Source organism: Kribbella sp. VKM Ac-2571 (assembly GCF_004362255.1).
Classification (GTDB): Bacteria; Actinomycetota; Actinomycetes; order Propionibacteriales; family Kribbellaceae; genus Kribbella; species Kribbella pratensis.
On the sequence record NZ_SNWS01000014.1, the window covers coordinates 57672 to 112054 of the forward strand.

At 68.9% G+C, this 54383-nt stretch carries 60 protein-coding genes (2 of these 60 cut by a window edge); 35 read left to right on the forward strand and 25 right to left on the reverse strand.

Annotation, left to right across the window (positions count from 1 at the left end; all coding sequences use genetic code 11):
• The 4 genes in view from fabG to EV651_RS27860 are tightly spaced (at most 52 nt apart) and all read left to right on the forward strand, a layout consistent with a single transcriptional unit that may run on beyond the window.
• On the forward strand, nt 1–106 hold the end of the coding sequence (gene fabG, locus EV651_RS27845) for a 3-oxoacyl-[acyl-carrier-protein] reductase (protein ID WP_133788219.1). 599 nt of this gene lie to the left of the window's left edge; 106 of the gene's 705 nt are visible here — the last part of the coding sequence; its start codon lies beyond the left edge, outside the window; its stop codon occupies nt 104–106.
• Nucleotides 107–147: 41 nt separating this feature from the next.
• Nucleotides 148–924 (forward strand): enoyl-ACP reductase FabI, encoded by a 777-nt coding sequence (gene fabI / locus EV651_RS27850; RefSeq protein ID WP_133788220.1) that lies wholly within the window; start codon nt 148–150, stop codon nt 922–924.
• Entirely contained in the window at nt 924–2618 is a 1695-nt protein-coding gene (locus tag EV651_RS27855; RefSeq protein WP_133788221.1) for a Mur ligase family protein, read from the forward strand. The genes fabI and EV651_RS27855 overlap by 1 nt, the downstream gene beginning before the upstream one ends.
• A gap of 52 nt (nt 2619–2670) precedes the next feature.
• Nucleotides 2671–3528, forward strand: coding sequence for a hypothetical protein (locus tag EV651_RS27860; RefSeq protein WP_133788222.1), 858 nt, complete (start codon nt 2671–2673; stop codon nt 3526–3528).
• On the opposite strand, the gene EV651_RS27865 is transcribed toward EV651_RS27860, so the two are convergent.
• Genes EV651_RS27865 through EV651_RS27880 form a run of 4 tightly spaced genes read right to left on the reverse strand, consistent with a single transcriptional unit; the run spans nt 3514 to nt 9098 of the window.
• Nucleotides 3514–4680 (reverse strand): Dyp-type peroxidase, encoded by a 1167-nt coding sequence (locus EV651_RS27865; RefSeq protein WP_133788223.1) that lies wholly within the window; start codon nt 4678–4680, stop codon nt 3514–3516. The genes EV651_RS27860 and EV651_RS27865 overlap by 15 nt on opposite strands.
• Nucleotides 4677–5192 (reverse strand): copper chaperone PCu(A)C, encoded by a 516-nt coding sequence (locus tag EV651_RS27870; RefSeq protein WP_238157236.1) that lies wholly within the window; start codon nt 5190–5192, stop codon nt 4677–4679. Before EV651_RS27870 ends, EV651_RS27865 begins: the two co-directional genes overlap by 4 nt.
• Before the next feature lie 22 nt (nt 5193–5214).
• Nucleotides 5215–8034, reverse strand: coding sequence for a cyanophycin synthetase (cphA, locus tag EV651_RS27875; protein ID WP_133788224.1), 2820 nt, complete (start codon nt 8032–8034; stop codon nt 5215–5217).
• Nucleotides 8031–9098: a cyanophycinase gene (locus EV651_RS27880; protein ID WP_133788225.1), complete on the reverse strand. Its 1068-nt coding sequence runs from the start codon at nt 9096–9098 to the stop codon at nt 8031–8033. The genes cphA and EV651_RS27880 overlap by 4 nt, the downstream gene beginning before the upstream one ends.
• A 258-nt stretch (nt 9099–9356) precedes the next feature.
• Between EV651_RS27880 and EV651_RS27885 the strand changes: the two genes are divergently transcribed.
• Entirely contained in the window at nt 9357–10376 is a 1020-nt protein-coding gene (locus EV651_RS27885) for a hypothetical protein (protein ID WP_133788226.1), read from the forward strand.
• Between the two features lie 133 nt (nt 10377–10509).
• Here EV651_RS27885 and EV651_RS43135 read toward each other — a convergent pair whose 3' ends face one another.
• From EV651_RS43135 to EV651_RS27905, 4 genes are all read right to left on the reverse strand, one after another.
• Complete coding sequence (locus EV651_RS43135; RefSeq protein WP_133788227.1) at nt 10510–11898, reverse strand: glycoside hydrolase family 16 protein; 1389 nt, start codon at nt 11896–11898, stop codon at nt 10510–10512.
• Between the two features lie 80 nt (nt 11899–11978).
• A complete protein-coding gene (locus EV651_RS27895; RefSeq protein ID WP_133788228.1) occupies nt 11979–12857 on the reverse strand; it encodes a GNAT family N-acetyltransferase in 879 nt (292 codons plus the stop codon).
• A gap of 26 nt (nt 12858–12883) precedes the next feature.
• Nucleotides 12884–14101: a phosphoserine phosphatase SerB gene (serB, locus tag EV651_RS27900; RefSeq protein ID WP_133788229.1), complete on the reverse strand. Its 1218-nt coding sequence runs from the start codon at nt 14099–14101 to the stop codon at nt 12884–12886.
• A gap of 53 nt (nt 14102–14154) precedes the next feature.
• A complete protein-coding gene (locus tag EV651_RS27905) occupies nt 14155–14889 on the reverse strand; it encodes a hypothetical protein (protein WP_238157237.1) in 735 nt (244 codons plus the stop codon).
• 61 nt (nt 14890–14950) lie between these two features.
• On the opposite strand from EV651_RS27905, the gene EV651_RS27910 reads away from it, so the two are divergent.
• The 4 genes from EV651_RS27910 (at nt 14951) to EV651_RS27925 (ending at nt 18445) form a co-directional block, all read left to right on the forward strand.
• Nucleotides 14951–15733, forward strand: coding sequence for an ABC transporter ATP-binding protein (locus EV651_RS27910; RefSeq protein ID WP_133788230.1), 783 nt, complete (start codon nt 14951–14953; stop codon nt 15731–15733).
• A gap of 71 nt (nt 15734–15804) precedes the next feature.
• On the forward strand, nt 15805–16332 hold the full coding sequence (locus tag EV651_RS27915) for an NfeD family protein (protein ID WP_133788231.1): 528 nt from the start codon (nt 15805–15807) through the stop codon (nt 16330–16332).
• Nucleotides 16333–16437: 105 nt separating this feature from the next.
• The gene (locus EV651_RS27920; protein WP_133788232.1) at nt 16438–17583 is read left to right on the forward strand and encodes an SPFH domain-containing protein; all 1146 of its coding nucleotides are present in this window, start codon (nt 16438–16440) and stop codon (nt 17581–17583) included.
• 115 nt (nt 17584–17698) lie between these two features.
• The gene (locus tag EV651_RS27925; protein ID WP_133788233.1) at nt 17699–18445 is read left to right on the forward strand and encodes a sulfite exporter TauE/SafE family protein; all 747 of its coding nucleotides are present in this window, start codon (nt 17699–17701) and stop codon (nt 18443–18445) included.
• On the opposite strand, the gene EV651_RS27930 is transcribed toward EV651_RS27925, so the two are convergent.
• A complete protein-coding gene (locus EV651_RS27930) occupies nt 18429–19079 on the reverse strand; it encodes a TetR/AcrR family transcriptional regulator (RefSeq protein WP_238157238.1) in 651 nt (216 codons plus the stop codon). The genes EV651_RS27925 and EV651_RS27930 overlap by 17 nt on opposite strands.
• Before the next feature lie 52 nt (nt 19080–19131).
• Between EV651_RS27930 and EV651_RS27935 the strand changes: the two genes are divergently transcribed.
• Together EV651_RS27935 and EV651_RS27940 are read left to right on the forward strand one after the other, a co-directional pair.
• On the forward strand, nt 19132–20085 hold the full coding sequence (locus EV651_RS27935; RefSeq protein ID WP_133788235.1) for a zinc-binding dehydrogenase: 954 nt from the start codon (nt 19132–19134) through the stop codon (nt 20083–20085).
• Nucleotides 20086–20097: 12 nt separating this feature from the next.
• The gene (locus tag EV651_RS27940) at nt 20098–20529 is read left to right on the forward strand and encodes an organic hydroperoxide resistance protein (RefSeq protein WP_133788236.1); all 432 of its coding nucleotides are present in this window, start codon (nt 20098–20100) and stop codon (nt 20527–20529) included.
• A gap of 1 nt (nt 20530) precedes the next feature.
• On the opposite strand, the gene EV651_RS27945 is transcribed toward EV651_RS27940, so the two are convergent.
• The 5 genes from EV651_RS27945 to EV651_RS27965 form a co-directional block, all read right to left on the reverse strand.
• Nucleotides 20531–21352: a helix-turn-helix transcriptional regulator gene (locus EV651_RS27945; RefSeq protein WP_133788410.1), complete on the reverse strand. Its 822-nt coding sequence runs from the start codon at nt 21350–21352 to the stop codon at nt 20531–20533.
• 99 nt (nt 21353–21451) lie between these two features.
• Nucleotides 21452–22540: an NAD(P)/FAD-dependent oxidoreductase gene (locus EV651_RS27950; protein ID WP_133788237.1), complete on the reverse strand. Its 1089-nt coding sequence runs from the start codon at nt 22538–22540 to the stop codon at nt 21452–21454.
• Nucleotides 22541–22616: 76 nt separating this feature from the next.
• Nucleotides 22617–24170 (reverse strand): helix-turn-helix transcriptional regulator, encoded by a 1554-nt coding sequence (locus EV651_RS27955; RefSeq protein ID WP_133788238.1) that lies wholly within the window; start codon nt 24168–24170, stop codon nt 22617–22619.
• A gap of 15 nt (nt 24171–24185) precedes the next feature.
• Nucleotides 24186–24701 (reverse strand): YbaK/EbsC family protein, encoded by a 516-nt coding sequence (locus tag EV651_RS27960; RefSeq protein WP_133788411.1) that lies wholly within the window; start codon nt 24699–24701, stop codon nt 24186–24188.
• Between the two features lie 11 nt (nt 24702–24712).
• Entirely contained in the window at nt 24713–25012 is a 300-nt protein-coding gene (locus EV651_RS27965; RefSeq protein WP_133788239.1) for a GNAT family N-acetyltransferase, read from the reverse strand.
• A gap of 100 nt (nt 25013–25112) precedes the next feature.
• Between EV651_RS27965 and EV651_RS27970 the strand changes: the two genes are divergently transcribed.
• The 8 genes from EV651_RS27970 (at nt 25113) to EV651_RS28005 (ending at nt 33121) form a co-directional block, all read left to right on the forward strand.
• Nucleotides 25113–26642 carry an MFS transporter gene (locus tag EV651_RS27970; RefSeq protein WP_166658818.1) on the forward strand — a complete coding sequence of 510 codons (1530 nt, stop codon included), beginning with the start codon at nt 25113–25115 and terminating at the stop codon, nt 26640–26642.
• Nucleotides 26643–26651: 9 nt separating this feature from the next.
• The gene (locus EV651_RS27975; protein ID WP_133788240.1) at nt 26652–28103 is read left to right on the forward strand and encodes a cobyric acid synthase; all 1452 of its coding nucleotides are present in this window, start codon (nt 26652–26654) and stop codon (nt 28101–28103) included.
• Nucleotides 28100–28663: a DinB family protein gene (locus EV651_RS27980; protein WP_238157240.1), complete on the forward strand. Its 564-nt coding sequence runs from the start codon at nt 28100–28102 to the stop codon at nt 28661–28663. Before EV651_RS27975 ends, EV651_RS27980 begins: the two co-directional genes overlap by 4 nt.
• Nucleotides 28656–29561 (forward strand): RNA polymerase sigma factor SigJ, encoded by a 906-nt coding sequence (gene sigJ, locus EV651_RS27985; protein WP_133788241.1) that lies wholly within the window; start codon nt 28656–28658, stop codon nt 29559–29561. The genes EV651_RS27980 and sigJ overlap by 8 nt, the downstream gene beginning before the upstream one ends.
• 137 nt (nt 29562–29698) lie before the next feature.
• Entirely contained in the window at nt 29699–30424 is a 726-nt protein-coding gene (locus tag EV651_RS27990) for an SDR family oxidoreductase (RefSeq protein WP_133788242.1), read from the forward strand.
• Nucleotides 30421–30810: a hypothetical protein gene (locus EV651_RS27995; RefSeq protein ID WP_133788243.1), complete on the forward strand. Its 390-nt coding sequence runs from the start codon at nt 30421–30423 to the stop codon at nt 30808–30810. The genes EV651_RS27990 and EV651_RS27995 overlap by 4 nt, the downstream gene beginning before the upstream one ends.
• 34 nt (nt 30811–30844) lie before the next feature.
• Nucleotides 30845–31966: a CaiB/BaiF CoA-transferase family protein gene (locus EV651_RS28000; protein WP_133788244.1), complete on the forward strand. Its 1122-nt coding sequence runs from the start codon at nt 30845–30847 to the stop codon at nt 31964–31966.
• A gap of 12 nt (nt 31967–31978) precedes the next feature.
• The gene (locus EV651_RS28005; protein WP_133788245.1) at nt 31979–33121 is read left to right on the forward strand and encodes an acyl-CoA dehydrogenase family protein; all 1143 of its coding nucleotides are present in this window, start codon (nt 31979–31981) and stop codon (nt 33119–33121) included.
• A gap of 225 nt (nt 33122–33346) precedes the next feature.
• Here the strand turns inward: EV651_RS28005 and EV651_RS28010 are convergent, their stop codons facing one another.
• Complete coding sequence (locus EV651_RS28010) at nt 33347–34075, reverse strand: GAF and ANTAR domain-containing protein (protein ID WP_133788246.1); 729 nt, start codon at nt 34073–34075, stop codon at nt 33347–33349.
• Entirely contained in the window at nt 34075–34860 is a 786-nt protein-coding gene (locus EV651_RS28015; RefSeq protein WP_166658819.1) for a GAF and ANTAR domain-containing protein, read from the reverse strand. Before EV651_RS28015 ends, EV651_RS28010 begins: the two co-directional genes overlap by 1 nt.
• Nucleotides 34861–35134: 274 nt before the next feature.
• On the opposite strand from EV651_RS28015, the gene EV651_RS28020 reads away from it, so the two are divergent.
• Genes EV651_RS28020 through EV651_RS28030 form a run of 3 tightly spaced genes read left to right on the forward strand, consistent with a single transcriptional unit; the run spans nt 35135 to nt 36728 of the window.
• Nucleotides 35135–35731, forward strand: a complete 597-nt coding sequence (locus EV651_RS28020; RefSeq protein ID WP_133788248.1) for a sulfite oxidase-like oxidoreductase — start codon at nt 35135–35137, stop codon at nt 35729–35731.
• Between the two features lie 8 nt (nt 35732–35739).
• Complete coding sequence (locus EV651_RS28025; RefSeq protein WP_238157241.1) at nt 35740–36471, forward strand: ferredoxin reductase; 732 nt, start codon at nt 35740–35742, stop codon at nt 36469–36471.
• Nucleotides 36468–36728, forward strand: coding sequence for a DUF6510 family protein (locus EV651_RS28030; RefSeq protein WP_133788250.1), 261 nt, complete (start codon nt 36468–36470; stop codon nt 36726–36728). Before EV651_RS28025 ends, EV651_RS28030 begins: the two co-directional genes overlap by 4 nt.
• 442 nt (nt 36729–37170) lie before the next feature.
• Here EV651_RS28030 and EV651_RS28035 read toward each other — a convergent pair whose 3' ends face one another.
• Nucleotides 37171–37902: a MerR family transcriptional regulator gene (locus EV651_RS28035; protein ID WP_166658820.1), complete on the reverse strand. Its 732-nt coding sequence runs from the start codon at nt 37900–37902 to the stop codon at nt 37171–37173.
• 62 nt (nt 37903–37964) lie between these two features.
• On the opposite strand from EV651_RS28035, the gene EV651_RS28040 reads away from it, so the two are divergent.
• From EV651_RS28040 to EV651_RS28060, 5 genes are all read left to right on the forward strand, one after another.
• Nucleotides 37965–39182, forward strand: coding sequence for an acetyl-CoA C-acetyltransferase (locus EV651_RS28040; RefSeq protein ID WP_133788252.1), 1218 nt, complete (start codon nt 37965–37967; stop codon nt 39180–39182).
• A gap of 5 nt (nt 39183–39187) precedes the next feature.
• Nucleotides 39188–41356, forward strand: coding sequence for a 3-hydroxyacyl-CoA dehydrogenase NAD-binding domain-containing protein (locus tag EV651_RS28045; RefSeq protein WP_133788253.1), 2169 nt, complete (start codon nt 39188–39190; stop codon nt 41354–41356).
• Nucleotides 41357–41571: 215 nt separating this feature from the next.
• Entirely contained in the window at nt 41572–42855 is a 1284-nt protein-coding gene (locus EV651_RS28050; RefSeq protein WP_133788254.1) for an ABC transporter substrate-binding protein, read from the forward strand.
• A complete protein-coding gene (locus tag EV651_RS28055; protein WP_133788255.1) occupies nt 42852–43817 on the forward strand; it encodes a carbohydrate ABC transporter permease in 966 nt (321 codons plus the stop codon). The genes EV651_RS28050 and EV651_RS28055 overlap by 4 nt, the downstream gene beginning before the upstream one ends.
• Nucleotides 43817–44701 carry a carbohydrate ABC transporter permease gene (locus tag EV651_RS28060; protein ID WP_202870540.1) on the forward strand — a complete coding sequence of 295 codons (885 nt, stop codon included), beginning with the start codon at nt 43817–43819 and terminating at the stop codon, nt 44699–44701. The genes EV651_RS28055 and EV651_RS28060 overlap by 1 nt, the downstream gene beginning before the upstream one ends.
• A 45-nt stretch (nt 44702–44746) precedes the next feature.
• Here the strand turns inward: EV651_RS28060 and EV651_RS28065 are convergent, their stop codons facing one another.
• Nucleotides 44747–45100, reverse strand: a complete 354-nt coding sequence (locus tag EV651_RS28065; RefSeq protein ID WP_133788256.1) for a multidrug efflux SMR transporter — start codon at nt 45098–45100, stop codon at nt 44747–44749.
• Between the two features lie 4 nt (nt 45101–45104).
• Complete coding sequence (locus EV651_RS28070) at nt 45105–45425, reverse strand: multidrug efflux SMR transporter (RefSeq protein WP_133788257.1); 321 nt, start codon at nt 45423–45425, stop codon at nt 45105–45107.
• 75 nt (nt 45426–45500) lie between these two features.
• Here EV651_RS28070 and EV651_RS28075 point away from each other — a divergent pair, with 75 nt between their 5' ends.
• Nucleotides 45501–45851 (forward strand): MerR family transcriptional regulator, encoded by a 351-nt coding sequence (locus EV651_RS28075; RefSeq protein ID WP_133788258.1) that lies wholly within the window; start codon nt 45501–45503, stop codon nt 45849–45851.
• A 21-nt stretch (nt 45852–45872) separates the two neighbouring features.
• Here the strand turns inward: EV651_RS28075 and EV651_RS28080 are convergent, their stop codons facing one another.
• Nucleotides 45873–46250 (reverse strand): MerR family transcriptional regulator, encoded by a 378-nt coding sequence (locus tag EV651_RS28080; RefSeq protein ID WP_133788259.1) that lies wholly within the window; start codon nt 46248–46250, stop codon nt 45873–45875.
• A 75-nt stretch (nt 46251–46325) separates the two neighbouring features.
• Here EV651_RS28080 and EV651_RS28085 point away from each other — a divergent pair, with 75 nt between their 5' ends.
• Nucleotides 46326–47054, forward strand: coding sequence for an SDR family oxidoreductase (locus tag EV651_RS28085; protein WP_133788260.1), 729 nt, complete (start codon nt 46326–46328; stop codon nt 47052–47054).
• 34 nt (nt 47055–47088) lie between these two features.
• Here EV651_RS28085 and EV651_RS28090 read toward each other — a convergent pair whose 3' ends face one another.
• Complete coding sequence (locus EV651_RS28090; protein WP_133788261.1) at nt 47089–47718, reverse strand: class I SAM-dependent methyltransferase; 630 nt, start codon at nt 47716–47718, stop codon at nt 47089–47091.
• A gap of 10 nt (nt 47719–47728) precedes the next feature.
• The gene (locus EV651_RS28095; protein WP_133788262.1) at nt 47729–48085 is read right to left on the reverse strand and encodes a peptide deformylase; all 357 of its coding nucleotides are present in this window, start codon (nt 48083–48085) and stop codon (nt 47729–47731) included.
• 139 nt (nt 48086–48224) lie between these two features.
• Here EV651_RS28095 and EV651_RS41965 point away from each other — a divergent pair, with 139 nt between their 5' ends.
• Both EV651_RS41965 and EV651_RS28105 read left to right on the forward strand, forming a co-directional pair.
• Nucleotides 48225–48734, forward strand: coding sequence for a hypothetical protein (locus EV651_RS41965; protein WP_202870541.1), 510 nt, complete (start codon nt 48225–48227; stop codon nt 48732–48734).
• Nucleotides 48735–48924: 190 nt separating this feature from the next.
• Nucleotides 48925–49872, forward strand: a complete 948-nt coding sequence (locus EV651_RS28105; protein ID WP_133788263.1) for a DNA glycosylase AlkZ-like family protein — start codon at nt 48925–48927, stop codon at nt 49870–49872.
• Here EV651_RS28105 and EV651_RS28110 read toward each other — a convergent pair.
• The gene (locus EV651_RS28110) at nt 49861–50709 is read right to left on the reverse strand and encodes a nucleotidyltransferase domain-containing protein (RefSeq protein WP_133788264.1); all 849 of its coding nucleotides are present in this window, start codon (nt 50707–50709) and stop codon (nt 49861–49863) included. The genes EV651_RS28105 and EV651_RS28110 overlap by 12 nt on opposite strands.
• A 49-nt stretch (nt 50710–50758) precedes the next feature.
• Here EV651_RS28110 and EV651_RS28115 point away from each other — a divergent pair, with 49 nt between their 5' ends.
• Nucleotides 50759–51136 (forward strand): YchJ family protein, encoded by a 378-nt coding sequence (locus tag EV651_RS28115; protein ID WP_133788265.1) that lies wholly within the window; start codon nt 50759–50761, stop codon nt 51134–51136.
• A gap of 106 nt (nt 51137–51242) precedes the next feature.
• On the opposite strand, the gene EV651_RS28120 is transcribed toward EV651_RS28115, so the two are convergent.
• Nucleotides 51243–51509 carry a hypothetical protein gene (locus EV651_RS28120; RefSeq protein WP_133788266.1) on the reverse strand — a complete coding sequence of 89 codons (267 nt, stop codon included), beginning with the start codon at nt 51507–51509 and terminating at the stop codon, nt 51243–51245.
• On the opposite strand from EV651_RS28120, the gene EV651_RS28125 reads away from it, so the two are divergent.
• Nucleotides 51502–51921 (forward strand): hypothetical protein, encoded by a 420-nt coding sequence (locus EV651_RS28125; RefSeq protein WP_133788267.1) that lies wholly within the window; start codon nt 51502–51504, stop codon nt 51919–51921. The two genes, EV651_RS28120 and EV651_RS28125, sit on opposite strands and share 8 nt — an antisense overlap.
• Nucleotides 51922–51964: 43 nt before the next feature.
• Here the strand turns inward: EV651_RS28125 and EV651_RS28130 are convergent, their stop codons facing one another.
• A complete protein-coding gene (locus EV651_RS28130) occupies nt 51965–52495 on the reverse strand; it encodes a YbhB/YbcL family Raf kinase inhibitor-like protein (protein ID WP_133788268.1) in 531 nt (176 codons plus the stop codon).
• Between the two features lie 89 nt (nt 52496–52584).
• Here EV651_RS28130 and cobT point away from each other — a divergent pair, with 89 nt between their 5' ends.
• Nucleotides 52585–53700 (forward strand): nicotinate-nucleotide--dimethylbenzimidazole phosphoribosyltransferase, encoded by a 1116-nt coding sequence (gene cobT, locus EV651_RS28135; RefSeq protein WP_238157242.1) that lies wholly within the window; start codon nt 52585–52587, stop codon nt 53698–53700.
• Nucleotides 53697–54383, forward strand: the 5' portion of a protein-coding gene (gene cobA, locus EV651_RS28140; protein ID WP_133788269.1) for a uroporphyrinogen-III C-methyltransferase. The gene runs 570 nt beyond the window's last position; 687 of the gene's 1257 nt are visible here — the first part of the coding sequence; the start codon lies at nt 53697–53699; the stop codon falls past the right edge of the window. Before cobT ends, cobA begins: the two co-directional genes overlap by 4 nt.

Here is a 54383-nt window from a genome sequence, read left to right on the forward strand (position 1 = left end):
TACCGAGGAGATCGCGAACGCGGTCCGGTGGCTGTCGTCGGAGGAGGCCGGCTACATCACCGGCGCGGTGATCCCGGTCGACGGCGGCATCGGCATGGGCAACTGAAAACACAGTCACTCTAGAAACACAGTCACTCTAGAAAGGGCATGCCGGTGGGCATCCTCGACGGCAAGCGGATCCTGGTCGCCGGAGTCACCCTCGACTCGTCGATCGGCTTCGCCACGGCCAAGGTGGCGCAGGAACAAGGCGCCACCGTGCTGATCTCGAACTTCGGCCGCGCGCTGAGCATCACCAAGCGGATCGCGAAACGGCTGCCGACCGAGCCTCCGGTGCTGGAGCTCGACGTCACCAACGCCGAGCACCTGGCCGCGCTGCCGGACGCTGTCCGTGAGCACGTCGACGGGCTCGACGGGGTGGTGCACTCGATCGCCTACGGCAACCCGGAGACGATCCTCGGCGGCAAGTTCCTCGAAGGACCGTGGGACGACGTGGCGCAGGCCCTCCACGTGTCGGCGTACAGCCTGAAGGCGCTGGCCGTCACCTGCGCGCCGCTGATGAGTCGTGGCGGCAGCGTCGTCGGGATGACCTTCGACGCGACCGTGGCCTGGCCCGGCTACGACTGGATGGGGGTCGCGAAGGCCGCTCTGGAGTCCACGAGCCGGTACCTGGCGCGCGACCTCGGCGCGCAGGGCATCCGCTGCAACCTGGTGTCGGCCGGTCCGCTGAAGACCCTGGCCGCGAAGGCGATCCCGGGCTTCGAGAAGTTCGAGGAGCCATGGCTGGACCGTGCCCCGCTGGGCTGGGACCCGTCCGACCTGGAGCCGACCGGGCGCACCATCGTTGCCCTGCTCAGTGACTTCTTCCCCGCGACCACCGGCGAGATCGTGCATGTCGACGGCGGCTACCACGCGATGGGAGCGTAGTGGCAACCTCGTTGGTAGAGCTCCGCGTTCTCGACGGCGCCAATCTCTACTTCAGCCGGGCCGCCATCAAGCTGACGCTGGACGTGTCGGCGATCGCGGACGCGCCCGCTCCCGCGGCGAAGGCCTATGCGCAGGCGATCGGGCTCGGTGCCACCCGGCCGGGGCGGATCGGGTCGGGGTTCCGGCAGCGGTTCGCGATCCGGGTCGTCGGTCACGTCGTACGGCGGATCGCCCGGGAGGCCGGGATCGGGCGGATCGGCGTCCGGGTCCGCCCGGAGTCCGACGTACGGCGACTCGTGGTGGCCTTCCCGTGGGCGCACGAAGGACGCGCGCGGGCGCTCGGGGCGGCGATCGTCGAGGTGCTGGACGCGTTCGGCCCTGAGCACTCTGATGATCTCAGCGAACTGATCCACACCGTGGGCGAGCGGGTGCGGGACGAGCCGCCGGGTAACCCGCCGCCGACGCTGCGGCCGAAGGTGCCGGTCGTCGCGGTGACCGGGACGAACGGCAAGACCACGACGTCGCGGATGATCGCGCACATCGGGCGCGCCGCCGGGCTGCACGTCGGCTGGTCGAGCACCGACGGCGTGTACTTCGACGGCGAACTCGTGAAGTACGGCGACTTCTCCGGGCCGAGCGGCGCCGGGCAGGTGCTGTCGCAGCCGGGCATCCAGCTCGCGGTGACCGAGACGGCCCGCGGCGGGATCCTGCGCCGCGGGATCGGCGTCGCGTACAACGACGTCTCGGTGGTCACCAACGTGTCCGCCGATCATCTCGGGCTGGGCGGGATCGACACCGTGGACCAGCTCGCCGAGGTGAAGGCGGTGATCACGCAGATCACCCGGCCGCGCGGCTGGTGCGTGGTGAACGGCGACGACCCGCGGACGTTCGCGATGCGGCTCGGCTCGCCGGCCAAGTGCTGGGTGTTCTCCCGCGACCCCGACTCGCCGTCGATCCGGACCGTGCTCGACGAGGGCGGCCGCGCGACGACCGTGCTGGACGGGTTCGTGACCGTGCTCGACACGTCCCGCGACCCGGAGCCGTTGCTCAAGGTCGCCGACGTACCGATGACGCTGTCCGGGCTGTCGCACTACAACGTCGAGAACACGCTGGCCGCGGCGTCGGCGGCGCTCGGGCTCGGGCTGCCGCGGGCGGCCGTGATCGAGGGTCTGAGCTCGTTCGCGCCGAACGAGAACAATCCCGGCCGGATGAACATGTACTCGCTGCGCGACTTCACCGTCGTCATCGACCTCGCGCACAACGAGGCCGGGCTGGAGGCGCTGCTCGAGATCATGAACGGCGTCCGGCCGGCCGGCGGACGGCTGATGCTGGCGCTCGGATCGCCGGGGGACCGGGCCGACGAGATGGTCGCGACGCTCGGTGCGATGGGCGCGCGGGCGACCGACCGGATCGCGATCGGCCACAAGAGCGACTACCTGCGGGGGCGGCCGCCGGAGGAGCTCGAAGCGGTCTTCCGCGAGGGTGCGGCGTCGGTCGGCGTGGACGACGTGCCGGCGTTCCCGACCGAACTGGAGGCGGCGCAGGCACTGGTCGCGGAGGCGCGGGCAGGCGATGTGGTGGCGGTCATGTCTCTGCAGGATCGGGCGAGTCTTGACGGCTGGTTGCGGTCCGAGGGAGCTACTGTCGACACACCGGAGACCTTGAAGAGCAAGGTCGAGAGAGCCCAGCACTAGCCCTGCCGCCGCCGTTCTGACGGCACAGTCAGGGTGGGAACGGGGTTGTGTGATGCGCTACCTGTGGTCGATTCCGGCCGCGGTGGTCGCCTGGTTCGTGGGCGGCTTCTCCGCGACGTATCTGAAGGGGCTGCCGGAGGGTACGACGTACTTCGTGCCGCCGCGGATCGATCTGGTGGTGCTCGGCGGGTTCGCCGGCGGTGTGCTGGCCGGACTGTTGATCGGGCGGATCCGGATCGCCGTACCCGTCGTGCTGATCGTTGCCGCGGGCATGTGGTGGCTGACCGGGAGTCCGCTCGGAGATCTGCTGGTCACGTTGCTGGTGGCAAGCGCTCTCGGCGGGTTCTTCGGTGCTCTGGGCGCCAGGAGTTCGGTCGTCGCGGCGTTCGCGCTGGCGCTGCCGGTGGCCTGGACGGCGCTGCGGCCGGCTGAGCAACTGGCCGACTGGCGGTGGCTGTGGCAGCTGAACGGTCTGCTCGTCGGCGCCGGGCTCGCGATCCTGCTGTACGTCGCGTGCTGGAAGCGCGGCTGGCGTTCGGTGGGGTCCTGGATCCCGTTGACCGGGTTCTATCTGGTGTGTTTCGGCATCGTCGCGTCGGTCCGGCTGGTCAGCCAGTCGACCGGGAAGCCGATGGACGCGGTCGGTGACGCGTCGACCGAGGCGTTCTTCCAGTCGTTCGAGCCGCTGCTGCGCGAATACTGGCCGTGGATGGTGGTCGGCGTCCTGCTCGCGATCCCGATGGTGGCGCTCAAGCTGCGCGCCCTCCCGCCGCCACCGCCGCCGATCGACCCGTACGCCGACAAGTCGAACGACGCCGTACTGTCCGACGACCTCGACTGGATCGACCAGGAAGAACCCCGCCGCCGCCTCCTGCCGCGGCGTCCCAGCGTGGAGTCAGCTCAGGAGTGACTGCCCGAGCCACCCGCCGGGCCGGAAGCCGGGTGGGAGGGCGAAGACGGCCGAGCCGATGGTGGTCGTCCACTCGTTGAGGGCGTCGACCGCGTCCAAGCGGGCGAGCAGCGGGAGGAACTGGCCCGCGACGTCGGCCTGGTGGCTGAGGAAGACGAGGCCGGACTCGCGGGTCGCGCCGGTGTCGTGGACGTAGTTCAGGCCCTTGCGGAAGATGCGGCGGCCGTCGTTCTCGCTGTGGTGCGCGAGGCGGGCGTGCGCGTTCTGCGCGATGACGAGCCGGCCGTCGGCGTCGCGGGCCTCGAGGTCGAGTTCGTCGTGCTCGGCGGTGCCGGTCAGCGGGGCGCCGGTGGAGAGTTTGCGGCCGACGGCGCGTTCCTGCTCGGACCGAGTGAGTTCGTCCCAGGTGTCGAGGTTCAGCCGGATCCGCCGTACGACGAGCGTCGTGCCGCCGCGGAACCAGTCCGGGCCGTCGGCGGACCACACGGTCTGGTCGAACTCCGGCGTACCGAAGGCGGGATTGCCGGTGCCGTCGACCTGCCCGAACAGGTTGCGGCCGGTGACCGGTTTGCCGTCCGGGCCGGTGCTGTCCCAGAAGCCCGTCTGGCGCCAGAGCGGGGTCGCGAACGGTTTCGCGTCCGCGATCAATCGCCGTACGGCATGCACCACGCTGACCGCGTCGTCCGCGCCGACCATCACCAGCAGGTCACCACCTGACCAGGCAGGATCCAACCTGTCGTGCTTCATCACCGGCAGGTCGTCGAGCCCGCGCGGCCGCTGCCCGGTCAGCTCGAACACCCGCAGCCCGAACCCGACCGTCACCGTCACGCTCTTGTTGGCCACTGCCAACTCGGGCGCGGTGTCTCCAGGTGCGCCCCGCCCATCGGCCAGCGCGACGAGATCGCTCGTCCAGAGCCGCATCAGCCGTCCGAGCCCCGCCCGATCGGTCCCGAGCTTGAAGCTGACCAACTCGGCCGCCGCCGGCGCGACGCGGGCGATCCCGGCTTGATGGTCGCCGTACGGCGAAATAGTCCGGGAGACGGGCGTCTCGGTGGCGCTGTTGTTGTCGAGAGCAACGACAGCGCCACCGGTGGCCGCGGCGCCTGCAGCGGCCGCACCGGCGTACCCGAAGAACTGTCGTCTGGTGGTCACTTGGTACTGGGCGTCGGGTGGTAGTGCTCTTCTTCCTCGGTGAACGCCTTGACCGGGACCTTGAGGTCGTGGCTGGTGTTGTCGGAGAACTCGAGCGTGAGCGGGACCTCGTCGCCGGGATTCAGCGGCCGCTTCAGGGACATCAGCATGATGTGGTCACCGCCGGGGGAGAGATGGGCGTGGGAGACGGCGGGGACGGTGATGCCGCCGGGCTTCTCGCGCATCACCATCTTGCCGTCCTGCATCGCCATCTCGTGCAGTTGCACCACTGCGGCGACCGGTGAAGTTGCCGAGGTCAACTTCACGTCGGTGTCACCGGGATTGGTCAGGGACAGGAACGCGGCCGTCATCGTGGTGTCCTTCGCGCCGGTCGTCGCCCGCACCCACGCGTCCTCGACCAGCACGCCTGGAGAGGTCACCGCCGCCTCCTGAGTGGCCGGCTTTTCCGTCGAACCACACGACGACACCAGGAACGTGACCACGGCCGCAGCCATCAGCAACTTCGTCTTCACGCAACGGCCAACGAGACTTGCCCTAGGCAAGTTCCCGCGGTGTCTCCTCTGTGATCTCTTCGTCGGGTTGCACGAAGTCGGGGTCACCGCCCTCGTCACCGGACCGGGCCCCAGCCTGCGCCAGGTGCGACACCGACTCGAGCTCCGCGAGTACCGACTGGTGCTGATCGACACACAGCACCACGAGATCGCCCGGGTTCGACCGCTCCAACGCGAACCGGACCGCCTCGAGCTCGTCGAGTACGACGTCCACCCGCCGGCACCGCGCGCCGCCCTCCATCGCGGCCCGTACGCCGACTTGCACCAGGCCCGCCGACTCGCCCCGCTTGCGTCCGCGCAACCGTGCGTCCTCGCGGACGATGACCACGTCGAAGTGCTGCGCCGCGACCTCGCCGAGTTCGCGGATGTCGTCGTCGCGCCGGTCGCCCGCGGTCGCGATCACACCGATCCGCGACGGCCGCCCGACCTCGGACGACGCGCTCAGGCTCTCCCCGAGCCGGTCGACGAAGTCGCCGAGCATCCGCATCGCGGGCGCGTTGTGGCAGTAGTCGACGATCACGCTGCGCCCGTCGACGTCGATCTCGTTCAGCCGGCCCGGCGACAGGTAGTACGACGTGTTGAACGTCCGCAGTCCCTGCCGGATGTCGTGCAACGGCGCACCGGCCGCGAACGCCGCCGCAGCCGCCGCCATCGCGTTCTGCACGTTCATCATGGCGCGCCCGCCGAACGTTGCCGGCAGCAAATGCGTCCACGCGAGCTGCATCGACCGGCGCCCGTGCTTCACCACGATCATGTCGCCCAGGTCCGAGCGCTCCAGCACCACGGCCCGCCCGCCGCGCCGGCAGTGCCCCTCGATGTAGTCGCGGACCTCACTGCCCGGCTCGGCCATGCTGAACCACACGACCTGCCCAGAGCACTTCCGGCGCATCTTCCGCACCAACGGGTCGTCGGCGTTCAGTACGGCGTACCCGGTCCGTGGCACCGCCTCGACCAGGACGGCCTTCACATCGGCCAGCTGCTCGAGCGTGTCGATCCCGCGCAGGCCGAGGTGATCCGGCTGCACGTTGAGGACGACGGCCACGTCGTTGCGCTCGTACCCGAGTCCCTCGCGCAGGATCCCGCCGCGTGCCACCTCGAACACCGCGAAGTCGACGCGCGGGTTCTGCAGCACCATCCGCGCGGACTTCGGGCCGGACGCGTCCTGCCGGATCACCAGCCGCTCGTCGATCACGATGCCGTCGGTCGATGTCATCCCGACCTTGCGGCCCATGCCCTTGAAGACGTGGCTGATCATCCGGGACGTGGTGGTCTTGCCGTTCGTCCCGGTGACCGCGACGATCGGGATCCGGCTGACCGCGCCGGCCGGGAACAGCATGTCCACCACCGGCTTCGCGATGTACTGCGGTTCGCCGATCGTCGGGTTGGTGTGCATCCGGAACCCGGGCGCCGCGTTCACCTCGCAGATCGCGCCGCCGGTCTCGCGCACCGGCTGGGTGATGTCCGGGCAGATGAAGTCGATCCCGGCGATGTCGAGCCCGATCATCCGGGCCGCCTCCTCGGCGATCTCGACGTTCTCCGGGTGCGCCTCCCAGGTCCGGTCGATCGAGATCCCGCCGGTGGACATGTTGCCGGTGAGCGTCAGCTTCACCATCACGTCTTCCGGCGGTACGTCGTCCAGCTCGTAGCCCTGATCGCGCACCAGTTGCCGGGCCGCGTTGTTGATCGTGATCCGGGTCAGGATCTTCTCGTGCCCGACACCGCGCCGCGGGTCGGCGTTGGTGATGTCGACGAGCTCGGCCACGGTGTGGACGCCGTCGCCGACCACGTGCGCGGGCACGCGTTCGGCGATCGCCTCCATCCGGCCGTTGATGATCAGGCACCGGTAGTCCTTGCCGGTGACGAAGTTCTCCACGATCACGGACCCGCGCCGGGACTGCTCGGCCGCGATCGGGAACGCCTCCCGGACCGCGTCCGCGTCCTGCAGGTTGAGGCAGACACCGCGGCCGTGGTTGCCGTCGAGCGGCTTGCAGACCACCGGGTAGCCGATCTTGTTGGCGATCGAGACGGCGTCCTCGACCGTGCGCACCGACTCCGACCGCGGCACCGGCAAACCGGCCGAGGCGAGCAGCCGCGTGGTGAGGTCCTTGTCGCTCGCCACGTCCACCGCGATCGACCCGGTCTCCGACGTCATGGTGGCCCGGATCCGCTTCGCGTGCACGCCCTGACCGAGCTGGACCAGGCTGGCCTTGTTGAGCCGGATCCACGGGATGTCCCGGGACACAGCCTCGTCGACGATCGCCTGCGTGGACGGGCCGAACGCGGTCCGCTCGGCCTGCTTGATGAACTTCTCCAGCTCGGTGGTGAAGTCGAACTCCGGCTGTCCATCCTTCATTTGGGGCTGGACGAGGTTGTTCACGAACCGTACGGCGAGTTCACCCGCCGCGAGCCCGACCGGTTCGTCGGCGTACGCGTAGATGATGTTGTAGACGCCCGGCGAGCCCTTGACCTGGCGCGTCTTGCCGCGGCGCATGTCGTGGCCGGCCTCCTGCTGGAGCTGCAGCGAGACGTGCTCGGTGATGTGGCCGAGCCAGGTGCCTTCGTGCAGGCGCTCGATGAACCCGCCCTTGCGGCCGCGCGAGCAGTGGTGCTGATCGAGTCTGGGGAGGTCCGCGAGCAGTCGCTCGGTGAAGCCGGGGATGGTGTTCGACGGGAAGTTCTCGAGCGAGCCGAGGTCGACCACCAGGTGGATCGCGGGGTCGTAGCTCCAGATGTTCGGGCCGCGGTAGACGCGGGTCTCGATGATCTTCAGGTCGGGGGCCGGGGTGCCGTGCGTTTCGGTCATGGGGTTCCGTTGTCTGCTCGCGTCGAGTCGGGGGAGTCGGGTTCGGCGCCGGCCGTGATCGGCTCGGTCGCCCCCGGTCTGGACTCCCCGGCCCCGATCGCGGACCTCGCGGATTTCGCCGTACGGCGTCCTGCCCGCCGCTTGCGCTCCTCGTAGTACCGCGGCGACACGCCCTCGGCGGCGATCTCCTTGGCGAGCTTGCGCAGGTCGGCCTCGGCGGCCGCCATCTCGGCGATCTCCTCCGCCGGCGGCTGCGGGCCGTACGACAGCAGCACGCGGTTCTGCAGGTCGAACGTCGCGGTCGCCGGAAGGACGTGCAGTACGACGCCGGACGCCAGGATCGGCTCGGACCGCTTGGCGTTGTGGGCGTTCGACGTGATCCGGGTGCCGTCGAAGATCGTCACCGCGCCCCGGCCGACGACCTCCAGGTGGGTGCCGCGGACGACCGCCGCGGTGTCCTCGTCGACGCCGATCCCGAGCAGGCCGGGGGACTGGGCGACGAGCGACAGCAGCCGGCCGTACCGGTTCCGCTGGGCGAAGTGCTGGTCGACGATCGCACCCTGGACCAGGCCGAGTCCGCTGGACAGCTGGCTCATCCGCTGGCGTGGGGTGGCGCCGGAGCGACCGAACGCGATCATGTGTTCGGCCAGGATGCTCGCGCCGGCCGACGTACCGCCGACGGCCGCGCCGCGCGCATGAGCGGCGGTCACCGCGCGGCCGAACGCCGCACCGGTGACGACGCCCGCCAGCTTCAGCTGGTTGCCGCCGGTCATGAAGATGCCGGTCGCGTCGTGCAGCGGAGCGATGAAGGCCGGGTCGTCGGCGTCCTCCCGGTTCTCCGGGCGGACGCCGACCACACTCTCGGCGCCGAGGGCCGCGAACAGCGCGCGGTACACGTCGACGACGTCGGGTCCGAGCGCGGACGCGGTGGGCACCACCACGATCCGCGCCTTGGACCCACCCGCCGCGTCGACGAACTCCTGCAGCACCGTCCGCTTCTTCAGCTTGTCCTCGGCACCACCGATGGCGAACAGGGCTCCCGGCCCACCCTGCAGTTCAGACATAAGCCGAATGGTAGGTGCTCACACCCGCTCCGACCGCATTCCGGCCACGACGCCCACCCCAACCCAACCCCCGCAGCACCGCCCGCCCCTCTTCGCAACCCCACCACCAACTTTGAGAAGCCACCGACCATTCTCGCCGGGGATTCATGGTTGGTGGCTTCTCAAAGTTGGGATTTGGCGCGGATGCGGGGAGCGGAGTTATCCACAGGGGGCGGTTGGGGGGCGCGCGGGTGGGGTGGGGGCGGACATGCTGGTGTGATGGATCGGTTGGGTGACGAGGTTCGTGCGCGGGTGGTGGCGCTCGTCCACAGACCGCGAAGCCGCCAGGTCCTGCTCGACGCCGGCCTGCGGGACGCCGACCTGAGACGCCTGCTGCGCGGGCAGGCGCTGTGGCACCACCACGGGCATTACGTCGACGGCCGCCTTGACGAGTACCTTGCGCGCATCGCATGTGCGCAGGCACTGCACCCGGGCTCGGTGGTGAGCCACTTCAGCGCCGTCCGCCTGGCGGGGCTACGCAACTGGACCGACGGACGGCGCCGGTCGGCTCCTCCCGCCGACGCCGCGTGGCTGACGCGGCCGCCCACGACCAAGCGCAATCAGCGCCGCCAGGACATCGTCGTACGACGTGCGGCCCTGGAGCCGGCCGATGTGTCTCGGCATCTGTGGCTGCCGGTCACCAGTACGGCGAGAACCGTCGTGGATCTCGCTCGCACCTTGCCGTTCCGCGAGGCGATCGTGACCGTCGACGACGCACTGCGCAGCGGCATCTCCGTCGGTGACCTCGCAAGTGTGATGGAGCGACAGTTCCAGTGGCCGGGAGTCCGTCGGGCGCGGAACACGATCGGCTTCGGCGATCCGAGGTCTGAGTCGGTGCTCGAGTCGATAGCCCGGGCAGTCTTCGCCCTCGCCGGCTTGCCGATGCCGATCCTGCAGGCACAGTTCTGGGACGGCGCTGCGTGGATGCCCGAACGTGTGGACTTCTGGTGGCCCCAGTTCCGGACGATCGGTGAGGCCGACGGTCTTGCGAAGTACGACAGCGAGAGCCCGGAGGAGCGGCGCCGGCAGTTGCGCCGCGGCTACCGGCGTGATCAGCGACTGAGCGATCGGGCTGTAGAGCTTGTGCACTTCGGCTGGGAGGACGTCCTCGATCCGCGCTCGGACCTGATCGCCCGCCTCCGCGCAGCCTTCGCAAGAGGTAGCTCCCGCCCCGGCGACCCACCGACCTGGCGCGCTCCAGCCCCCCACGACCCCACCCTCTGGCTCCACGCCGCCTAACCCCCCACCCCGCACCCACCGCCGCCCCGCGCCGGCGCCCGCTCCGGGACGTCGACTTTGAGAAGCCACCGACCATTCTCGGCGGCGATTCATGGTCGGTGGCTTCTCAAAGTTGAGCTTTTGGTACGGCGGGTTAGTGGGTGAAGGTGAACCAGTTGAGGTTGACGTAGTCGGCGGGTTGGCCGCTCGTGAAGGTGACGTAGACGTCGTGGGTGCCGGTGACGGACGACATGTTGGCAGGGACTGTTCGCCAGGACTGCCAGCCGCCGGTGTTGGCGATGGCGAAGGTGCCGATCGGGGCGTTGCTGCGGCTGTCCAGGCGTACTTCGACCAGTCCGCTGACGCCGGCGGCCGCGCCGGACGCCACTCGGGCGACGAACTGCGTGGCCGCGGTACTGCCGAAGTCGATGCCGCGGTAGAGCGCCCAGTCACCGTTGCCGATCTGCATCAGGTTCTGGCCGCCGCCGGTGTCGGTGGTGGTCTCCAGGCCCATGCCCGACTGCTGGCCGTACGACTCCGCCTGCAAGGTGCTGTACGCCGAGGAGCCGCCCGGCGGGGGAGTCGTCGGTGGAGTTGTCGGTGGGGTCGTTGGTGGGGTCGTCGTACTGCCCTTCGCCGTCACCGCGACGTAGTCGACGACCATCGGCTTGTCGGGGACCGTCGAGGCGCGCGGGGTCGGGCCGTTGAGGGCATCCGGGAACGCTCCGCCGATGGCGACGTTCAGCAGGATGAAGTAGCCGGCGTGCGAGGTCATGTTCGTCCACGTGTCGCCCGGCAGTTGACCTTGACTGATCGAGTGCCACTGCTGTCCGTCGACGTACCAGCGCAACTGGTTCGGCGAGATGCTGGTGTCCCACTCGAAGCGGTACGTGTGGAACGCGGACTGGCAGGTCGAGCCCGGGCAGGCGCGGCTGGCGCCGATGCCGGTCGTCTCGTTGCACGGGCCGCCGGGGTTCACGCCGCAGTGCAGGACGCCCCAGACGGAGTTGATCCCGTTGACGTTCTCCATGATGTCGAACTCACCGATCCCCGGCCAGTTCCAGTAGTTCCCGCGGTACGGCGATCCGAGCGCCCAGAACGCCGGCCAGTACCCGAGCGCGGCGTCACCGGTGACGTTCGGCATCTGGATCCGGCTCTCGATCGCCAGTACGCCGCCCGACGGCGGTTTGAAGTCGCCGCGCTGGGTCTCGATCCGGGCCGACGTCCAGTTGCCGGCCGCGTCCCGGCGCGGCGTGATCCGGAGGTTCCCGGCGCCGTCCAGGGCCACGTTGTTCGGGCTGTTCGTGTAGTTCTGGATCTCGCCAGTACCCCAGTTCCCGGGACCCCCCGGGTACCCGTGGCCGGTGTCGATGATCCAGTTGGAGCCCGACGGCAGGCTGCCGTTGGGCCCGTCGAAGTCGTCGCTCCACACCGTCGTCCAGCCGGCGGGTGGAGTCGGGACGTTGGCCTCCGCGGCCACGCCGATCGAGACGACGGCGAGCAGTGGGACGACCAGGGCGAGTGCGATGGGGCGGATACGCATGTCGACCTCCAGGGGCGGTGGATGAGGTCTATGGGAGCGCTCTCACGGGCGTTGTGTCAACAGCTCGTGACGCCGCGGCTTCAGAGCGCGGCGCGATAGACCGTCGTACTGCGGCGGACTGTCATGCCGAGGCGTTCGTACATCGCCAGGGCGCCGGTGCCGGAGTGGGTCCAGAGGGTCAGGGAATGCTTGCCTCGGCGTCCGGCTGCTTCGGCCGCGACCGCCAGTAGCGCGCGGGCCAGGCCGCGACCGCGGAAGTCGCGGCGGACGGCCACCTGCTCGACGTACCCGTCGGGTGAGTCGGGGAGGTGCAGGCTGAGCGCTACGCCGGCCACCTGGTCGCCGGCGACCGCGACCGGCGACAACTCCGGATCGAAACTGGGGCGCTCGATGGTCGTCTTGGCCCACTCTTCGTACTCGTGCCGCCGCGGCTGCCACTCGTCGAAAGCGTCCTGCACCACCTGGTGCACGGCCCGCTCATCGCCCGGCGCGAACGGCCGCACTGTCACTCCCTCGGGTACGGCAGGCGCGGTACCCGAGACCGGTCGCTCGAGCAACCAGTTCGTCGCGAGTACGTCGTACCCGCGCGACCGGAGCAACGCCGTACCGGCCTCGTCCGCGTCGTCCACTGTCTGCGCGAGCCAGTCGCTGCGGTGCTCGCGGGCACGGGCCTCCGCCCAGTCGAGCAGCTGCGTCCCGAGGCCTAGACCGACGTGCGACGGATGTACGTCGATCTGCGCGCGCCGCCCGCCGTGCACCCAGGCCCAGGCGACGAGCTGGGCGTCGGATTCGATCACCCGGGTGTCGAGGTCGAGCGTGATGAGAGGGCGTTGCAGATCGGCGGCCACCGCATCGGGGGCCGACTCCGCCTGCCCGTGCCAGCGCTGCTCCGCCGCGGCGATCAGACGGTGGATCGCGGGCGCGTCGTCAAGGGTGGCGGGCCGGGTCGTGAAGTCCATGGGCCTGATCGTGCCGCACTTCGAGCTCAGGCCGGGGTGTCGGCGTCCGCGGCTTCGACTTCCTCGCGGGTGATGCCGAGGAGGTAGAGGATCGTGTCCAGGTACGGGACGCTCAGGTGGGTGTCGGCGGCCGCACGGACGACGGGCTTGGCGTTGAAGGCGACGCCGAGGCCGGCGGCGGCCAGCATGTCGAGGTCGTTGGCCCCGTCGCCGATCGCGACCGTCTGGGACAACGGCGTACCGGACCGCTGGGCGAACTCTCGCAGCGCGGCCGCCTTGCCGGCGCGGTCGACGATCTCGCCGACGACACGGCCGGTGAGAACTCCGTCGACGATCTCCAGCTCGTTGGCCTTCGCGTAGTCGATGCCGAGCTCGGCGGCCAGCTTGTCGGTGATCTGGCTGAACCCGCCGCTGACGATCGCGAACTGGTACCCGAGCCGCTTGAGTGTCCGGACCAGCGTGCGTGCGCCGGGCGCCAGCTCGATCGCGGCGTACACCTCGTCGAGCGCCGTCGCGGGCAGTCCTTCGAGTGCCGCGACCCGGTTCCGCAGTGACTCGGCGAAGTCCAGCTCGCCGCGCATCGCCCGCTCGGTGACGGCGGCGACCTCCTCGAGCCGGCCGGCGTGGTCGGCGAGCATCTCGATGACCTCGCCCTGGATGAGCGTCGAGTCGACATCCATCACGATCAGGCGCTTGGCCCGCCGGTACAGCCCGCCGTCCTGGACGGCGATGTCGAGACCCTGCCGGACGCCTTCCTGCGCGAGTACGGTCCGCAGCGCCTCGGGGTCGGCGCCGGAGACGGCGAACTCCATCGCGGTCACCGGGTACCGCGCCATCCGGCTGATCCGGTCGATGTTGGCGCCGGTGTCGGCGATCCGTCCGGCGACCGCGGCGAGTCCGGCCGCGGACAGCGGGTGGCCGATCACGGTCACCTGGCTGCGGCCCTTGCGGCGTGGCTCGTTGTCGCCGACACCCTTCTTCACCGAGATCTCGACGTCGAGGACGGTGGCCAGCGCCTTCAGCTCTTCCTTCAGGCTCTTGTGGTCCCGCGGCGCGGACAGCAGTACGCCGAGCACCAGGCGTCCCCGGAGCACGACCTGCTCGGCGTCGATCACGTCGAGCCCGCGGGTGGCGAGCGTCGACAGTACGGCGGACGTCAGCCCCGGCCGGTCGCTGCCCGTCAACGTCACCAGCAACGTGGGCCGGTCGGCCGACGCGGTCTCAACCTCACTGAGCTCAGTCATCGCACCCCGAACGCTACCTAAGTGAGATGACCGTCCAGTGTCCGGTCCAAATCTCAGGCATGAATCGGCGGCGCGCAGGCCGCCACCAGCGCCCGCCGCGCCGCGGCGGCCAGCTCGAGCAGGGTCCGCCGCCGAGCATCGGCCTCAGCCCCGGTGACGGCCGCGCCGTCGTCGTCGAGAGCGGCGTCGGCGATCGCGAGACAACGCCTGGCCGTCGCCGCGGTCTTCACCGCGCGCGGCTCGTACCCGGGAGCCAGATCGTCCCCGCGCCCCTGGCCGATCCGCCGAATGTCGATCAGCGCGTCCGCGACCTCCGGCTTCCAGCGTGCGACATCCAGCGCGGCCAGCGATTCGGCCGCGTCGATCAGCGCCATCCGCAATCCGCGGTCCGCCTCACCCAAGTCGGCCGGCAGCGGCGAAGCGGCCGGTAGCACGGTCCACTGCACCGCAGGACCGACGTACGCCGGAACGAGTCCGAGCTCCGGCCCCGTGAGTACGACGGCCTCGCCGGTCTCGAGTGCGGCCTCGTTGAACGTCGGTGGTCCGGCCAGACCGATCGGGTCGCCCGGCACCGGGAGCGCGAGATGCGCCTGCGTCGTACCGGCGGCACGCAGCAGATTCAGTGCGACCGGCAGCGTGGCCGGCTCGGGATGCCCCGCGAGGCCCGCGACGTGGTGACCGACGTCGTCGCCGAGGATCTTCTCCGCGGCGGTGTCGGGGTCGCAGGCACCGGTCAGCATCGCATTGGTCCACACGGTGAACCGAACCGAGGCGGAGGTCGTCAGCACGCCCGCAAGTCTCTCACCACCCGACGACCGCCCGCGGACGGCGACCCCTTAGGTTTTGAGCATGACTGCAGTGGTGGAGCTGGCCGGGGTGACGATCGTCCGCGGTGACGCGCGGCTGCTCGACGGGATCGACTGGACGATCGACGAGGCCGACCGGTGGGTGGTGATCGGGCCGAACGGCGCCGGCAAGACGACGCTGCTGCAGATCCTCGCCGCCCAGCTGCACCCGACGGCCGGGGTCGCCGGACTGCTCGGTGAGGTGCTCGGCGCGGTCGACGTCTTCGAGCTGCGGCCGCGGATCGGGCTGACCAGCGCGGCGCTCGCCGACCGGTTGCCGAAGAGCGAGCGGGTGTCCGACGTCGTCATGTCGGCGTCGTACGCCGTCCTCGGCCGCTGGATCGAGGAGTACGACGAACTGGACCACGCACGCGCCACCGCGTTGCTGGCCGAGCTCGGGATCGCGCACCTGGCCGACCGTACGTTCGGCACGCTGTCCGAGGGGGAGCGCAAGCGGGTCCAGATCGCCCGCGCGCTGATGACCGACCCCGAACTGATGCTGATGGACGAGCCGGCGGCCGGTCTCGACCTGACCGGACGCGAGCAGCTCGTCCGCTCGCTCAGCTCGATCGCGACCGCGATCGGAGCGCCCGCGATGGTGCTGGTCACGCACCACGTCGAAGAGATCCCGCCCGGCTTCACCCACGCCCTGCTCCTGAAGCAGGGCCGAATCGTCGCCGCCGGCCCGATGGACGAGGCCCTGACGGCCGAAACCCTCAGCGACACCTTCGACCTGGCCCTCACCCTCAAACAAGAGGACGGCCGCTACACCGCCCGCGCCCTCTGACCCGGATCCCGCAGCCCGCTCGACGCGTCCAACATCTGCTTGAAAGCCCCAGAGGTAGATAGGCTTGGGAAATGATGGATTGGCTGCGGGACAACATGTGGGCGGCGTGGCTGACGATCGCTGCCGTCCTGGGCCTGGCTGAACTGGCCTCGCTGGACTTCACGCTGCTGATGCTGGCCGCCGGTGCGCTCACCGCGGCCGGCGTGGCGGCGATCTTCCCGGGGCTGCTGTGGCTGCAGATCGTCGTCGGTCTGGTCACCGCGGCCGCGATGCTCGCCGCGATCCGGCCGATGATCGTCCGGAAGATCCATCACGGCCAGGATCTGAAGACCGGCTCCGCCCACGTGATCGGCAAGTCCGGCCTCGTCGTCAAGGAGATTCACCCCGACGGCGGCGGCTCGATCCGGCTCGGCGGCGAGCTGTGGACGGCCCGCCCGTACGACGAGGTGTCGACGATCCCTCCGGGCACGCGCGTCGAGGTGATGTCGATCGACGGCGCGACCGCGGTCGTGTACCCGGTCGGCGACCCGCTGCACCACCAGCTGGACATGCCTGAACCGACCCAGGACCCCAAGCCGACAGACCCGCCCAAGAGCTGAGCACGGATTGCCGTGGAGTGGTCCCCTCGGCGCAGTAGTGTCGAAGGTGCAGGACGGTTGAAGTAGCTCTCCGTCCCTGAGGGTCCGTTCGAGTGGAGGGTCAAAGTGACCGCGTTCCTCATAGTCCTGGCACTGGTCGCGTTAGTGGTGATCGTGACCTTGGTCAAGTCCGTCCGGGTGGTGCAGCAGCAGACCGTCGGCATCGTCGAACGGTTCGGTAAGTTCAAGACCGGCCTGCAGCCGGGCCTGAACCTGCTGACCCCGTTCGTCGACAAGGTCCGCTACACCATCGACATGCGCGAGCAGGTGGTCGCGTTCCCGCCGCAGGGCGTCATCACCGAGGACAACCTGATGGTGTCGATCGACTCCGTCATCTACTTCCAGGTGAACGACCCGGTGCGCGCGACGTACGAGATCTCCAACTACATCCAGGCCATCGAGCAGCTCACCATGACCACGCTGCGCAACATCATCGGCGGCATGGACCTGGAGCAGACCCTGACCTCGCGTGAGGAGATCAACGAGAAGCTCCGCTACGTGCTGGACGAGGCGACCGGCAAGTGGGGCATCCGCGTGAACCGCGTCGAGCTGCGCTCGATCGACCCGCCGCCGTCGATCCAGGACTCGATGGAGAAGCAGATGCGCGCCGACCGTGACAAGCGCGCCGCGATCCTCACCGCGGAAGGTATGCGGCAGTCGGCCGTCCTGTCCGCCGAGGGCCAGAAGCAGTCCGCGATCCTCACCGCCGAGGGTGACAAGCAGTCCCGCATCCTCCGCGCCGAGGCCGAGCGGCAGGCGCGGATCCTGAAGGCGCAGGGTGAGGCGCAGGCCATCACCACGGTCTTCAACGCGATCCACGCCGGCAAGCCGGACCAGGGTCTGCTCGCGTACCAGTACCTGCAGATGCTGCCGTCGATCGCCCAGGGCGACGCGAACAAGCTGTGGATCGTGCCCAGCGAGATCGGCGACGCGCTCAAGGGTCTGGGCAGCGCGGTCGGCCAGGTGGCCGGTATCGCGCAAAAGGCTGAGGGCAACTGGGAGGCGCCGCAACTCGACAACGGCCAGGTGCCGGAGATCGACAGCGCCGCGCCGGCTGCGGTGGCCGAGGCCGACAACGCGGTCCGCGAAGCGATCGCCGCGGCCGAGTCCGCCGCCGTGAGCAGCCGCAGCCAGGCCGCGCCGAGCACCCCGTCGGTGCCGCCGCCGGCCTCGTCCCAGGAGCCGCCGGCCCAGGAACCGCCGCAACGCTGACAACCGCACGAGAGCCCTCCCGGACCGTTTCTTCGAAGGTCCTGGAGGGCTCTTGCGTGTTCAATCGTCGGACAGCTCTGCGAGGGCCTGGTCAGGTGCGTAGAGTTCTGCAGCGATGACATGGTTCGAGGCGGTGTTCGTCCTGCTGGCGGGGATGGGCGCGGGAACGATCAACGCCGTGGTGGGGTCAGGCACGCTGCTCACCTTCCCCGCGTTGCTTGCCGTCGGCATCCCTCCGGTGCTGGCGAACGTCAGCAACACGGTCGGTCTGGCCCCCGGTACGGCGGCCGGCGCGATCGGCTACCGTCGCGAACTCGAAGGACAGCGCGGCCGCCTGATCAGTCTGGTGCCGGCGTCGCTGGCCGGCGGCATCCTCGGGGGAGTGCTGCTGCTCACGCTTCCCGACTCCGCCTTCCACGCCGTCGTACCGGTCCTGATCCTGCTCGGCTGTCTGCTGGTTGCCTTCCAGCCGTGGCTGTCGAAGTGGATCAGTGCGCCGTCGCACCTGCACCGCGGGGCGTGGTGGGTGATCCCGGCCGTCTTCGCCACCGGCGTGTACGGCGGGTACTTCGGCGCCGCGCAAGGCGTGCTGCTGATGGCGATCCTCGGCCTCGGCCTGGACTCGAACCTGCAGCGGATGAACGGCCTGAAGAACGTGCTCGCGACGGTCGTGAACACCGCGTCCGCGATCTTGTTCATCGTCGTGCACGACGTCGATTGGCTCGCGGCCGGTCTGATCGCGGTCGGGTCGACCATCGGCGGCTTCGTCGGCGCCCGCTACGGCCGGAAGCTCCCGCCGATCGCACTCCGCGCGTTGATCGTCTGCATCGGCGTACTCGCCATCGTCACGATGGTGTTCTGACCTGTAGCCCGGCGAGCAAGAGGTCCAGGCCGTAGTCGAACTGTTCGTCGCCGCCCGTGGTCCGGGCCAGTTCCGGCGCGAGTTCGACGACCGACGGGAATTCCCGCGCCGACAGCGACTCCATCGAGGCGCGCAGCCGCCGCCACGCCTCGGGGTCGCGGCGTTCGGCCGCCATCTGGATCTCCCACGACGTCGAGCCGAGCACGTAGGTGAACAAGGTCGTGTGCGTCCGCGCGGCGGTCTCCGCGTCGAACCCGGCGGCCCGCAGTACGCCGAGCAGACCTTCGGCGACCCGCGCGGTCTCGTGTCCGCTCAGCGGCCGTCCGGCGAGTAGTTGCGCAAGGCAAGGGTGCTGGAGCATCAGCAGCCGCAGTGAACGGCACACCGCCCGTACCTGATCCGGCCAGGGGGCGTCCGACGGTACGGCTGGGAGTAGCCCCATCAGGTGGTCACGAACGGCGTCGTACAGATCGTCCTTGTTCCGGAAGTACGTGTAGAGCGCCATCGGGCCGACGCCGAGCTCGCCGGCGACCCCTCGCAGGCTGAACGCGTCGGTGCCGTTCGCTTCCATCAGTTCGAGCGCGGTCCGCACGATCAGGTCGGCGCTCAAAGTGTTCCGCGGTGTCCGCGCCACGTGTGACCCATCTCCCTTCGACGCTTCTAACGTACAGTGTATAGTACGGTGTATGCGAGCCATTCAGATCACCGAGTTCGGCGGACCCGAGGTCCTGAAGATCAGCGATGTCCCGGAGCCGGTCGCCGGCGACGGGCAGGTCCTGATCAAGGTCGACCGCGCGGGGATCAACTACGCCGACACCCACCAGGTCGAGAACAGCTACCTCTCCAAGACCGAGCTCCCGCTGATCCCCGGCGGCGAGGTCGTCGGGCACACCGAGGACGGCCGCCGCGTGGTCGCGCTGGTGGGTTCCGGTGGGTACGCCGAGCACGCCGTGGCGCACGCGCCGTACGCCTGGGATGTTCCCGAAGGGGTCACCGACGGCCAGGCTCTCGCTCTCGTCCTGCAGGGCACTACCGCGTGGCACCTGCTCAAGACTTCGACACACTTGCAGCCGGGGGAGTCCGTCCTGGTGCACGCCGGTGCCGGCGGGGTCGGTTCGCTCGCCGTTCAGCTCGCCAAGCTCTGGGGCGCGGGCCGCGTGATCGCGACCGCCTCCACCGAGGAGAAGCGCAAGCAGGTCCTCGAGTTGGGCGCGGATGCCGCGATCGACGGTACGCCGGAGGGTCTCAAGGACCGCATCCTCGAGGCGAACGGCGGCAAGCCCGTGGACATCGTGCTCGAGATGGTCGGCGGTCAGACGTTCGACGAGTCGTTCGCCGCCCTGGGCCGCTTCGGTCGGCTGGTCACGTTCGGTGCCGCGTCCCGGCAGGCGGCCGCGCCGATCGACTCGAGCCGGTTGATGAAGGGTTCGAAGACCATCGCCGGCTTCTGGCTGGCCGACTGCTTCGCCAACCCGCAGTTGCTCGGCGATCCGCTGACCGAGCTGTTCGACCTGACCGCGGGCGGCAAGCTCCGCCCGATCGTCGGCGGCGAGTACGCGCTGTCCGAGGTCGCCTCCGCCCATGAAGACCTGCGAGCCCGCCGGACCGTCGGCAAGCTCGTGCTGGATCCCTCACACTAGGAAGAAGTCACGATGACTGTCGCAGTAGAGAAGGTTCTGTACACCGCCCACGCCACCGCGCACGGCGGTCGCGACGGCAAGGTGGCCAGCAACGACGGCAAGCTGGACGTCGTCGTCGCGCCGCCCGCCGAGATGGGCGGCTCCGGCAACGGCACCAACCCCGAGCAGCTTTTCGCGGCCGGCTACGCCGCCTGCTTCCAGAGCGCGCTCATGGTGGTGGCCCGCCGGGCTCGAGCCGACGTGAGCGGCTCGACCGTGACCGCGGAGGTCGGCATCGGCCCGATCAACGGCGGCGCCGGCTACGGACTCGAGGTGGCGCTGGTCGTGAGCCTGCCCGGTGTGGAGCGTGCGGCCGCCGAGGACCTCGTCGCCAAGGCGCACGAGGTCTGCCCGTACTCCAACGCCACCCGCGGCAACATCAAGGTCGACCTGAAGGTCGCCTGACTCACATCCGCGCGAGGGCCTCTTCCAGGAGGCCCTCGGTGGCGGAGACCGGGGCCGCGGAGATCGTCAGCCCTTCCATGATCGCGACGTACTCGTCGACCTCTTCGAGCTTGTCCAGATAGACCGCGCTGGCCGCATGCTCGATGTAGACGATGTCCGGCAGGTCGCCGTCCGGGAACCGCAGCAGGCTGAACGCACCGCCGGCACCGGGGTATCCGACGCTGCTGAACGGCATCACCTGCAGCGTGATGTTCGGCTGCTGCGACCACTTGAGCAGGTGCTCGATCTGCGCCCGCATGACGTCCTCGCCGCCGACCGGCCGGTGCAGCACCGACTCGTCGATGACGACCCACAGCCGGGCCGGGTTCGGCCGGGTGAGGATCTGCTGCCGGGTCACCCGCAGCTCCACCCGCTGGTCGACCTCCTGATGCGGCAGGAACGACTTGCCCATCTGTACGACGGACCGCGCGTACTCCTCGGTCTGCAACAGCCCCGGGACGAACATCACCTCGTACGTCCGGATCAGCGTGGCGGCGACCTCGAGCCCGACGTAGTTCGCGAACCAGCTCGGCATCACGTCGCCGTACCGGGACCACCAGCCCGGGTTGTTCGCGGCCCGGGACAGTTCCATCAACCGGAAGCGCTCGTCCTCGTCGGCCATCCCGTACAGCTCGAGCAGGTCGCTGACGTCGCGTTCCTTGAACCCGACCCGGCCGAGTTCCATCCGGCTGACCTTCGACTCCGACGCCCGGATCTGCCAGCCCGCGTCGGCGCGGCTGATCCCGGCGGATTCACGCATCCGCCGCAACTGCCCGCCGAGCATGATGCGAAGAGCGGTCGGCCCCTCTTGACCGCCGCTCACCGTTGTCTGCTCACTCAACCTGACCCACGCCCAGCCACGCACCCATTTCAGCGGGTGATGCTACCGCCTGTCCACAGATATGGCCCGGTGAGTACTCCGGCCGGCGAGATGCTTGACGAGGAAACGAGCGTCGCGGTCCACGCCCTGGATGCTCGCGGACGCGATCGCGTACTGGAAATCGAGGCCGAGGAAGTACAGCCCCGGTACGTCCTCCGCCACGCCCCGCGTGTGCCGCGGCCGGCCGTCGTCGTCGAACACGGGCAGATCGATCCAGCCGTGGTCCGGATCCGACCCGGTCGACCACACCACGGTCCGGACGTCGTCGAGTACGTCGCCGTCCGCGGTCACCGGCTTGCCGTCACGGACCCCGACGATGCGCCCGATCCGTTCGATCCCGGCCGCGTCGAGGTGCTCGAGCTTGTTGCGGGTCAGCGGCAAGCCGCTCTTCACCGCGTTCGCGATCGCCTTGCGGCCCATCGGCGTACGGCGAGTGAGCACGTACTTGAACAGGAACATCACGACCGGCGTGAAGACCTGTCCGACGGTCGAGTCGATGTCGATCGGCACCTGCCCCGGGTGCCGTCCGGCGAGCAGTGTGCGATGCGTCTTCACGGCCTCCAGCGCGATGTCGGTGCCAGAGTTGGCCGCGCCAACGACCAGCACCGTCCCGTCCGCGAACTGCTCCGGATTCCGGTACTCCAGCGAATGCAGCTGCCGGATCGACGCATCGAGCTCGCCCGCGAACGCCGGCCACCGCGGCACACTGTGCATCCCGGCCGCCACGACAACCTGGTCCGCCCGCCAGTCGCCGGCGGTCGTCTCCACCAGGAACCCGTCGTCGTCCCGCGACAACCGAGTCACCCGTACGCCGGAGCGGACCGGCAGCTCGTGATGTACGGCGTACTGCTCGAGGTAATCGGCCATCTCGTCGCGGCTCGGGCAGTCCCGCGTGCCGATCCGCAACCCCGGGAGGCTCGCGTACCGCGGCCGGCTGAACAGCCGCAATGAGTCGTACCGCTCCCGCCAGCAGTCGCCGACCCGCTCGTGCCCGTCGAGGATGACGAAGTCCTCATCTGCTTGCCGCAGGTAGTAGCCGATCGCCAGACCGGCCTGGCCCGCCCCGATCACCGCTGTCCCAACCCTGTCCATGACCTCAAGTTAGGACTGTGCGGCACAGCAGCACATCAGCCGACCACGCCAACCTCCGAACGGCGGCTGGTCATTTCTACCCAGTCAGCCCGTGCTCGTACGCGAACGCTGTCGCCGCGGCGCGGCTGGACACGCCGAGCTTCCCGAAGATGTTGCTGACATGACGCGCGACCGTTCGCTCGCTCAGGAACAACTGCTCGGCGACGGCACGATTCGTCGCGCCGGTCGCCAGCAGACGCAGGACCTCCAGCTCGCGAGGACTGAGCCCGGCGGTCCGATCGGACTGTTCCAACGCGGCCAGCTCGACGACCGCGCCCAGCCGCTCGAACACGGCTCGCGCGCCGTCGAGCTCCATCTGTTCGGCGTCGACGTCGCCGAGTGCCCGGCAAGCCCGGCCGACCAGCACGCGAGCTCGGGCGCCTTCGTACGGCATCTCGAGCCGCTGCCACAGTGTCCACGCCCGTCGCAGGCACGGGATCGCTCCCTGCGGATCGCCGCACGCGATCCGCACCGCGCCTTCGGAGTACGTCGCCAGCGCCTGCAGGTACGGCGAATCCGCGCGGGCCAGCTCGTTCAGTTCGGAAGCAGCCTTGCGTGCGGTCTCCCGGTCGTCGCACTCGATCGCCAGCTCGACCCGTGCGGCGAGCAGCATCGGGCGGTTCGGTGTGAATGTTTCCTCGGCCAGCGCTCGTTCAAGGCCTGCGCAGGCGACGTCGAGCCGGCCTTGGGCGGCCCGCAGCCGGGCGAGGCCGGGCTGCACGTCCATCCCGTCGGCCGCCGCCGTGAGGTACGCACGTTCGGCGGCCTCGTAGCGTCCGCGTTGACGTTCGACCTCCGCGAGCCGGTACCAGGCGGTTCCGACCATGCCCGCCGACAGCCGGTGACACGCGTCCTCGGCTGCATCGGCTGCATCGGACCAGGCACCGCGTAACTGCAGGATCTGTGCGCGGTGCACCAGGCACGCCCCGCGGTACGGGACGAGGCCGGGCTGCTCGTCGCACCAGCCCGTCAGCGCCTGCGTCCACTCCTGTGCGCGGCGGATGTCGTACTGGGCCATACAGAACGCGATCACCGAGCAGTACGCCATACCGGCGACCTCAGGGCCGACGCGGCTCGCGGTCACATGCACCATCGCCTCGTCCAGTGCCTTGAGGGCCTCGGCGCCGCGGCCGAGCATCGCGAGGCAGTTGCCGCGGCCGAGCGCCCCGAGCACGATCGCGTCCGGCTCGGTGGCCCACCCTATGTTCTGCTCGAACAGCGGGAGCGCCTCGGCGGCGTTGCCCGAGTTCATCAGCAACGCAGCATCGGCCATCGCGACCAGTCCGGCGAGCTGCGGTACGCCGTCGGGCACGAGTCGACCGATCCGCGCCTGCCAGCCCGCCGCCCGCCCGAGCTCGCCCCGCTGCTGCAGGTGGAACCCGAGCCAGAAGCCGGTCCGGATCGCGGCGATCACATCGCCGCGCGCGAGGTGTTCCTCGTAGGCCCGCTCGCGGTACGCCGCGACCTCGTCGTCGTGACCGAGGACGAACGCGGCGACCGCGAGCCGGTCGAGGTCCGCGGGCGGTAGCGGAGCATGCCGGTCGGCCGCCGTCAGTTCGGCGTACTCGGCAGGCCAGTCGTGCTGCTCCATCCACCGCCACCCCTGTCAGTGCTGGGCGAGATCCAGCACCGTTGCGGTCGGCAACTTCGCCAGCTCGGTGCCTTCGATGAGGATCTTCGAGCCGCGGATCCCGCTGCCGATCACCACGGACCCGGCCCGGACGACCGCTTCGTCGACCAGCACCGGCCAGTCGGCGGGCAGCCCGATCGGCGTGATCCCGCCGTACTCCATGCCGGTCGAGCCGACCGCGTCGTCCTGCGCGGCGAAGGAGATCTTCCGGACGCCGAGGTGCTTGCGGACCACGCCGTTCACGTCGGCGCGGTCGGTGGCCAGCACCAGCACCGCGGCGTACGACGCCTCGCCGCCGCGCTTGCCGAGCACGACCACACAGTTCGCCGAGGCGGCCATCGGTACGTCGTACTCCGCGCAGAAGGCCGCGGTGTCGGCGAGCTCCGGGTCGATCCCGGCCGCGTACGCCGGCAGCTCACCGAGCGCGTCCCGCACCGGCGCCGCGAGCAACTCAGGCACCTCGCGAGCCGGCTTCCACTCGAGCTTCCCCATCACGGGTCCCGTCACTGCTGGGGCTCCTTGACCAGGTCGGCGTACTCGGTGTGCTCTTCCAGGAAGGATTGGTAGAACGGGCAGGCCGGCTTCACCCGGAGCCCGAGTGCGCGGGCGTCGTCGAGGGACTTGGTGGCGATGGTTCCGGCCACGCCGCGGCCGCGGAACTCCGGCAGCGTCTCGGCGTGCAGGAAGCTGATCACGCCCGGATGCAGGCGGTAGTCGACGAAGCCCATCAGGTTGCCCTCGGCGTCGTGCGCCTCGTACCGGCTGCGGTCCTTGGCGTCGACGACCTCGATCTCGTTCTCCATGTCCGCAACTTTAGGCCCTGTCACCCAGGGTTTGGAGATCGTCACTGCCGGGGTACCGGCCCCAATGGCTTTCGACAACCACGGGCCGGGAGGAGCAAGGATGAGCAGCGAGCACGCGTTGGAGCACGGCAAGGCGATACCGAGTCTCGTGCCGGCCCGGATGGACCGGCTCCCCTGGACCAGGTTCCATTGGATGATCGTCGTCGGTCTGGGCGTCTCCTGGATCCTGGACGGCCTGGAGATCCAGCTCGTCTCCCTGGTCGGGAACGTGCTGAAGGAACCCGAGACCCTGCACCTGACCACCTCCGAGGTCGGTCTGATGGCGTCGATCTATCTGGCCGGTGAGGTGGTCGGCGCGCTGCTGTTCGGCCGGCTGACCGACCGGCTCGGCCGGCGCAGCCTGTTCATCGTCACCCTCCTGGTCTACCTGATCGCCTCCGGCGCGGCCGGCCTGTCCTGGAACCTCGGCTCGCTGCTCTTCTTCCGCTTCGTCGCCGGGATGGGCATCGGCGGCGAGTACGCCGCGATCAACTCCGCGATCGACGAGCTGATCCCGTCGAGGTACCGGGGCCGCGTCGACATCGGCGTCAACGGCACCTACTGGGGCGGCGCGCTGATCGGCTCCGCGGTCGGCCTGGTCTTCCTGAACACCGACATCATCCCGGTCGAGTGGGGCTGGCGGCTGTGCTTCCTGATCGGCCCGGTGATGGGCCTGATCATCATCTACCTGCGCCGGCACATCCCGGAGAGCCCGCGCTGGCTGATGACCCACGGGCGGGTCGAGGAGGCCGAGCGGACCGTCGACGACATCGAGGCGACGGTACGACGGCAGGGCGGCGAACTGCGCGAGGTCCGCGACGACGAGGCGATCGAGCTGGTCGACTACCCGCCGGTGACGTATCGCGAGATCGCCCGCGTGATGCTCCGCGACTACCGCAGCCGCTCGTTCCTCGGCTTCTCGATGATGGTCACCCAGGCGTTCCTCTACAACGCCATCTTCTTCACCTACGCGCTGGTGCTGAAGTCGTACTTCGGTCTGAACGACTCCAGCGTCGCGCTGTACTTCTTCCCGTTCGCGATCGGCAACCTGGCCGGTCCGCTGCTGCTCGGGCACCTCTTCGACACCGTCGGCCGCCGGAAGATGATTCTCGGCACGTACACGTTGTCGGCCGTGGTCCTGTTCGTCACCGCGTTGCTGTTCAACGCCGGCGCACTGAACGCCGCGTCGCTGACCGGGTTGTGGTGCGTGGTGTTCTTCTTCGCGTCGGCCGGCGCGTCGTCGGCGTACCTGACGGTCAGCGAGATCTTCCCGATCGAGCTGCGCGGACAGGCGATCTCGTTCTTCTTCGCGATCTCGCAGCTGACCGGCGGCGTGATCGCGCCGTTCCTGTTCGCGTCGCTGATCGGCGAGGGCGACCACCCGGCGCGCGGACCGCTCACCGTGGGCTACATCGTCGGAGCCGCGGTGATGTTGATCGGTGGCCTGATCGCGTGGTTCTTCGGCGTCGATGCGGAAGGTAAGTCGCTGGAGAACATCGCCACGCCGCTGTCGTCGACCGGCAGCACGCGCTTCCAGGGAGCAACCCCACGAGTGCCGACGACCGAGAGGCGCCGGGAACAGGAACCCTAAGATTGCGGCGTGGGCTCTCTGCTGATCGCCGGTACGACATCTGATGCGGGCAAGACGACCGTTGTGACCGGGTTGTGCCGGTGGCTGGCGCGGCAGGGTGTTCGGGTGGCGCCGTACAAGGCGCAGAACATGTCGAACAACTCGATGGTCTGCGCGGACGGCACCGAGATCGGTCGCGCGCAGTGGATCCAGGCCGTCGCCGCCGGCGCCGAGCCCGAGGCCGCGATGAACCCGGTGCTGCTCAAACCGGGCAGCGACCGGCGCAGCCACGTCGTCCTGATGGGCGAGCCGTGGGGTGAGCTGTCCGCCCGCGGTTTCCTGACCGAGCGCGCGGAGCTGGCGAAGGCGGCGTTCGCGGCGTACGACGATCTCGCGTCGAGGTACGACGTGGTGATCAGCGAGGGCGCGGGCAGCCCGACCGAGATCAACCTGCGGCAGTCCGACTACGTGAACCTGGGCCTCGCGCAGCACACCAAGGCCCCGGTCGTCGTGGTCGGCGACATCGACCGCGGGGGAGTGTTCGCGTCGATGTTCGGGACCGTCGCGCTGCTGGACGCCGCCGACCAGGCGCTGATCAGCGGGTTCCTGGTGAACAAGTTCCGCGGCGACGTCTCGCTGCTGGCGCCGGGGATCGACATGCTCGCCTCCGTCACCGGCCGCCCGACGTACGGCGTCCTGCCGTGGCTGCCCGAGCTGTGGCTGGACTCCGAGGACGCGCTCGACATCCCGGTACGACGTACTTCGCCGGGCGACCTGTTGACGATCGCGGTGGTGCGGTTCCCGCGGATCAGTAACTTCACCGACCTCGACGCGCTGGCGGTGGAGCCGACGAACAGTGTGTTCTTCACTACGAGCCCGGGGGAGATCCGCGACGCCGACCTGGTCGTCCTGCCGGGCTCGCGGGCGACCAGCGCCGACCTGGAATGGCTGCGATCCCTCGGTCTCGCCGACGCCGTGGCGGCACGGGTTGCGGCCGGCCGTCCGGTGCTCGGCATCTGCGGCGGTTACCAGATGCTCGGCGCGACCATCTCCGACCCGCACGGGGTCGAGTCGGGCGGCTCGCAGACCGGTCTCGAGCTGTTGCCGGTAGCAACCACCTTTGCCCGGGAGAAGACGCTGGCCCGGCCGGCGCGAACGGCGTACGAGATCCATCATGGTGTCGTCGACGTGATCGGTGACGCGTCGGAGTTCCCGGGTGGTTGCCGGGCGGGGAACACGTGGGGCACGATCTGGCACGGCCTGCTCGACGACGACGCCGCGCGGCACGCGTTCCTCACCGAGATCGCCGCGCTCACCGGCAAGCCCGCGCCGGACGGCTCGGTCTCGTTCGCAGGCCTGCGCGAACAGCGACTGGACCGCCTCGCCGACATGATCGACGAGTACGCCGACACCGCCGCGCTCATGCACTTGATCGAGCACGGCGCACCACCCGTCCCGTTCATCCCCCCAGGAGCGCCGTGAAATCCCACCTCCAGCAGTATCTCCAGGACACCCGCGCGCTGATGCTCGCCAAGCTCGACGGGATCAGCGAGTACGACCGGCGCCGTCCGCTCGTGCCGTCCGGGACCAATCTGCTGGGTCTGGTCAAACACCTGATCGGGATCGAGCAGGTGTACCTCGGCACGAGTGTCGGTCGCCCACCGGAGAAGCCGCTGCCCTGGAACGAGGACGGTTCGGTCTGGGGCGGTGCCGACATGTGGGCACTGCCGGTCGAGTCGACGGAGTACATCACCGGCCTCTACCGCGAGGCCTGCGCGCACAGCGACCGCTCCATCGCCGAGCTCGACCTGGACCACCCGGCGGAGGTGCCGCACTGGCCCGAAGGCCACCGCGGTACGACGTTCGGCGCGCTGCTGGTCCGCGTCGTCGACGAAACCGCGCATCACGCCGGTCACGCAGACATCGTCCGCGAACTGATCGACGGCCAGGGCGGCAAGGACGCCGACCAGCTCGACGAGGCCGCCTGGACGGACTTCTACACCGAGATCCAGCGAGCCGCGGACACGTTCCGGGATGGATGATTTCGAGCGGCTGCGGGGGCGGTTGTTCGGGATCGCGTACCGGATGACCGGTACGGCGACGGACGCCGAGGAGATCCTGCAGGACGCGTGGCTGCGTTGGCAGGATGCCGACCGGGCGACGGTGCGTGATCCGAACGCGTACCTGGCGAAGATCGTCACGAACCTGTCCATCAAGCAGCTGACCTCGGCGCGAGCGCGGCGGGAGCTGTACGTCGGTCAGTGGCTGCCGGAACCCGTGCTGACCGGGTCGGGGTTCGACGAGCTGGGTCCGTTAGAGGTTGTCTCCGAGCGGGAGTCGGTGTCGTTCGCGCTGTTGCTCCTGCTCGAACGGCTGACACCGGCCGAGCGAGCGGTGTACGTGCTGCACGAGGCGTTCGCGTACGGGTATCGCGAGGTTGCGGAGCTGATCGGGACGTCGGAGGCGAACGCGCGGCAGTTGGCGTCACGGGCGGGGAAGAAGCTCAGCGCCGAGGGACCGCGTCAGCAGCCGGTCGACAATGCGGGCTGGCGGAAGCTGGTCGAGCGGTTCATCGCCGCCGCGCGGCTGGGGGAGATCGAGGAGCTCGAGAAGCTGCTGGCCGAGGACGTCGTGTCGCGGGCAGACAGCGGCGGCAAGGTGTCCGCCGCGCGCAACGTGCTCGTCGGCCGGGACCGGGTCGCGCGCTACGTGTCCGGGGCCCTGCAGCGTTTCGGCGGCGGTATCGAGGCCCACCTGGCGGAGGCGAACGGCGGCCCCGCCCTGCTGGCCGTCGGGCCTGGCGGGATCGTGGCGATCTGCTTCATCGGCGTCGGACCGGACGGCGTCACCGACCTGCAGTTCGTGATGAACCCGGACAAGCTGACCTTCGCCGTCGCCCAGTTGTCACACATCGAAGGGCTACCGGATCTGACCTGGTGACGGAAAGGACACCAGCAAATGACTGTACTCATGCCACGCCTCCGGCGCGGCGGGTCATGGGGCTGTAACTCCGGCCCTTCCCTCGTCGCTCCAGTCGCTTCGCTCCCTCCGCTCCTCAGTCCAGGACGGGAGGCCCCATGACCGGGATTCTTGTCACCGGTGGAACCGGCACCCTGGGCCGGCCGACTGTGGCTCGACTGGGCGCCGCTGACCATCAGGTCCGGGTGTTGAGCCGGAAGCCCGGACCCGACCGGGTCGTCGGCGACCTGACGACCGGCAAGGGACTGGCCGCCGCGATCGACGGGTCGGAGGTGGTCGTGCATCTGGCCACAAGCCAGGGCCGCCGGGACATCGAGCAGGCTCGCAACCTGCTCAAAGCCGCCATGGGTGTGCAGCACCTCGTGGTGATGTCGATCGCCGGCATCGACCGCATTCCGCTCGCGTACTACCGGTACAAGCTCGAGGTCGAGCGTCTCGTCGCCGAGTCCGGCGTGCCGTACACGATCCTGCGGGCGACCCAGTTCCACAACCTGGTCGATCGAATCCTGAGCGCCCAGCGTTTCCTGCCGATGGTGCTCGCCCCGGCCGTCACACTGCAGCCGATCGCGGTCGAGGACGTCGCGGTCCGGCTCGCCGAGCTCGTCGACCAGCCTCCGGTGAACGGTCGCGCCCCGGACATCGGCGGTCCGGAACGCCGGGCTGTTCCCGAACTGGCCCGGATGTGGAAGCAGGCGCGATCCTCTCGCCGGCCGGTGCTGCCGCTGCGGCTGGGCGGCAAGATCTTCCGGGCGTACGCCGACGGTGCCGCGATGGTGGACGGCCCGGCGTACGGGCGGATCACGTTCGCGGACTACCTCCGATGAGGGGCTATGTCCGCGCGGTGCTGATCATCTTCGCAGCGTTCGAGCTGGTTCTGGGCGTGTGGCTGACGTTTGCCCCGAAGACGTTCTACGACCACGTGCCCACGGTCGACTGGACCCCGCCGTACAGCGACCATCTCTTCCACGACTTCGGCGGCGCGTCGCTCGGCCTGGGGATCGTCCTGACCGCCGCCGCGATTCGCCTGGACCGCTACCTGGCGGCAGTGGCGCTGCTGGCGTATCTCGCGTTCTCGCTGCCGCACATGATCTTCCACCTCGCCCATCTCGAACACGGCGAGCCTGGCTGGTCGGTCGTACTCGCGGCCGGCGTGATCCTGATGGTGGTGCTGCCGCTGATCGCGTTGGTGGGGACTCGCAAGTTGACTTGACGACTGTGACAGTAGGACTGTCACAATAGTGCCTATGGGTCCACTCGAGGGCGTGAAGGTGGTCGAGCTGGCCGGCCTCGGTCCGGCGCCGTTCGCGTGCATGATGCTCGCCGAGCTGGGCGCCGACGTGCTGCGGATCGATCGCCCCGGTGGCGGCGTGTCGATGGGCCCGCCGGAGCTGGATCTCGTCAACCGCGGCCGTCGGAGCGCGGCCTTGGATCTCAAGCAGCCCGCCGCCGTGGACGTCGTACGGCGGCTGGTCGCGCAGGCCGACGTACTGGTCGAAGGATTCCGGCCCGGGGTGACCGAGCGGCTCGGGCTCGGCCCGGCGGACTGTCACGCGATCAATCCGCGGCTCGTGTACGGGCGGATGACCGGGTGGGGACAGGACGGTCCGCTCGCGCAGGCGGCCGGCCACGACATCGACTACCTCGCGCTGTCCGGCGCTCTGCATCTGATCGGGCGCGCCGACGGACCTCCGCAGGTGCCGGCGAACCTGCTCGGTGACTTCGCGGGCGGCTCGCTGTACCTCGTGATCGGCGTCCTCGCCGCCCTGAACGAGGCGCAGCGCAGCGGTCAGGGACAGGTCGTGGACGCGGCGATCGTGGACGGATCGGCGCACCTGACCACGATCCTGCTCGGGGCGCTCGCCGCCGGGTCGTGGCGGCAGGAGCGCGGGACGAACCTGCTGGACACCGGTGCGCCGTTCTACGACGTGTACGAGACCGCCGACGGAAAGCATGTCGCGGTCGGGGCGCTCGAGCCGCAGTTCTACGCCGAGCTGATCGGCAAACTCGGGCTGGACGCGCCCGACCGCAACGATCCGTCGCAGTGGCCGGAGCTGCGGAAAGTGCTGGCCGAGGCGTTCCGGCAGCGAACCCAGGCGGAATGGACGGAGCTGTTCGACGGCTCGGACGCCTGCGTCGCGCCGGTGCTGCCACTCGCCGGCGACCACCCGCACCTCGTTGCCCGAGGCACGTTCGTGGACCACCACGGCGTCCGGCAGGCGGCACCGGCACCGCGCTTCGATCGTACGCCGACCCGCCTGGACCGACCGCCCGCGCGACCGGGGGAGCACACCCGGGAAGCGCTGGCCGACTGGGGAATCACCGACATCGACACGTTGCTGGAGTCCGGCGCCGCCGTGCAGAACTGAGAGGAACCGCCCGTGGAACGTCAGCTGTTCGACGCCGATCACGACGCCTTCCGGGAGGCCGTCCGGTCGTTCTGCGACAAGGAGATCGTCCCGCACCACGACAGCTGGGAGGACGCCGGGATCGTCCCGCGGGAGCTCTGGACCGCGGCCGGCGCGGCGGGCCTGCTCGGCTTCATGATGCCGGAGCAGTACGGCGGGGGCGGCGTTCGTGACTTCCGCTTCAACACCGTGCTGATCGAGGAGCTGACCCGGGTTCGCGCCAGCGGGGTCGGCTTCACCATCCACACCGACATCAATTCGGCGTACCTGCTGGACTACGCGACCGACGAGCAGAAGGCGCGCTGGCTGCCTGCGTTCTGTTCCGGGGAGACGATCACCGCGATCGCGATGACCGAGCCCGGCGCCGGCAGCGACCTCCAGGGCATCCGGACCACCGCGCGGCGCGACGGCGACCATTACGTGCTGAACGGGCAGAAAACGTTCATTTCCAACGGGATTCTCGCCGATCTGGTGATCGTCGTGGCCAAGACCGACCCGGATGCCGGCGCGCAGGGGATCTCGCTGATCGTGGTCGAGCGGGGGATGCCTGGCTTCGAGCGCGGGCGGAACCTGGACAAGATCGGGCTGAAGGCGCAGGACACCGCAGAGCTGTTCTTCGACGATGTCCGGGTTCCCGTGGACAACCTGCTCGGCGAAGAGGGCAAGGGTTTCGTCTACCTGATGGAGAAGCTGCCGCAGGAGCGGTTGACGATCGCGGTGGTCGCGGCCGCCGCCTGCGAGAACATGCTCGAGGACACGCTGGCTTATGTGAAGAACCGCAAGGCGTTCGGCCGGCCGATCGGGTCGTTCCAGAACAGTCGATTCGTACTCGCGGAGCTCGCCACCGAGACCCAGATCGCCCGGGTGTTCGTCGACCGCTGCATCCAGGAACTCAACGCCGGCACGCTGAGCGTGGCCGAGGCCGCGATGGCGAAGTGGTGGACGACCGAGCTGCAGAAGAAGGTCGTCGACCGGTGCCTGCAGTTGCACGGCGGCTATGGCTTCATGACCGAGTACCCGATCGCGAAGGCCTACCTGGACACCCGTATCCAGACCATCTACGGCGGCACCACGGAGATCATGAAGGAGATCATCGGGCGAACGATGGGAGTCTAGACGCAGGGGAACCGTCGCACGGTGCGCACGCGGGTGGCGCCGTCACGACGGGTCCTGCGCCTGATCACCAGCCAGACGGTATGAGCGTCCTGTGCTGGGTCTCACCGTGTGTCGTGCGCAACCCCTCCGGCGGCGCGACACACCTGGCGCCGAGGTCTTGGGCATGCCCGAACAGGCTCGATCACCCTAACCCGTAAGTCATTAAGGCGCCACGGCCTGTGCCAACTACTCCGGCGACGGGGATGGGGTGAGATCCAGCCTGGCCTGGACGACGTCGTCGGCGACATCGGTCAGGCGACGGTTGTTGGCCCGGGCGTACGAACGCATCAAGGCGAAGGCCTCGTCGACATCCAGGTCGAGGCTGTGGCTGAGGAATCCCTTGGCCTGCTCGATCAGGATCCGGCTGTTCAGAGCGGTCTGGAGCTGCTCGGTGACGATCTCCTGGCGGGCCAGCGCGCGTTGGTGCACGATGCCGATCGTGGCCGCGTCGGCCAGCGCCTGCCCCAGGGTGATGGTGTCGGCATCCAGTTCCCCGGTGGTCCTGCTGAACAGATTCACCGCCCCGAGGACTGTGTCGCGCAAGCGCATCGGCAGCGCCTGCACCGAGAGGTAGCCGCCGCTGACAGCGGCCGCGGTGAAGCGGGGCCAGCGCCCTCGAGCGGTCCGCAGGTCCGGATGCTGCACCGAGTGCCCGGTGCTGAACGCGTCGAAACACGGGCCCTCGAGGTTCTGCAGCTGGTTCAGCTCGACCAGCCGGGCCTGTTCGGTGGAGGCCGCGACCAGGTTCAGCGCACCGTGATGATCGGCGAGGAGAATGCCACAGGCCGATACCCCCAGCAGCTCGCTGCATCGCGCGGCGAGCCGGTCCAAGAACTCGATGACGTCGAAGTCGTCGACAAGCGTGTCCGACAGTTCGATGAACACCTCGCGCACTCTGCGGTCGGATGCACTCATCAGTTCTCCTCCTCTTCCTTCTCGGCCGTTCCGGGGTCATTCAGCTGCGGCTTCGGCGGTGGATCGCCCCCTGGGGGCTCATCACCGTCGAGGTGCAGGCGATCGGCCATCACGTCGATGGCGATCTTGTACAACGGCAAACCACTGCTGTAGGCGTAGGCGCGAAGCCGGACCAGCGCGTCGGTGACACTGATGCGATGCTGGGAGGCGAGCCTGCCCGCAGCCTGGTGGACCTCGGCCCGGCGAGCGGTGAACGCAGCGTGGATCACCTGATCCAGGTCCGCGCTGACACCCTGGCGGTTGTCGAGGGCGAGCACGAAGAGCGCATCGGCGAACACCAACGCCTCCTCCAGTTGCTCGCGCTGCAGTGGTCCCGGCTCTCGCCGGTAAACGGTCAGTACGCCGACCCTCGCGGCGCCGGCGGCGACCGGGAACGCGAAGACGCCGCACATACCCCGTTGGACACCAGCCGCGGCGAACGCCGGCCATCGCCGGCCGGCCGCGACCCCTCCGAGGTCCGACTCGAGCACCGGTGCGGTGCTGGCGGAAGCATCACCGCTCGGCCCCTCACCGAGCGCGAACTGCAGCTCGTCCAGTTCACCGATCTCCGGACCCGTGGCCAGCACCGGCTCGAGCAGCCCGCCGTCGCGCGTCATCGCGAGCCCCGCGCCGGCCGCGGACAGCGCCTGTGCGCAGGCGGATACGGCGTGCGCCAGCGATGGGGGCGCGCCGTCCGAAACGGCTCTGATCGCCCCCCACACCCTCGCGCTACGGTCGTGATCCACCCAATCCGCCCATAATCGAACCGCCGGTGGGCGGAACCTCCACCCTAGCGGGATCGTCGAGATGTTGTTCATAGCGCGCGCCACCGAGAGACTCTGTGCGGCCACGCCATGTCCGGGCCCCCGGGTCCGCCTGTCCAGCCGCCTGATCATGACCGGTACCCGATGCGGCGATCCTCATCCGTGGTTCGGAGTCTAGTCGCGTGTCCGGCCCGCTGCTCTCCCCGCGCGCGGGGAGAGCGTGATTGACTTCGTCCAGGAGCCGAGGGAGGTCGTTATGGGCATCGTGTCGCCAGGATTCACCGGCCGGCGCGGGGGTGGGAAGGATCTGCCCCCGGGGCAGTACCTGACGCACGAGTTCCCGGTGCTGTCGGCGGGGCCGACCCCGCACATCCTGACCGATCACTGGGAGTTCACGGTCACCACGGAGACCGGCGAGAAGTACAAGTGGGACTGGGCGGCCCTGATGGCGCTGCCGTCGGAAGAGATCACCAAGGACATCCACTGTGTGACACGGTGGTCCAAACTGCAGACGGCCTGGAAGGGCGTGTCGCTCGACACGCTGCTCGCAGACGTCGAGACCGGCGCGGACTTCGCGATGGCGCACAGCTACGGCGGCTACACCACGAACGTGCCGCTCGACGACCTGCTCGACGGGCAGTCCTGGATCGCCTACGAGTACGACGGTGAGCCCCTGGACCCCGAGCACGGCGGGCCTGCGCGGCTGCTCGTTCCGCACCTGTACTTCTGGAAGAGCGCCAAATGGGTCCGGGGCCTGGTGCTGTCCGACACCGAGGACCTCGGCTTCTGGGAAACCGCCGGCTATCACGAGTACGGAGACCCATGGAAAGAACAGCGATACGCCGGCGACTGACCGCGCGCATGTCTTGGCAGATCGCCACGGTGACCGACGTACGGCGGGAGACCGGGACGGCTCGCACGATCGTGCTCGACGTACCGGACTGGCCGGGGCATCTGGCCGGGCAGCATCTCGACGTACGGCTGACCGCGGAGGACGGGTACCGGGCGTCGCGGTCGTATTCGATCGCGTCGGCCTGGGACGATTCGCACGCCTCGACGATCGAGTTGACCGTGGAACAGGTGCCTGGCGGTGAGGTGTCGCCGTACCTCGTCGACGTGCTGAAGGTCGGGGATCCGTTGGAGATCCGGGGACCGGTCGGCGGGTGGTTCGTGTGGACTCCCGAGCAGGAAGGGCCGGTGCAGCTGATCGGCGGGGGATCGGGCGTCGTCCCGTTGCGGGCGATGCTGCAGGCTCATGCGGTCGCCGGCACGACGCCGGCGCGGTTGCTGTACTCCGTGCGGCGCCCGGAGTCGGTGATCTACGTGGGCGATCTGAAGGAGCTCGCCGCGTCGGGCGATGTCGACGTACGGCTCGTGTACACGCGGGAGGCGCCGGCCGGGGAGCCTCGGGTGGGGCGGATCGACGCGGAGCTGATCGAGCAGTACGCGTTCAAGCCCGAGGACGGCGCGACGACGTACGTGTGCGGGCCGACGCCGTTCGTCGAAACAGTGGCGAACCTGCTGGTCGCGGCCGGGCACGATCCGGCCCGCGTCAGAACCGAACGCTTCGGCCCGACAGGAGGACCTCGATGAGCAACTACTTGGACGGCAACGCGGCCGCGGGGGCCTTGAGTGAACTGTTCGCGGTCGACCTCACGGCAGCCGTTGCCCAGTGCAACGGCTGCGGCAACACCACCGTCTTCGCCGAGTCCCGCGTGTACGTCGACGCCCCCGGCACAGTCGCCCGCTGCGCCGGCTGCGACACAGTCCTGCTCCGCGTCGTAACCACCCCCACCAACACCTACCTGGACCTCCGAGGCCTCACCTACCTCCGCATCCCCAACTCATAGGACCCCGCGTGTGTGAACACCCTCTGGTGCCAACACATACGCAATAACCTGTCCAACCATCCCGCCACACCGGCCCACCCCCAACCCCACCCTCCCCGCCCAACACCGCCTCCCGCCCAACGCCACCTCCCCTCCACACCACCGGGGCGTGAACGCGGGCTGTTGTGGGGGTGCCCCGGCGTGGTGGGGGCAGTGAACAGGTAATTGCAGGTGCAGTGCCCCGACAACCTGTGCAACGCCTCGTGATGTGGTGGGGACGGGCGGCGCGTGGGCGGAGGGCTGGGGATGGGCGTGTGTCTGGGCGAACGGAGCCTGTTGTTGGGGGTGCGCCGGCGTGGTGGGGGCGGTGAACAGGTAATTGCAGGTGCAGCGTCCCGAGAACCTGTGCAACGCCCCGCGATGCGGCGGACGCGGGCGAGGGGCGGGGATCAGCGGGGGTGGGTTAGCGGGGTTTTTGTTGGGTTCGGCGGATGGTGTCTCGTTGGGTTTCGCCTACGGCTCGTTCGTAGGCGAGGACCAGGCCTTGGATGGTGACTGGTTTGAAGCGTTCCACCAGTTGCTGGATGTGTTCCGGGGGGCCGCCGGAGTCGCGGTAGTGGGGCCAGACCTTGGTGCGGAACACCTCGGTGAGTTCCTCGGCGATCGCGCGGCCGTGCTCGGTGAAGATCCGGCCGGCGTCGAGCACCGCCTCGACCGGGAGATCCAGGTCGAGCAGTTCGACGCCGAGGCTCAGATGGGCGGTCGCGACCTGGAACACGTCCTCGTCCGGCGTCGGTTCGACCACCCCGAGCGCCACCAGCATCTCGATGTCGTCGTCGTTCAGCTCCCGGCCGGTACGCCGTACCAGTGCCGCGCGATCAAGCGTTTCCGGGAGATCGCGCATCCACGGCGTCAGCAGCGTCCGGTGCAGCGCGATGTCCTGCGGTGTCGCATCGGCGGGGATCCGGTCCAGGTAGCCCTCGATCGCCTGCAGCGTGAACCCGTGCGCCTGCAGCTCTCGCACCAGGTCGAGCCGCGCGATGTGCTCCGGCCCGTAGTACCCGACCCGGCCGCGCCGGATCGGCGGCGGAATCAGCCCCCGCCCTGCATAGAACCGTAACGTCCGCACTGTCATCCCGACCCGAGTCGACAATTCGTCGACCGTCAGGGTCGCGTCCCCCGCCACTTCCGACATGGCGGAGATCATAACGAGTCCCCCTTGACCACCGTGACAGCACGACTGTCACAATCGGCCGTATGACCGAAGCCTTCCTGTACGACGCGATTCGGACACCGCGCGGCAAGGGCAAGCCGACCGGTGCGCTGCACGAGGTCAAGCCGATCCAGCTGATCACCGGACTGCTGCAGGAGCTGCGGACCCGGCATCCCGAGCTGGATCCGGCCGCCGTCGACGACGTGGTGCTCGGGGTCGTGACGCCGATCGGCGACCAGGGCATGGACATCGCACGGACCGCCGTACTGATGGCCGGCTATCCCGAGACGACCGGTGGTGTCCAGTTGAACCGCTTCTGCGCCTCGGGTCTCGAGGCGGTCAACCAGGCAGCGCAGCGGGTGCGGTCCGGGTGGGAGGACTTCATCCTGGCCGGCGGCGTCGAGTCGATGTCGCGCGTGAAGATGGGCTCCGACGGCGGCGCCTGGGCGATGGACCCGGAGACCGCCCTCGAGACCGGCTTCATCCCGCAGGGCATCAGCGCGGACCTGATCGCGACCATCGACGGTTTCTCCCGGACCGACGTCGACGCGTACGCCGCCGAGTCGCACGCGCGGGCCGCGAAGGCGTGGGCGAACGGGTACTTCGCGCGTTCCGTCGTGCCGGTGGTGGATCGCAACGGCCTGCGGATCCTCGACCACGACCAGCTCGTCCGGCCCGGGACGTCCGTCGAGACGCTGGCCGGGCTGCCGTTGTCGTTCGCGGCGATCGGGGAGCACGGCGGGTTCGACTCGGTCGCGCTGGAGAAGTACCTGACCGTCGAGCGGATCTCGCATGTGCACCACGCGGGCAACTCGTCGGGGATCGTCGACGGTGCGGCCCTGGTTGCTGTCGGCAACGAGAAGGCCGGCGAGGCGCTCGGCCGGGCGCCCCGCGGCCGGGTGGTCGCGACCGGCGTCAGCGGCGCGGATCCGACGATCATGCTGACCGGCCCGGCGCCGGCCGCCCGCAAGGCGCTGGCCAGGGCCGGGCTCGAGGTCGACGACATCGACCTGTTCGAGATGAACGAGGCGTTCGCGGCCGCGGTCATGCATTTCATGAAGGATCTCGGCGTACCGCACGAGAAGGTGAACGTGAACGGCGGCGCGATCGCCCTCGGCCATCCGCTGGGCGCCACCGGCGCGATGCTGATCGGAACCCTGCTGGACGAGCTGGAGCGCCGCGAGCTCCGCTACGGACTGGCCACCTTGTGCGTCGGCGGCGGCATGGGCGTCGCGACCATCATCGAAAGGCTCCCAGCGTGAACAGCATGATCGAGTGGAAGAATGACGCCGGCGTCGTCACGCTGACGCTCAACGATCCGTCGGCCTCGGCCAACACGATGAACGACGCGTACGTCGAGGCAATGGGCCGGACTGTAGAACGCCTGGTCGCCGAGAAGGCCCTGATCAAGGGCGTGATCGTGACGTCGGCGAAGTCGACGTTCTTTGCCGGCGGCAACTTGCAGCAGCTGTCGCAGATCCAGCCGTCGGACGCCGCGCAGGTGTTCGAGACGATCGAGGAGGTCAAGCGGCAGCTCAGGACCCTGGAGACGTTGGGTGTCCCGGTCGTTGCCGCGATCAACGGATCCGCCCTCGGTGGCGGGCTCGAGATCGCGCTCGCCTGCCACCACCGGATCGTTGCCGACGACAACCGGATCGAGCTCGGGGTACCTGAGGTGACGCTCGGCCTGCTGCCCGGCGGCGGGGGAGTGACCCGCACGGTCCGGATGCTCGGGCTGCAGGACGCGCTGATGAAGGTGCTGCTGCAGGGCCAGCGGATGAAGCCGGCGCACGCGTTGAGCGTCGGGATCGTCGACGAGGTCGTGCCGGCTGGGGACCTGCTCGACGCGGCCCGCCGGTGGATCGCGGCGTACGACGGCGATGCCAAGCAGCCCTGGGACCGCGATGGGTACAAGCTCCCGGGTGGTACGCCGTCCTCGCCGAAGCTGGCCGCCTTCTTGCCCGCCTTCCCGGCGAACCTGCGCAAGCAGCTCAAGGGCGCGCCGTACCCGGCGCCGCGGGCGATCATGAGCGCCGCGGTCGAGGGCAGCCAGGTCGACTTCGAGACCGCCTCCCGGATCGAGTCGCGATACTTCGTCTCGCTGGCGACCGGGCAGATCGCGAAGAACATGATCCAGGCGTTCTTCTTCGACCTGCAGTCGATCAACGCGGGCGGGTCGCGGCCCGCCGGCGTACCGAGGTATTCCGCGCGCAAGGTCGGTGTGCTCGGCGCGGGGATGATGGGCGCGGGGATCGCCTATGTGTGCGCGAAGGCCGGTCTCGAGGTTGTGCTCAAAGATGTTTCTTTGGAGGCGGCTGCGCGCGGAAAAGAGTATTCCGAGAAGCTGCTGGCGAAACAGGTCGCAAAGGGAAGGACTTCGGCCGAACAGGTCGCGGAGTTTCTCGGCCGGATCACGCCGACCGGCGACCCGAACGACCTGGCCGGCTGCGACCTGGTGATCGAGGCCGTGTTCGAGGACGGCGGGCTCAAGCAGAAGGTGTTCGCGGAGATCGCCGACGTGGTCGAGCCGGACGCGCTGCTCTGCTCGAACACCTCCACGCTGCCGATCACCGCGCTCGCCGACGGCGTCGACCGGCCGGACGCCAACATGGTTCAACGCTTCATTGGCATGCACTTCTTCTCGCCGGTCGACCGGATGCCGCTGGTCGAACTGATCGTGGGGGAGAAGACCTCGGACCGGGCGATCGCGCAGGCGTACGACGTCGTACGGCAGATCAAGAAGACGCCGATCGTGGTCAACGACAGCCGTGGTTTCTTCACATCGCGGGTGTTCGGGACGCTCGTCATGGAAGGCGCCGCGATGGTCGCCGAGGGGGTCGACCCGGTGATGATCGAGCGCGCCGCGACCCAGGCCGGGTTCCCGGCGCCGCCGCTGGCGATGCTGGACGAGGTGACGCTGACGCTGCCGCAGAAGATCCGGGACGCGGCGCGGGCCGCGGGTGACAGTGCGGGCGCGTTCGACGACCACCCTGGGATGGCGGTGACCGACCGGCTCGTCAACGAGTTCGGCCGGCGCGGCAAGGCGGCCGGTGCGGGGTTCTACGACTACCCGGCCGACGGCCCGAAGCAGCTGTGGCCCGGGTTGCGGGAGCACTTCGGTGCCGGTTTCGGTGCCGATTTCGATGCCGGCGTCCCGCTCGTCGATCTGCAGGAGCGGATGCTGTTCGCGATGGCGCTCGAGACGGTGAAGTGCCTGGACGAGGGCGTCTTGCGCTCGGTGCCGGACGCCAACATCGGGTCGATCTTCGGCATCGGATTCCCGCCGCTGCACGGCGGCGCATTGCAGTACGTGAACGCCTATGGTGTGCAGAGGTTCGCAGAGCGTGCACGCGAGTTGGCAGCGACGTACGGCGCCCGCTTCGAGCCGCTCGCACTGCTGGACCGGAAGGCGGCGGCGGGCGAGATCTTCGGCTGATCACGGGCCGATACCAACTCAAGCAAATTCCACACATTCGAACAAATAACAGCGCGCCCGGTCTTGCGCCGGGCGCGCTTTTGAGCCATTGTGCTGCCACTTCTACAACGATTGACTTGCAGTACCGTGTGCCAGAACTCGGAGATGCTTAACACCGTTAAGTACCTCGGAACCGTGCGTCCCCTGCGACGTTCCCTCTCGGGAAGGTGGAATTCATGCCTGCTCATGTTCCGAACGCCGGACTTTCCCGGCGCGACCTGCTCAAGCGGACCGGCGGCCTGGCCGCCCTCGCCGCATTCACCGCGGCCTGTGGTGGCAACACCGGCCGACCGTCGTCCGGAGGGGGAAGCGGCGGCTCGAAGCCGAACCTGTCGCAGTGGTATCACCAGTACGGCGAGACCGGGACCCAGCAGGCGGCGCTGAAGTACGCCAAGGCGTACCCCGACGCGAACGTCGCAGTGCAGTGGACGCCGGGTGACTACGACGCCAAGCTCGCGTCCGGCCTGCTGTCCAGCAAGGGCCCGGACGTCTTCGAGGGCCACTTCAACATCAGCATGGTGAAGAGCAACCAGGTGGTGGCGCTGGACGACATCATGGCCGACGTCAAGGACGACTTCCAGCCTGGCGACCTGGCCACGAACACCCTGGACGGCAAGATCTACGGGATCCGGATGATCATCGACCCGCAGGTCATCTACTACAAGAAGAGCCTGCTGGACAAGGCCGGGATCAAGCCGCCGGAGACGATCGACGACCTGATCTCCGCAGCAAAGGAACTCACCACGAACAAGGTGAAGGGCATCTACGTCGGCAACGACGGCGGCAACGTCATGGGCGGTCCGGCGCTGTACTCGTCCGGCGGGGAGTTCCTGACCAAGGACAACAAGCCCGGTTTCACCGGCGATCGCGCGGCCCAGGCCTTCGGCAAACTGCACGAGCTGTACGCCAGCAAGAGCATCCTGCTCGGTGCGCCCACGGACTGGTGGGACCCGACCGCGATCAACCAGGGCCTGGTCGCGATGCAGTGGATCGGGATGTGGGCGGTGCCGGGCATGCAGAAGGCGCTCGGTGACGACATCGGCGTGATCCCGTTCCCGAAACTCGACGCGCAGGCCAAGCCGGCCGTGTACTCCGGCGGCTGGACGCAGTTCGTGTCGGCCAAGAGCGCGAACGTCGAGGCGGCGAAGAAGTACGTCAAGTGGCTGTGGATCGACAAGTCCGAGTACCAGGAGGACTGGTCGCTGAACTACGGCTTCCACATCCCGCCGCGCAAGAGCCTCGCGGCCAAGGCCTCCAAGCTGCAGAGCGGCGTCGCCGCCGACACGGTCAAGCTGACCCAGGACTACGGCTACACCGACAACCCGGCCTGGACGCCGAAGATGGGTACGGCGTTCACCGACCTGCTCACCAACGTCATCAAGAAGGGAGCTGACCCAGCTGCCGAGATTGCCAAGGCCGAGAAGACCGTCAACGGCGAGCTGACGCGGTTGTTCGGATGAGCGCTCCGGCCAAGACGTCCGCGAGCCCCGCCGCCACTGAGGAGCGGCAGGGAACGCGGCGTCGACGTCACAAGGGCATCGCCGGGAACACCTTGTGGTTCTGGGTGTTCGTCGGGCCGTTCGTGCTCGGACTGCTGTTCTTCTCCTACCTGCCGATCCTGTGGAGCCTGATCCTCAGCTTCTTCGAGGCGTACAACACCGCGACACCGTCGAACTTCGTCGGGCTGCGCAACTACGTCGACATGCTCACCGACCACAACTTCCTGTCCAGCCTGGGCACGTTCACGATCTTCGCGGTGTTCATCGTGCCGCTGACGTTCGTGCTCTCGCTGGCGCTGGCGTTGCTGGTCAACCAGGTGAAGATCGCGCGGGCGTTCTTCCGGTCGGTGTTCTTCCTGCCGACCGCGTGCTCGTACGTCGTCGCGTCGCTGATCTGGAAGCTGTCGATCTTCAACGGTGTCCGGTTCGGTCTCGCGAACACGGTGCTCAGCTGGTTCGGCGTCGAGAACATCGCCTGGCTGTCGACGGTCGACCCGCCGTGGTACTGGCTCCCGCTGGTGACGGTGCGGTTGTGGCTGCAACTCGGGTTCTACATGATCCTGTTCATCGCGGGGCTGCAGCGGATCTCGCCGACGTTGTACGAGGCGGCGTACGTCGACGGGGCGAAGCCCGGGTGGCAGGTCTTCCGGTACATCACGTTGCCGCAGTTGCGGGCGACGTCGGTCGCCGTACTGATCCTGAACCTGATCGCGGCGTACCAGGCGTTCGACGAGTTCTACAACCTGCTCGGGCCCGGCGTGAACTACGCCCGGCCCCCGCTGGTCTACCTCTACAGCATCTCGCTCGGTTCGATCCAGGACCTCGGCCACGGCTCGGCAGGTGCCCTGATCCTTGCCACGATCATCATGATCGTGACATTGCTGCAGAGCCGGATCCTCGGCTTCGGAAAGGCGGGCGACTGATGGCTGTCTCCGAGCGTACGACGGGAACGCCGCAGCCGATCGGCTTCAGCAAGAGCCGGATGGGGCGCGTCGGGACGGCGCTGCGGTGGATCGCGTTGTTCATCGCGGTCGTGCTGTTCCTGCTGCCGTTCTATCTGATCCTGCGCAACGCACTGTCCGCCGAGGCCGACATCACTTCGCCGGACTGGACCCTGTTCCCGTCGCATCTGCAGTGGGGCAACCTCGGCGAGCTGTTCCGCGACACCGAGGTGCCGATCGCGCGAGCTCTCTACAACTCCGCTGTGGTCGGGATCCTGGGCACGGCGGGACAGTTGCTGCTGGCATCGATGGCGGGGTACGGGCTGGCCCGCATTCCCTATCGGCACGCGGACAAGATCTTCTACGCGATCGTCGCGACGCTGATGATCCCGGGTGCGGTGACGTTCATCCCGTCGTTCATCGTGGTGTCGTCGCTCGGGTGGGTGTCCTCGCTGCGCGGCCTGATCATTCCGACCTTGTTCAGCGGGTTCGCGGCATTTCTTTTCCGGCAGTATTTCCTCGGATTTCCGCGGGAGCTCGAGGAGGCCGCGCGGGTCGACGGCGCCGGGTACTTCGGGGTGTTCTGGCGGATCGTCGTACCGAACTCCCTGCCGTTCTTCGCGGCCCTCGCGGCGATCACGTTCATCGGCAACTGGAACTCGTTCCTGTGGCCGCTCGTGATCGGCCAGGACTCGTCGTCGTGGACGATCCAGGTGGCGATGTCGACGTTCGTCACCGCCCAGACCATCAACATCCACGAACTGTTCATGGCGGTGGCCGTCTCGATCCTCCCGCTGGTCCTGATCTTCGCCTTCCTCCAGCGCTACCTGATCCAAGGCGTCACCCAGTCCGGCATCAAGGACTGACCCGAACCGGCGGGGAGTCCACCAGGCTCCCCGCCACCTGGAGTGTCAGTCGGGTTGGCGGTCGGCTAGTTTCAGGTAGATGACGCCGGTGATGATGACGGCCAGCCAGAGGGTTTTGGTGGGGGTGAGGGATTCGTCGAAGAAGACCGGGCCCAGGAGGGCGGCGCCGGCTGAGCCGAGGCCTGCCCAGGTGGCGTAGCCGATGCTGACCTCGATGGTGCGTAGGGCCTGGCTGAGGGCCCAGAGGGTGAGCAGGAAGAACACGCCGGCCGCGACGGACCACTGCCAGACGGTGAAGGCGTGACTGCCGCCGACCGAGAGCGCGTAGCCGACCTCGAAGGTGCCGGCGAGCAGCAGCGTGAACCACGCGGTGCGGGACGACTGAGGCTTGGCGTTCATGCGATCACGATCCGTTCGAGAGTTGGAGCCCGACGACGCCGCCGATGACCAGGGCGATACCGATGGCCTTGTGCCAGGTCAGTTTCTGGCCGAAGAGGAGCGCGCCGAGCAGGGTGATGCCGACTCCTGCGAGCGAGGTCCACAGCGCGTAGCCGACGCCGACGTCGAACGTGAGGAGGGCGCGGCTGAGGAAGTACGTGCCGAGTCCGCCGGTGACGAGGGTCGCGGCGGTCCAGCCGCGGTGTTCGAAGCCTTGCGCCTTGCCGGCGGAGATCGCCACGGCGATCTCGAACACGACGGCGATCGCGAGGTAGAGCCAGTGCATGAAAGTTCCCTCCAGGAATAGTGCGACCGCTTGAGGGTGGAACTTCACACTGGTGTCAAGTGCAAGACTGGGCGCATGAGGATCGGAGAGCTCGCCGCGGCCACCGGCGTGAGCACACGCTCCTTGCGGTACTACGAGGAGCAGGACCTGATCCGCTCGAGTCGCACCCCGGGCGGGTGGCGCGACTTCGACGAGTCGATGGTCGAGCGGGTTGTGATGATCCAGCACCTGTTCGCGGCCGGGCTCGGCAGTGCCGTCATCGGTGAGCTGTTGCCGTGCCTCGACGCGCCAACCGAAGAGCGCACCGGCGTACTGGAGGTGCTGCTCGCCCAGGAGGTGCAGCGCCTCGAGGCGAAACGCCGCGAGATCGACCGCGAACTCGACGTACTCCAAGCGCTACGCCAAGAAACCGTCGTGCCCCGCTAAGAGGCCGCCTTCCCGGAGCTCTTACGGATGCGTGTCCGTGATCCCGATGACTTCGTCGAGGCGGTCCAGGGCGGCCTGCAGGTCGTCGACCTTGGCCTGGATGCGTTCGCGCTCGGCGCGCAGCATGGCTCGCTGCTCGGCGTCGGTGTGCCCGGATTCCCAGCAGGGCAGGAGCTCCGCGATCCTCTGGCTGGTCAGGCCGGCGGCGTACATCTGCTGGAAGAAGCGCACCAGGGTGACGGCATCCTGCCGGTAGAGGCGCTGGCCCGACGGGCTGCGTTCCGGTGTGAGCAGCCCCTGCTGCTCGTAGTAGCGCACGGCGCGGACCGAGACGCCGGCGCTCCGCGCCACCTCGCCGATGCGGAGCACCCGCTCGGTCGGCGTCTCCGTGACGGTCATGGTGACTCCTCTCACATCGGTTCCGACGGCCAGCACTTGCCTCTGACGTCAACGTCAGGTTTTAGCGTACCGGGCATGGACATCAACAACTCAGTTGCCCTTGTCACCGGAGCCAACCGCGGCCTGGGTCGCGCCTTCGCCCAGCGTCTCCTCGATCGGGGCGCGCGCAAGGTCTACGCCACGGCTCGCCGTCCGGAGAGTGTGGACCTGCCCGGCGTGGAGGTGCTGGCCCTCGACGTCACCGACCCCGCGTCCGTGCGGGCAGCGGCCGCCGCAGCTCCCGACGTCTCGCTGCTTGTCAACAACGCGGGCATTCAGACGGGCACCGACCTCGTGACCGGTTCCCTGGACACGATCCGGCTCGAGTTGGAGACCAATATGCTCGGCCCCCTGGGGCTGATCCGGGAGCTGGCGCCGACCCTCGCCAGGAACGGCGGGGGTGCGATCGTGAACGTCCTGTCCGCGATGTCATGGTTCGGGACCGCCGGCGGCCACGCCTACCACTTGAGCAAGGGCGCCGCGTGGGCCATGACCAACAGCGTCCGCCTCGAGCTCGCCGAGCAGGACACCATCGTGACGGGCGTGCACCTCGGCCTGGCAGACACCGACATGGCGGCCGGCTGGCCCGTGGACAAGATCGCGCCGTCGGACCTGGCCGACGCTGCGCTCGACGGTGTCGAGGCGGGCGCCGCCGAGGTCCTCGCCGACCAGTGGAGCAGGGACGTCAAATCCCGGCTGTCGCTGTCGCCCGAAGAGTTCAACGCCGCGATGGACCGCGCCCTGGCAACGCTGACGACCGCCTGACCTGTCGCTTTCCGGAACATAACCGTCGGCGGATTCAACTGGTGGCAGTTATGTTCCGGAAAGCCCAGAAGAGCGTGTGCCCACCCGACCCTTCAGGGACGAAGGATTCGGCGTCTATGGTGAAGCCGGCCGCCGTGAGCCAGCTGCGGTACGTCGCTGCGTCGGTGTGGCTCCACCACATGGGAGCGCCACCGCCCAGCCAGTTGTCGTCGGTGCCGGTCCACGCGGTGTGGCCCGTCGTACAGAGAAAGCACCCACCGGGCCGCAGCCACGTGGCGATCCGCGCGAGGAGTTGCTGCTGTTCGTCCAGCGGCAGGTGGATCAGTGCGTAGAGCGAGACAACGGCATCGAACGACTCGGGTGGGAACTCGAGCGACATGGCGTCGGCGTTGACGAATTCGGCCTGCGGTACGAGTTCGCGGGCGCGGCTGATCTGGACCTCGCTGATGTCCACGCCCATCACGTGGTGCCCGGCGGCCGTGACTGCGCGTGCCACGGGTACGCCGCTGCCGCATCCCACGTCGAGCACCCGGCTGGTGGTCCCGAGCCGCGCGATCAGCTCGTCGATCCAGGACCGGTACTTCGAGTTGGCGCCGGTGGCGTCGTCGTACCGGCGCGAGAGCACGTCGTACCCACGCCGTACGACCTGCTTCGGATCCTCCACGCCACGGACGCTAGCCCGTTGAGCGCAGCGCGGCGAGTTGATTCTCGCGGCCGGCGCGGTGATCCAGCACGGACGGGCGGCGGTCGGCTGATTGAGCCAGGGTCTGAGCACGGACGCCAGGGGAGAGGTGGTCGACGTAGACGGTGCCGCCGAGGTGTTGGGTTTCGTGGATCAGGCAGCGGGCGAAGTAGCCGGTGGAGTCGAGCGTGAACGGGCGGCCGTTGACGTCGTACGCGTGCAGCGTCGCGCGGGCGGGGCGGTCGAGCGGCGCGTTGGCGCCGGGCACGGACAGGCAGCCTTCGGTGCCGCGCTGGGTGCCGACCAGGGCAGGCGCGGTCTCGATCCGCGGGTTGAACGCGTGCCCGATGTGGCGATCGCCCTTCCCCCGCCTCGAGGAGTAGTTGCGTCGGTCGGGGGAACCTTCTCGGGGGTTGCCGCGTCAGCGGGGAAGATGCCATTCGCAGCAGGCACAAGTTCGCGCCTGGCCCCCCGAGTGTGGAGCTTCCATGACCGACCGCCCAGCGGAGCCGGATCCCCGCCCCGCCGTACCCCGAGCACCCGCCCCCGGGTATGGGCAGCAGCCCACCTCCGGCTCTCCCCAATCAGGTGCCGCCCAGCACCCGTGGCAGACCACCGCCTATCCGCAACAGCCCGCTCCGCCCGCGGGCCACGGGTACCCGCAGCATCTCTGGCCGGAGCACGCGCAGCAGCCTGTTGCCGCCGTGCCGTCCGGAGTCGATCGGCCGATGGGCTCGGCCGTGCCGGGCGTCCTCGCGCTGTTGGTCGGACTGGCCGGGCTGGTCGCGCCATTCCTGCCGTTCTCGAACCTCATCGACCGGTTCCCGGTCCGCCAGTACCTGGCCTTCCCGTTCGCCCTACCGGCCCTGGCTCTCGCGGTCGCAGGGCTCGCCGGCAACCGCCGCGGAAAGCCAGCGGCAGCTATCGGGCTCATCCTCGCGCTTCTCGCCCTGGGCGTCGGCGCGATCATGGTCTACAACTACGACTTCCGAAGCTGACTGCACGGTCCCGAGATCGTCAGGCAGTGCCCCTCGGGCAGGACCAGGGTGAACGTACGGCGGGACCACGGTGTGTCCTCGGGCGGCGTCGACCCCGACCAGACTGGCTGCGAGGGGGCTGTCTGCAACATGCCGGGTGCTCCTCGAAATCAAGTCAGGCGGTGGCGTGTTTTCTGGCTACGGTCGGGTTATGCGGATTGTTACGCGGGAGCAGGCCATTGCCTACCGGCTGCGGGTCAACAATCTGGTTGATCGTCTGCCGCCGGGCTCGCACGAGAGGGCGGCGTACGTCGGGTTGCAGGACACTGCGCCGCGGGACGCGTTGCTCGGGTTGCATGCGCGGATGGCGGGGTGTTCGCCGGCGGACTGGGAGGACCCGTCGCTGATCCAGACGTACAGTCCGCGGGCGGCGGTGTACGTGTTGCCGCTGCGGGACTTCGGGGTGTTCACGCTGGGGCGGATGCCGCTGGATTCGCGGCGGATCGACGTACTCGCGGAAAACGTGTGCCGGACGCTGGCTGGGCAGGAGCGACGGGGGGCCGGGATCCACGGGCTGCGTGAGGCGTGTGCGAGTGGGCGGATCGCGGTGCGGTGGGACACCAAGTCGTTGTGGGCACGTGAGGTGCCGCGACCGGACATCGACGTGGCCGACGCGCGGCTGGAGCTCTGCCGGCGGCACGCTCATTGCTTCGGGCCCACAACGCCAAAGGTTTTCACGTGGTGGTCGGGGATGTCGCCGGCCGATGCGCGCGCGGTCTGGGATGCGATCGCCGATGAGTTGGTCGAGGTCGATTTCGACGGCGTACCCGGCTGGGTACTTCGGGACGACGCGGACCGTCTGTGGTCCGCGGAACCGCCGCGTGGGCTGCGGTTGCTGGCGGCACCGGACCTGCGGCTGTTCGGCCGCGACCGCGACGGCCGGTTCATCGCGCCCGGTCTGCGGACCCTCACGGCGGCGGCCGATTCCTTCCATCCCAACGGTTTGCTGATCGACGGGCGGATTGTCGGTGCGTGGGGCCGGAAAGGAGGCCACGTCGACGTGGTGCTGTCGGAGAAGCTCAGTCAGGAGCAGTACGGCGACCTGTGCGCGGAGGTGGCGACCCTGCCGGTTCGAGATCCGCGGCTCTCAGTCCGCTGACTCGAGCGGCTTGCGGTCGCTGTGGAAGGTGGCGCGTAGAAGGTTGACGTCGACTTCGGGGAGGTGGAGTTCGACGAGGTCGAAGGTCTCCTCGATGAGGTCGTGCAGGGTCTGCGCGCCCTCAGGGGCGGGGCGGTCGAAGACGGCGCGGATGCGGGCGGCGAGGGATGGTGGCGCCAGGGGGAGGTCGAGCGCGTCGAGGCGTTTGAAGGCGAGCACGTGACCGCTGTACCGGCCGTTGAGCGCATACAGGACGTTGAGCAGTTGGTTGGTCATGCGCACGAACTCGCGCGCGACCAGCAGCGGGTTGTCGCGCTCGAAGAACATCCGCCAGCGCCAGAACTTCTCGATGTTCCCGTTGTGCCGTACGACGGCGAGCGCCAGGTCACGTGGGTACGTCGCTACGCGCTCCTGCCAGCGTGCGACGAGCTCCGCCCGCGGCCCCATCACCTCGCGTCCGTCGATGATCCCCTGAGCCAACTGCATGACCTGGCCATTGGGTTTGCCCGTGAGCAGCTCGTCCAAGGCGCTCTCGACCGTCTGCGTCAAAGTGTGCGCAACCTCGACCATGAGTCCGCCCAAGGACAGCTGGTCGTCCCACGGCGGACCGTCGATGTTCACCAACCGCACCTCGGCTGCCCCCGCCACCGCGAGACGCTCAGCACTCGTCGGCGGCCGTCGCCAGAACACGCCGACCTCGACATCCGACCAGCGATCCGCGTCGCCACGGGCAGTCGAGCCACCCAGCATCACCGCGTCGACGCCGTCCACAGCGGCGTACCAGTCGAGAACGGGCCGCACCATCTGCCGTCGCCAGCGTGCCGCCTCGGTCACCATCACCGCAGTAGATCACGGGGGCGGCCGACGGATCGGGGACAATCGGCACATGCCAGTTCCCACCTGCCCCTGCGGACAAGACCTGCCGTACGACGACTGCTGCGGCCGCCTGCACCGCGGCGAAGCGACGGCCACCACGGCAGAGCAGCTGATGCGGTCCAGGTACGCCGCCTTCGTGATGCACGATGCGGCGTACCTGCGCCGGACCTGGTCCCTCACCACCCGCCCGGCCACCATCGACTTCACCCCAGACCAGAAATGGACCGGTCTCGAAATCGTCGGCACCACCGGCGGCAGCCCGTTCCACAGCGAAGGCACCGTCGAGTTCCACGCCCACTACACCCGCAACGGCCGCCCCGGCATCCAATCCGAAAACAGCACCTTCACCCGCGAAGCCGGCGAATGGGTGTACGTCGCAGCTCTGTGAGGCTCGCAGCCGGAGCGCAGCGGGGTATACGTTTGGCACCGGCGGGGTGACAATGACCCCGTGCGGTGCTGGGGGCGGTGCCGCGAGGGGGAGCAATGGGGATTGTTCACGCGTGGCGCGGTGCGAAGCTCGTAGCAGCCACCGGGGTGCTCGTCATGTGTGCGGGCTGCGTCATCAACGCGCCCACCGCGTCACCGACCAGCGCACCGCCGCCGACAGCACCTGCGCCGACAGCACCTGGGCCGACAACACCCGTGGCGACCAGCAGCTCACCAGTGCGTCCGCCGGTCAGCACCCCACCCAGCGCATCGACTCCGGCCAGGTTGACCGGGCCAGGGACGTACACGTTCTCGTACCAAGGGGCGGTGGGCACGATTCAAGTGCCTGCGAACATCATGGACCCGCGATTGGAGCGGTACGGCGACTATCGCCGACTGGCGAAGGCGCGACCGATCACGTACCTGATCGCACAGGTCGACAACAGGTCCGACGACACGATCACCATGTACGAGGTCGTTGTGGTGACAGCCGACGGGCAGCAGATCGAGGCGACGTCCATCAGCGATTACGTCGACATCTGGCGCGATGCGTTCGCGGGTGAGGGCAGCGATGTGACGAAGTACAACCTCGGTATCGAGCTGTCGAACTCGAGCAACTTCTATCTGCATCCGGGCGCGAAGGGGACAGCGATCCTCGGTGCCAAGGAGCCGATCAAGACCGTCAAGCGGGTCTTTGTGTACCCCGCGGGCGCCTTCGACCGGGTCGAAGCTCGGAGGACCAGCTAGGGCGGGTGGGGAGCCGGCTCGGTGGAGGCGACTCCCCTCGGAGCTACTCCGGGATCTGGTAGGTCGGGGTGAGGATGGCTCGGGCGAGGGTGTGGAAGGCTAGGTTGAAGCCGACTACCGCGGGGGAGGCGTCGGAGTCGACGTCCAGGGCTTCTACGTCGATGGCGTGGACGACGAAGTAGTAGCGGTGGGTCTGGTCGCCTGCGGGTGGGGCGGCGCCGCCGAAGGACTTGGTGCCGAAGTCGTTGCGGACGTGGAAGGCGCCGTTGTCGAGGCGTTCGGTGGTGCCGGCACCGGTGGGGAGCTCGGTGACGGTGGCCGGGAGGTTGACCAGGACCCAGTGCCAGAAGCCGGAGACGATCGGGGCGTCCGGGTCGTAGCAGGTCACGACGAACGCCTTCGTCTCCGCCGGGAACCCGGACCAGCTGAGCTGCGGCGACGTGTTGCCGCCCGCGAACGCGTGGTCGTCGGACAGCGGCTCGCCGTCGGCGACGTCGGTGCTGGTGACGGTGAACGAACCGACCTCCGGGAGGAGTTTGTACGGGTCCGGTGCGACGGGACGATCGAGCGACATCTGTGAGCCCTCCGGGATCTCGCGGGATGTGGTGATTCCGACATTACTGTCCACATCCCGTCGGTCCGTCCCAGGGCACACACTCGGGGATGCGAAGATCGGAGCGGTACGACGGGTCCGTCGGCCGGACCGGTGGACGGGAACGGATGGAGGACGCGATGGACGGCGCGCTGGAGGAGTACCTGGAGCGGATTGCTCCGGCGGATTCCGGAGCGATGCGAGCGGCCGAGGAGCGGCATGCGCAGCTGACGAAGCCGGCCGGGTCGCTCGGTGTGCTCGAGGAGCTGTCCGTGAAGGTGGTCGGGATGACCGGAACGCAGGCAGTACCGGCCCCGGCCGTGGTGTCGGTGTTCGCGGCCGATCACGGCGTCCATGCGCAGAACGTGTCCCCGTGGCCGCAGGAAGTGACTGCCGCGATGCTGGCGAACTTCGCCGGCGGCGGCGCGGCCGTGAACGCGTTCGCGAAGAACAACGGCGTAGATGTCCGCGTCGTCGACGTCGGCGTCGCCACCCCGGTCGAGCAGCTGGACATAGTGCACGCGAAGGTCCGCCCGGGCACGCGTGACCTCTCGCAGACCGACGCGCTGACCGACGACGAGGCACGGGCAGCGATCGCGGTCGGATTCGACCTGGCTGACCAGCTGGTCCGAGACGGGTACCGCTGCCTCCTGACCGGCGACATGGGCATCGCCAACACCACCGCTTCGGCAGCGCTGATCGCGACCTTCACGGGCGCGACCGCAGATGCCGTCACGGGTCGCGGGACGGGCATCGACGACGCGGCGCTCGCCCACAAGACGGGCGTCGTACGGGGTGCTCTCGCGCTCCACGCCGTACCGCCCACCGAGCCGTTGAAGGCTTTGCAGGCGTACGGCGGTCTGGAGCATGCTGCTCTCGCCGGGTACATCCTCGGCGCAGCGGCCAACAAGGTCCCGGTGATCCTGGACGGCGTGATCGCCGGGGCGGCCGCGCTCGTGGCGCAGGCGTTCCACCCGGCCGCCATCGACTACTGCGTCGCCGGCCACCGGTCCGCCGAGCCCGGGCACGCGGTTGCGCTCAAGCAGCTCGGCCTGCAGCCGCTGGTCGACCTGGACCTGCGGCTCGGCGAGGGGACCGGCGCGGTGCTCGCGTACCCGATCCTGACCTGCGCGGTCCGTGCGCTCGCCGAGATGGCCACGTTCGAGGACGCGGGGATTTCTTCGTGACAAACCAGTACCTGTCCGGTCTCGTCCTCGAAGGACGGCGCGTGGTCGTCGTCGGCGGCGGCGGTGTCGCCCAGCGACGGTTGCCGCGGCTGATCGAATCCGGGGCGCAGATCGACCTCATCTCGCCGTCGATCACGCCGACGATCGAGGGGCTGCTCGGCAACCCGTCGCTGACCTGGATCGAGCGCGGGTACGCCGCCGGTGACCTCGACGGGGCCTGGTACGTCGTAGTCGCGACGGACGATGCCGCGGTCAACGATCAGGTGTCGGCGGAGGCGGAGGAACGGCGGATCTTCTGCGTGCGATCCGACGACCGGTCCCGCGCCACCGCGTGGACGCCGGCGTCCGGGCAGCACGACAACGTGACGATCGGCGTCCTCGGCGGTGGCGATCACCGCCGGTCGGCCGCCGTACGCGACGCGATTCTCGAAGGGTTGCGGACCGGTGAGCTGGCGGCGCGGGACGCGGACCGGCGGCCCGGGGTGTACCTGGTCGGTGGGGGACCGGGCGACCCGGATCTGATCACCGTGCGCGGGCGGCGGTTGCTGGCCGAGGCGGATGTGGTGGTCGCGGATCGGCTGGCGCCGCAGCAGTTGCTGGACGAGCTGCATCCTGACGTCGAGCTGTTCGACGCGGCGAAGTTGCCGCGGGGGCGGGCCGCGCAGCAGGAGGAGATCAACCGG

Coding starts and splice junctions, on each gene's coding strand:
- EV651_RS28115 (WP_133788265.1), top strand. CDS start 50,759: ATGCCAGTTCCCACCTGCCCCTGCGGACAAGACCTGCCGTACGACGAC.
- fabI (WP_133788220.1), top strand. CDS start 148: ATGCCGGTGGGCATCCTCGACGGCAAGCGGATCCTGGTCGCCGGAGTC.
- EV651_RS28035 (WP_166658820.1), bottom strand. CDS start 37,902: ATGTCGGAAGTGGCGGGGGACGCGACCCTGACGGTCGACGAATTGTCG.
- serB (WP_133788229.1), bottom strand. CDS start 14,101: ATGACTGAGCTCAGTGAGGTTGAGACCGCGTCGGCCGACCGGCCCACG.
- EV651_RS28040 (WP_133788252.1), top strand. CDS start 37,965: ATGACCGAAGCCTTCCTGTACGACGCGATTCGGACACCGCGCGGCAAG.
- EV651_RS27915 (WP_133788231.1), top strand. CDS start 15,805: ATGATGGATTGGCTGCGGGACAACATGTGGGCGGCGTGGCTGACGATC.
- cobT (WP_238157242.1), top strand. CDS start 52,585: ATGCGAAGATCGGAGCGGTACGACGGGTCCGTCGGCCGGACCGGTGGA.
- sigJ (WP_133788241.1), top strand. CDS start 28,656: ATGGATGATTTCGAGCGGCTGCGGGGGCGGTTGTTCGGGATCGCGTAC.
- EV651_RS27885 (WP_133788226.1), top strand. CDS start 9,357: ATGGATCGGTTGGGTGACGAGGTTCGTGCGCGGGTGGTGGCGCTCGTC.
- EV651_RS28045 (WP_133788253.1), top strand. CDS start 39,188: ATGATCGAGTGGAAGAATGACGCCGGCGTCGTCACGCTGACGCTCAAC.
- EV651_RS28105 (WP_133788263.1), top strand. CDS start 48,925: ATGCGGATTGTTACGCGGGAGCAGGCCATTGCCTACCGGCTGCGGGTC.
- EV651_RS28060 (WP_202870540.1), top strand. CDS start 43,817: ATGGCTGTCTCCGAGCGTACGACGGGAACGCCGCAGCCGATCGGCTTC.
- EV651_RS27950 (WP_133788237.1), bottom strand. CDS start 22,540: ATGGACAGGGTTGGGACAGCGGTGATCGGGGCGGGCCAGGCCGGTCTG.
- EV651_RS27895 (WP_133788228.1), bottom strand. CDS start 12,857: ATGGACTTCACGACCCGGCCCGCCACCCTTGACGACGCGCCCGCGATC.
- EV651_RS27960 (WP_133788411.1), bottom strand. CDS start 24,701: ATGGGGAAGCTCGAGTGGAAGCCGGCTCGCGAGGTGCCTGAGTTGCTC.
- EV651_RS28025 (WP_238157241.1), top strand. CDS start 35,740: ATGTCTTGGCAGATCGCCACGGTGACCGACGTACGGCGGGAGACCGGG.
- EV651_RS27940 (WP_133788236.1), top strand. CDS start 20,098: ATGACTGTCGCAGTAGAGAAGGTTCTGTACACCGCCCACGCCACCGCG.
- EV651_RS27970 (WP_166658818.1), top strand. CDS start 25,113: ATGAGCAGCGAGCACGCGTTGGAGCACGGCAAGGCGATACCGAGTCTC.
- cphA (WP_133788224.1), bottom strand. CDS start 8,034: ATGACCGAAACGCACGGCACCCCGGCCCCCGACCTGAAGATCATCGAG.
- EV651_RS27910 (WP_133788230.1), top strand. CDS start 14,951: ATGACTGCAGTGGTGGAGCTGGCCGGGGTGACGATCGTCCGCGGTGAC.
- EV651_RS28050 (WP_133788254.1), top strand. CDS start 41,572: ATGCCTGCTCATGTTCCGAACGCCGGACTTTCCCGGCGCGACCTGCTC.
- EV651_RS28020 (WP_133788248.1), top strand. CDS start 35,135: ATGGGCATCGTGTCGCCAGGATTCACCGGCCGGCGCGGGGGTGGGAAG.
- EV651_RS27990 (WP_133788242.1), top strand. CDS start 29,699: ATGACCGGGATTCTTGTCACCGGTGGAACCGGCACCCTGGGCCGGCCG.
- EV651_RS28010 (WP_133788246.1), bottom strand. CDS start 34,075: ATGAGTGCATCCGACCGCAGAGTGCGCGAGGTGTTCATCGAACTGTCG.
- EV651_RS27945 (WP_133788410.1), bottom strand. CDS start 21,352: ATGCTCGGCGGGCAGTTGCGGCGGATGCGTGAATCCGCCGGGATCAGC.
- EV651_RS41965 (WP_202870541.1), top strand. CDS start 48,225: ATGACCGACCGCCCAGCGGAGCCGGATCCCCGCCCCGCCGTACCCCGA.
- EV651_RS28030 (WP_133788250.1), top strand. CDS start 36,468: ATGAGCAACTACTTGGACGGCAACGCGGCCGCGGGGGCCTTGAGTGAA.
- EV651_RS28085 (WP_133788260.1), top strand. CDS start 46,326: ATGGACATCAACAACTCAGTTGCCCTTGTCACCGGAGCCAACCGCGGC.
- EV651_RS28080 (WP_133788259.1), bottom strand. CDS start 46,250: ATGACCGTCACGGAGACGCCGACCGAGCGGGTGCTCCGCATCGGCGAG.
- EV651_RS28000 (WP_133788244.1), top strand. CDS start 30,845: ATGGGTCCACTCGAGGGCGTGAAGGTGGTCGAGCTGGCCGGCCTCGGT.
- EV651_RS27995 (WP_133788243.1), top strand. CDS start 30,421: ATGAGGGGCTATGTCCGCGCGGTGCTGATCATCTTCGCAGCGTTCGAG.
- EV651_RS27925 (WP_133788233.1), top strand. CDS start 17,699: ATGACATGGTTCGAGGCGGTGTTCGTCCTGCTGGCGGGGATGGGCGCG.
- EV651_RS28130 (WP_133788268.1), bottom strand. CDS start 52,495: ATGTCGCTCGATCGTCCCGTCGCACCGGACCCGTACAAACTCCTCCCG.
- EV651_RS28065 (WP_133788256.1), bottom strand. CDS start 45,100: ATGAACGCCAAGCCTCAGTCGTCCCGCACCGCGTGGTTCACGCTGCTG.
- EV651_RS43135 (WP_133788227.1), bottom strand. CDS start 11,898: ATGCGTATCCGCCCCATCGCACTCGCCCTGGTCGTCCCACTGCTCGCC.
- EV651_RS28055 (WP_133788255.1), top strand. CDS start 42,852: ATGAGCGCTCCGGCCAAGACGTCCGCGAGCCCCGCCGCCACTGAGGAG.
- EV651_RS28070 (WP_133788257.1), bottom strand. CDS start 45,425: ATGCACTGGCTCTACCTCGCGATCGCCGTCGTGTTCGAGATCGCCGTG.
- EV651_RS27955 (WP_133788238.1), bottom strand. CDS start 24,170: ATGGAGCAGCACGACTGGCCTGCCGAGTACGCCGAACTGACGGCGGCC.
- EV651_RS28075 (WP_133788258.1), top strand. CDS start 45,501: ATGAGGATCGGAGAGCTCGCCGCGGCCACCGGCGTGAGCACACGCTCC.
- EV651_RS27880 (WP_133788225.1), bottom strand. CDS start 9,098: ATGTCTGAACTGCAGGGTGGGCCGGGAGCCCTGTTCGCCATCGGTGGT.
- EV651_RS27935 (WP_133788235.1), top strand. CDS start 19,132: ATGCGAGCCATTCAGATCACCGAGTTCGGCGGACCCGAGGTCCTGAAG.
- EV651_RS27860 (WP_133788222.1), top strand. CDS start 2,671: ATGCGCTACCTGTGGTCGATTCCGGCCGCGGTGGTCGCCTGGTTCGTG.
- EV651_RS28110 (WP_133788264.1), bottom strand. CDS start 50,709: ATGGTGACCGAGGCGGCACGCTGGCGACGGCAGATGGTGCGGCCCGTT.
- EV651_RS27965 (WP_133788239.1), bottom strand. CDS start 25,012: ATGGAGAACGAGATCGAGGTCGTCGACGCCAAGGACCGCAGCCGGTAC.